Here is a 57671-nt window from a genome sequence, read left to right as displayed (position 1 = left end):
TTCTGATAATATTGCGTTCATCCCAATTGTATTCTTTCATTGAACTGCTCCTAATTCATTTCAAAGTATTCATTTTTCACAAAATGAATCTGATTTCCATCATGTATTCTTTCAAAAATCTATACTAAAACATCAAGTATTATGATTTGAATTGCTGATTGGTACGTTTGCTTATGATGAAGTCATTCTTTTATGCAGTCGATTGCCAATCGCGCGCGCTCCAAAGTTAAACAATAAGACCGCTAAAATCAAGACAGCCGAAGCTCCAGCAGAAACGGCATTGCCATCTGGCATCGTTCCTTCAGTATTGATTTTCCAAATATGAACCGCTAGCGTTTCTGCTTGGCGGAAAATACTTAATGGACTCGAGACACTTAACGGGTTGAGATTCGTGAAGTCTAATGCTGGCGCACTTTGTCCAGCGGTATAAATCAGTGCGGCCGCTTCACCGAAAATTCGGCCAGAACTCAAAATCACACCTGTCAAAATTCCTGGCAAAGCATCTGGAACAACAATTTTAGTTACTGTTTCCCAACGTGACAAGCCTAATGCTAATCCCGCTTCACGTTGTGTATAATGGATCGCTCGTAAAGATTCTTCAATGTTTCGAGTCAACAATGGCAAATTGAACAACGTCAACGCTAAAGCCCCTGAAAGAATCGAGAACCCATAACCAAATTGAATAACAAAAATCAAGAAACCAAATAAACCAACTACAACGGATGGCAATGAGCTTAAAATCTCAATCGAGGTCCGGATCAAGTTCGTTACCCAATTTTTCTTTGCATATTCAGATAAATAAATCCCTGCACCTAATGAAATTGGTAAACTGATGATCATTGTGATCAACAATAAGTAAACTGAGTTGAATAATTGAATGCCGATACCGCCACCTTCTTGATAAGCTTTTGATGGCGAAGTTAAAAATCCCCAAGAAACATGCGGCAAGCCACGAATCAAAATATAAAGTAATAGAAAAGCGAGGATCGCAACGATCAAACCAGAGATCGTATAAAGGACGCTAGTTGCGATCTTATCTGCGCGTTTTGCCTTATCCATTCGTTATGTCTCCTTTCTTTCCGATGTAACGAATCAAAATATTAAAGACTAATGACATGAATAACAGGATCAATGCCAATGACCATAAGACATTATTTTCCACCGTTCCCATGATCGTATTTCCGATTCCCATCGTCAAGATCGAAGTCAATGTCGAAGCCGGCGTCGTCAAGCCTGTTGGGATCAACGCGGCATTCCCAATCACCATTTGAATTGCTAAGGCTTCGCCAAACGCGCGCGCCATTCCGAAAACAACCGCCGTCAAGATTCCCGGAACTGCTGCTCGCAAAACAACTTTGTAAATCGTTTGCCAGCGAGTACCGCCTAGCGCTAATGACGCCTCCCGGTAATGACGCGGCACAGATTTTAAGGTGTCGACTGTCATGGTTGTAACAGTTGGTAAAATCATGACGAACAATACGAAGGTTCCGGATAAAATCCCAAATCCAGTTCCGCCGAAAATTGAGCGAATAAATGGGACAATTACTGATAAACCAATAAATCCATAAACAACGGAAGGAATTCCTACTAATAGTTCAATGACCGGCTGCAAGAATTTTTGACCTTTCGTCGGAGAAATTTCCGTCATGAAGACCGCCGCGCCGATTGCAAAAGGTGTCGCCACAATAGCGGATAAAAAAGTCACCATAAATGAGCCTAAAATCATTGGCAATGCCCCCACTAACGGCTTGCCATCTGGTCCAGTCGCGCTAGGATTCCATACTGTTCCAAATAAAAAATCAAATACATTGATTTTATCTACAAAAAAGGTTGATAATCCTTTACTTGCTACAAAATAGAAAATCGCTCCCACAACAAATACAATCAACGCGATACAAATGAAACTAATCAAACGTCCTCGTTGCTCGATCCTTGCACGTTTCGATTTCGTCGTGAGTGCTTTTTTTACATCTTCATTCTCCAAGGCTTACTCCTCCTGATTCCTTCTAACTAAATCCACTCGGTTTTTACAAACCAACAAACTTATTCTACCTGTTGAAAATCAATTTACTTTTAATCTAGTGTAACGCTTCCATGACAATTGTAAAGAAAGTGTAAATCCGACAAATTATTATTGGGAATGACCCCTTTCAAAACTAACAACTATTACTTCTCTTCGTCTTCTTCATAATTTTAACATGTTTTCAATCATTTCCAGTAATGATCGTATCGCCGCAATGTTATAAAAATTTTCTATCAACAACTAATCGTGGTACTGCCGATACAACGTGAAAATCAAACGTAATTGTCTTTTCTAAAAGTATAACTAGCTTTTGACCAAATAGCTGATATCCTGCTCATTCATTGCTCTTTGAATACAAAAAAAGTTGCGACATCAGCCGCAACCTTTTAGAACTGTATTTATTTGATTTGATTTCCTTGCCAATCACGTTCTACTTTCATATCTGAGATTGGGATATAACCGAGTTTTGAGACAACTTTTCCTTGAACTTCTTCTGATAACATGTAATCAAGAAAATCTTTGACTAGTTTATTCGGCTCACCTTTCGTATACATATGCTCATACGCCCAGATTTTCCAATGATTGGTAGTAACATTTTCATCTGTCGGTTCAACATTATCAACATTCAATACTTGAACATCCTTTGTTACATAAGAGAACGCGGTATAACTGATCGCGCCTGGCGTGTCCGTCACAATCTGGCGAACCATCCCGCTTGAATCTTGCTCTTGCGCGCGAATTGCCGTTTTGCCATCTAAGACCCATTGCTCGAATGTCGAACGCGTTCCACTGCCGGTTGCTCGATTCAAGACTACGATATCTAGATCTTTGCCGCCGACTTCTTTCCAGTTTTTGATTTCACCAAGAAAGATCTTGCGCAAATTCTCTAACGAAATATTCGTTACGCCGACCCCTTTATTAACGATTGGCGTGATCCCTACCACGGCAACTTGATGATCGACTAATTTTTCCGCGTCGATCCCGCTTTTTTCCTCAGCAAATAAATCAGAATTACCGATCTCAACAGCACCTGATTGGACTTGACTTAGTCCCGTACCGCTTCCGCCGCCTTGAACATTGATGAATCTGCCAGGGTTTTTACTTTGGTATTCTTCAGCTACTGTCTCAACTAACGGTTGCAATGCGGATGAGCCGACCGCTGTAATCGATTCACCGCGATCGATCCATTTAGAACAACCAGATAAAAATAAAAGCGCTCCTAATAGGGGAATTAACCATTTTTTCATGAAAAATCTCCTTATTTATTTTTAAGTAATCATTTTTCAAAAAAAGAAAAATGAATCCTTTTTTCATGCCGTATACCATTCAACTATCCGTATACAAAATCATTTAGTTTGCAAAGTTTGATCCGTTTGATACCAAAACTAAACTGCTAAGAGTTGAACTGGCATCCTTATTCATTTTTAAGTAATCATTTTTCAAAAAAGAAAAATGAATCCTTTTTTCATGCCGTATACCATTCAACTATCCATATACAAAATCATTTAGTTTGCAAAGTTTGATCCGTTTGATACCACACTAAACTGCCAAGAGTTGAACTGGCATCCTTATTCATTTTTAAGTAATCATTTTTCAAAAAAAGAAAAATGAATCCTTTTTTCATACCGTATACCATTCAACTATCCATATACAAAATCATTTAGTTTGCAAAGTTTGATCCGTTTGATACCTCGCTAAACTGCCAAGAGTTGAACTGGCATCCTTATTCATTTTTAAGTAATCATTTCATAGATATTGAATTCGTTGAACAAGCTAGTTCATTTTATACTATCAAACCATAAAAGCGCAAATGATTTTTATAAGAGCGGTGAAACTAACCGTGCGATGCCTTCTTTAAACTTAATAACTGTCCCGCGCTGATTGTATTTTTCTTGGGACAAAAGATCAGACTTATTCGAGTCTTTATAAAATTCTTCCCGCAGTTTCTCAGCAAATTTTGCGTCATAAACTAGCGTGTTGACTTCAAAATCGAGTTTAAAAGAACGAACATCGATATTAGCAGATCCGACTGAAGCAATTCCTGCATCGATCACCATCGTTTTGGCATGGATAAATCCATTTTCATACGTTTCAATGATGGCGCCGTATTCTAATAATTCCGCCGCAAATGAATAAGTCGCCCAATAAACTAAGAGATGATCCGGCTTATTAGGGATCTGCATGCGAACCTTGATACCGGAAAGCAAAGCTAGTTTTAAAGCTTCATGGATCGAAGCATCAGGAATATAATACGGTGTTTGGATCAAAATTTCTTTTTTTGCTAAATTGATCATTTTTAAATAAGTTAATTTGATTTGTTCATGTTCACTATCTGGTCCACTGCTGACGATCTGCAAGGCAAGTTTTCCTTCTGAATGGATCTCGGGAAAATAATCGGGCTGATAAACAAGTTCAAATTTTTGTTGCGAATTCCAGTCCATCAAAAAGCGATTTTGTAATGTATAGACTGCATGCCCACGGATACGCAAATGATTGTCACGCCAATAACCAAATTTTTCTACTAAACCCAGATATTCATCGCCGACATTGAACCCGCCAGTATACCCGATCTCGCCATCGATCACGACGATTTTTCGGTGATTGCGGTAGTTCATTCGCGGATTTAAGTAAGGCAAAAATAAGGGAAAGAAAAATTCCACTTCGCCGCCTGCTTCAATCAAAGGTGCTAAAAACCGCCGATTGACTTGGGTAGAGCCCCAAGCATCCAACAACAGCCTGACCTTGACTCCCCTAGTTGCGGCTGCTACCAACGCCGCCCGGACTTCAAGTCCTAAGGCATCCGCCCGGTAAATATAATATTCCATATGGATATGATAATTCGCCTGATTGATATCTTCGATCAACGCATCAAATTTTTCACGACCGTCTGTATAAAGCTGCACTTCATTATTTGTCGTATACAAAGAACTTTCGAACATCGTCAGCATATAAATCAATTGCCGCGGATCCACTTGATTGGTCATCGGTTTTGGAAAAAGACCTCGTGCCAAGGCTCGCTGCTGCTGCTGAACCTCGACATTCATTCCGATTTTAGTCTGCATCTTCAAATCAAAAATACGTTCTTTAGAAATTCCCTTTCCAAAAAAGATATACAAAATAAAGCCGAGAATCGGGATAAAAGTCAGCACTAACAACCAAGCCCACGTATTGACTGTATCCTTTCGCTCTCGAAAAACGATAATAAACGATAAAATCGTATTAATACCTAAAAAAAACAATCCTAAGTGCTCTGTCACAAAAGACATGCTTCCACACCCCTCCTACTAAAGGATAGCCGAGACGAAGCCGATTGTAAACAGACTGACTCAACGATTTTCAGCTTGCAAAAACATTTCAATGTGCGGGATTCCATCTTCCAAATAAATTTCAGAGTTCTTTTTGAAGCCAAATGAGCGATAGAAATCAATTAAATAAGCTTGTGCGGAGATTCTGATCGGATGCTCAGGATATCGTTGCTCGATTTCTTTCAATGTTTTTGTGACGATTTCGCGTCCCAGCTTTTGTCCGCGAAATTTTTTTGCTACTAAAACTCGCCCAAAATGAATCTCGTCCTCCTCTGCCAAAATGCGTGCGTATGCTTTCAACTCGCCGCTTTCTTCCAGCCAGACATGTAAAGCATTGCGATCTGATTCATCGACTTCTTGATACGGGCATGCTTGCTCTACGACAAAGACTGCGGTACGTGCTTGTAAAATCGTTAATAATTCTTGCGGTGTCAATTCATTCGTTGATTTGATCATAAGATCCTCCTAGCTTTTTACTGTGAGTGAACTAAAGTTACTAGTGTCCGCTAGTAACTTTGATTCCAATAATTCCTACGATCAAAAGTACCACAAAAAAGCTGGTCATAAGTGATAAATGATCTTTAAAAAACAAAACTCCAATAATGATCGAACCCGCTGCACCGATTCCTGTCCAAATCGGATAAGCCAAACTCATCGGTAATGCATGCAACGATTTCGCTAAAAAATAAAAACTCGCAATCATACCGATCACCGTCAAAAGAGAATAATTCAATTTACTGAACCCTTCACTCAACTTCATCATCGTTGCCCAAAACATTTCAAATATTCCTGCTACAACTAAAAATAACCATGCCATACTAACTATTTCTCCTTTACTCACTAAATTTCTCTGTTGCAATTGAATTGATTGCTAATTACTTACAGTTAGTGCTCCTAACTGTACAAAACAAAAAAAGGGCACCAATTTCTTCAAAGACCTGCGAAATTGGCTCCCTTGCTCGGTAGCATACGATTCAATTAATTGCTATTCTAGAACTTTTTTTCGAAAATGGCAAGCCGATTCGTTTAAAATGCTCCTTCCATTTATTGCTGCTATTAAAAAAAACTTCTCCGAAAATTCCGGAGAAGTTTGCTTTTAGATCTTTAAGAAGCGGCGCATAGAAATGACGGAACCAAGCGATCCGATCAAATAGCCACCGACTGCCATAATGATATCCAAGATCCAGACGACTTGATTTGGACGCAACAACGCTAGATTTGATTGCAATAAATACGGTGCCGCTAATCCATAAACTTGTGAATAACCATAAGTTAAGACTAAAATTGGAACGATCGAACCAATCAGACCTATCCAGCCGCCTTCAAGGAAGAACGGCCAACGGATATAGCCATTTTTAGCACCGACTAAACGCATGATTTGAATCTCTGTCTTGCGCGAGATGATCGTGATCCGAATAGTATTTGAGATCAAGAAGATCGCCACAAAAACCAATAATGCTGCAGCTGCTAAGCCCCAAGTTCGTACGACTTTCGCCATTTGGATAATTCGATCAGCTGAATTTCCGCCATAATTTGCTCGGAAAACATTTTGTAATTGACTGGCTTCTCGTGTTACTGGACGAATGTATTGTGCATCGGTCGCTTGAACGATATAAACATCATACAGCGGATTGCTGTCGCCTTCGAATAGATCCCAAGCATCGCCCATTTGTTTTTGTAATTTTTTCAATTGTTCTTGTTTGCTGGAGAAAGTAACGTCATCTACATGATCGATTTCTTCTAATTCAGCTTTTAGTTTCTTAACTTCTTTATCTTTTGTACCGATGTCGACGAAAACCGTCACCTCGACATTTCCTTCAACATCTTGAGCTAATTTTGTCGCATTCATGATCACCGCAAGGAAAATCCCCACCATCGTCAATGTGATCGTCACCGCGCTGACTGATGCCAAAGTCATCCAGCCGTTACGTTTGACACTTTTGACACTTTCCAACCAGTGCCGGAAGAAATTTCTAATCATCAAACTCATATTCTCCTTCCGCTTCATCCCGAACGATCAAGCCATTTTCAATCGCGATCAAACGATGGCGCATAGTATCTACGATCGTTTTGTTATGGGTTGCCATTACGACTGTAGTCCCTTGAGTATTGATCCGTTCCAATAGATGCATAATCTCCCATGAAGTATCTGGATCTAAATTCCCTGTTGGTTCATCTGCAATCAAAACTTTGGGTGTATTCACGATGGCGCGTGCGATTGAGACCCGTTGTTGTTCTCCACCGGACAATTCGCTCGGGAAGACACGGACTTTGTGTTTCAATCCAACTAGATCTAAAACTTCCATCACACGTTTTTTGACTTCTCGTGGTTTGCGTCCGATAACTTGCATCGCATAGGCAACATTTTCATAGACCGTTTTGCGGGGCAATAATTTAAAATCTTGGAAAACGACGCCGATATCGCGGCGCAAATAAGGAACTTCCTTATTTTTGATTTTTAATAAATCATGGTTTACGACTTCTAATTTTTTGCCTGAAGTCGCTTTTTCTTCACGATACATCAATTTGATGAAGGTCGATTTCCCACTACCGGAAGGACCAACGACATAGACAAACTCGCCTTGCTTGATATGGACTGAAATTCCACGCACAGCAGTTGTCTTATTAGGATATTTTTTTGTTACATCCTGCATTTCAATCATGCTTTATCTCTCCAAATCCTCTTAAATTCTTTGTTATTATAGCATGCCAACATTGCAACTGGCTTTCATTACTTTACAATTTGATTTCATTTTCAAGCTTAGGCATCTTGTGCTAAGCGCCATTTCAAGTAAGCATCGATAAATGGATCCAATTCGCCGTCCATTACAGCTTGGACATTTCCGGTTTCGTACTCAGTCCGATGATCTTTTACCATCGTATACGGATGAAAAACGTAAGACCGAATTTGCGAGCCCCAGCCGATTTCTTTTTGTTCACCCCGTAAGGCAGCCGCTTCTTGCTCTTTTTTCTCAATTTCTAATTGATAAAGTTTTGCCTTCAACATTTGCATCGCGGTCTCACGATTATGAAATTGTGAGCGTTGCGCTTGGCTGGCAGCAACTGTTCCGGTTGGCAAATGAGTGATCCGAACTGCCGATGACGTTTTATTGATATGTTGCCCCCCAGCCCCGCTAGCTCGATAAACATCGACTTTCAAATCATCGGGGTTGATCTCAATCTCAATATTTTCATCTAGTTCAGGCATGACTTCAACAGAACAAAAAGAAGTATGGCGGCGGTTGGCCGAATCAAACGGTGAAATCCGAACTAGGCGATGAACACCTTTTTCTGATTTCAAATAACCATAAGCATTGATTCCTTTGATCATAAGCGTCACACTTTTGATCCCAGCTTCGTCTCCCGACTGATAGTCGATCGTCTCAACAGAAAAACCATGTTGTTCCGCCCAACGTGTATACATCCGTAAAAGCATTGAACCCCAATCTTGTGACTCCGTGCCACCAGCACCGGGATGCAATTCCACGATCGCATTATTTTTATCGTAAGGATCATCTAATAACAACGACAATTCAAAACTGGATACTTTTTCTTGTAATTGTAATAAGCGTTCTTCTAGTTCCGTTTGCAAGTCCTCATCGAAGTCTTCTTGCTGGATGTCCCACATCACATTCAATTCATCCGTCTCATCAGCAATCGCTTGAAATTGGTCATACGTTTCTTTTATCGCGTTGTTGCGATTGATCAAATCCTGCGCTTTTTCCGAATCATCCCAAAAATCAGGTGCGGTCATTTGATTTTCCGCTTCGGCAATATCTTCTTCTAACTGCTCTAGGTCAAAGAGACCCCCTGAAGCTTACGACTTGTTCTTGCATCGTGTCTAACAAATTTCGGATTTCTGCGTTTTCCAAATCTTTTCCTTCTTTCTCATAGACAAAACAGATTTGTCTAATCCCCTAAAAATGACTAGCTTTTACTTTCAAACCAAGAATATATTGCAGACAGACTCTTTTGGTCATTCAAAAGTCTTGCTGCTTTTTTATACACCCTAGTTAGACTGGCAAAAGACGAGACATAGCAGCTATGTCCCGTCCTAAGGTTCACTTCTTGTAAAGAATTATTGTTCCTTGCCATGGCAGTTTTTGTATTTTTTACCGCTGCCGCATGGACATGGGTCATTGCGTCCAACTTTTTCAACATGAACCGGTTTTTGTTTGGTATGAGTCAAATTCGCTGGATCGCCGTCCGCTTCGACCGGATGCTCTTGTTGATTTTGAGCGACTTGTTCCCGTTGAACATTTTGACGGATCTCCGCTTTCATGAACAGACGTGTCACTTCAAATTCAATCGCACCGACCATATCTTCAAACATTTTGTATCCTTCTGTTTGATATTCAACGAGTGGATTGTTTTGTCCGTATGCGCGCAGTCCTACCGATTGGCGTAGTTGATCCATCGCATCGATGTGGTCTGTCCATTTTGTATCAACGACCCGTAAGATAACAACTTTTTCAAATTCTAACAGTTGTTCAGGACTTTGTAATTGCGATACTTTTGTATCAAAAACTTCTTTAGCACGATCATATAGATATGTTTTGATTTCTTCCGGCGTTTTATCTGCAAAATCAGCTGTTGAAATAGAATCTTCATGGACCAATGTTGACCCTGCAAAATCGGCCAACGCTTCAAGATTCCAATTTTCTTTGTCTAATTGCGTGTGGCTGTCCACAACTCGTGAAATCGTCCGGCGAACCATATTCAATAAATTCGGTGTTAAGTCTTTTTCACCCATGATCACGTCTTGACGCTGTTTATAGATGACTTCCCGTTGTTCCCGCATCACATCATCGTATTGCAAAACATTTTTCCGAGTATCATAGTTGTTTCCTTCTACGCGTTTTTGAGCTGATTCAACTTGACGTGTCAGCATTTTACTTTGAATCACAGCGTCTTCGTCTTCTACTTTCATCCGATCTAAGAAAGCTTTGATTCGTTCAGAACCAAAGCGTTTCATCAAATCATCTTCCAATGAAAGATAAAATTGTGAAACACCTGGATCGCCTTGACGACCTGAACGTCCGCGCAGCTGATTGTCGATCCGGCGTGATTCATGACGTTCGGTACCGATAACGGCCAATCCGCCTAACTCAACGACACCTAGTCCCAACTTGATGTCGGTTCCTCGACCAGCCATGTTGGTTGCGATCGTAACAGAACCTTTTTGTCCTGCGTTCATAATAATCTCTGCTTCTTTAAAGTGATTCTTCGCATTCAAGATTTCATGAGGAACTTTTTCACGATTCAACATATTTGAAAGCAACTCTGATGTTTCAACGGCAACTGTACCGACTAAGATCGGTTGTCCTTTGCGGTGGCGTTCTTTGATGTCTTGTACTACCGCGTGGAATTTGCTTTCTAATGTTGGATACAATAAATCTGAGTGATCTTCTCGGATAACTGGACGGTTCGTTGGGATTTGAATCACTTCGATATTATAGATTTCACGAAATTCTTCTTCTTCTGTTTTGGCCGTACCGGTCATCCCAGCTAATTTTTTATACATCCGGAAATAGTTTTGGAAAGTGATCGTCGCCATTGTTTTTGTTTCGTCTTCGATCTCAACGCCTTCTTTGGCTTCAATCGCTTGATGCAGGCCATCAGAATAACGACGACCATCCATGATCCGCCCGGTAAACTGATCAACGATCAAGACTTTTCCTTCTTGGACCACATAGTCAATGTCACGAATCATAATAAAAGTTGCACGCAACGCTTGATCCAAGTGGTGAGTCAACGCCGTATTATCTAAGTCATACAGATTTTCCAAACCGAAGTTTGCTTCTGCTTTTTCGATCCCTTGTTCGGTCAAACCGATTGTTTTTGATTGGATGTCGATTTTAAAATCTTCATCTTCTTTCAAACGTTTCACGAAATTATCAGTCCGTGTATAAAGTGCGGTAGATTTTTCTGCCGCACCGGAGATAATCAACGGTGTCCGCGCTTCATCGATCAAAATTGAGTCTACTTCATCGACGATTGCATAATTCAATGGTCGTTGGACCATTTGATTTTGGTAAACGACCATGTTGTCGCGTAAGTAGTCAAAACCTAATTCGTTGTTCGTACTATAAGTGATATCACAATGATATGCTGCACGTTTTTCATCAGCGGTTTTTGAATTGATATTTAATCCGACGCTCAACCCTAAAAAGTTGTATAGATCGCCCATTTCATTTGAGTCACGTGTTGCCAAATATTCATTGACCGTTACTACATGGACACCTTCGCCTGTTAAGGCATTCAGATAAACCGGCATCGTTGCGGTCAACGTTTTCCCTTCACCTGTTTTCATTTCAGGAATGTTGCCATCGTGTAAAACGATCCCACCCATTAATTGAACATGGTAAGGGTACAGGCCTAAGACCCGTTTTGCTGCTTCGCGAACTACCGCAAAAGCTTCTGGTAATAGTTCATCCAACGTTTCGCCCGCTTGATAGCGACCTTTGAATTCATCGGTCTTGCCCCGCAATTGTTCATCTGACAATTTTTCCATGGCGTCAGAAAATTCTTCAATTTTATCAGCGATCCCGCTCAATCGTTTCAATTCTTTTTTATCATTTTCAATCATTCGTCTCAGAAAGTTTGCCATTCGTTTATCTTACTCCTTTAGTTCTTTTCATTTTCTATTTTTTGATAGAAACCCGCTAGTATATTTTAGCATTAGTCTTTAAGAAAAGAAACTTCTCACAACGAATAAAGCGCGACTTATACAATGATTAAGCTTTTTTTGGCTCTTTGAGTAGCAAAAACATAGAAAATAAACGGCTAAAAAATCAATTCGCCTTAAAATTCGATTTTGAAGACGACAAAAAAACCTTCCAGCCAGTGCTGGAAGGTTTTGATTTATTCTTAGTCGGTTTCGATCAGACCATATTTTCCATCTTTACGACGATAAACGATACTTGTACCATTTGTTTCAGCGTCTTCAAAGATAAAGAAATTATGTCCTAGCATGTTCATTTGTAAAACGGCTTCTTCGCTGCCCATTGGTTTCAATGATAAGCGTTTTGTGCGAACGATCTCTAATTCAGATTCTTCTGATTCTTCCGCGTTCACTAGCACGTCTACTTCACGTTCAGGTACGCCTGTTTCACGAGCTTTACGATTAATTTTTGTTTTAAATTTGCGGATCTGACGTTCTAATTTATCCACAACCAAATCAATACTTGCATATAAATCTGGTGAAGTTTCTTCCGCCCGAAGAACCAAGTAAGGTAATGGAATCGTTACTTCAACTTTAGCCGTTTTTTCTGTATACACTTTCAAATTGACATAAGCAGTTGCATCCGGAACATCAGTAAAGTAGCGTTCTAATTTTCCGACTTTCTTTTCAACGTAACTGCGGATAGCTTCGGTAACTTCGATGTTTTCCCCACGAACATTATATTTGAACATACGTATTGCCCCTTTCGTCTTGCCAACTGAAGATAGGAGGAAGGACCACTCTTACCTCTTCTTCTTAACTCTATTATAGCGAAATCTCATTTTTTTGCAAAGTAAATCGCTATCAATTTTGCGAATATAAACAAAGCATTTCACCGGGCAAAAGTCAAACTTTTCACCGTTCCCGCTCCATTTTTATAAAGTAATTCTGCGCCATGGAACAATGTTCGGCCTGTCGTGTAGACATCATCTACTAATAAAACTCTTTGATTTCTAATCTTTTCACTCGACACATTCAACTCAAACGGCTGCACCATCAACAGACGTTCTTCACGTGTTTTTTCTGATTGAGGAGACAACTCTTTGCGCTGCAGCAGTGGTTCAAAAGGAACCTTCGTCAAAGCTAAACACGCGCTGACTTGATTGAAACCTCTTTGCTCAAAACGTTCTTTAGAAAGCGGCAACGGACAAATCAGGTATCCCCGATACATCCGTAATGCCTGTTCAAGTTCCGTTGTAAATGCGCCCCGCAAACGATAATCGCCGGTAAATTTGTACGCTTCGATCCATTTGCGAAAGCCTTCGTCATATTGATACAAACTTCTATTATTTAAAACAAACCCCAATTTTTGCTGCCATCTGCGGCAATCTCGACACATTTTAACTGAATTTTTGCGCCCGCAGCCGACACAAGCTGCAGCTTGATCGATTTTCGTAAATTGTTTCTCACAATGATAACATCTTAAACTTGCAGAAAAAAACAACTCGCGCAAGGTGAGATTTCGGATCAATTTTTGTTGACAACAACTACATTTCATCGATCAATCCTCGTACTAATGCCTGTTGATTATTTTGTTTGATCTCATTAATTGCCGCTTGGATCGCCGCGGTTTGCTCACTAGTAACAAAAATGACCTTGGCCTGATTATACGCCCCTTTTCGATCTGCCCGCCCCGCCATTTGAACGAGGGATGCTTTTTTGAAGATCCGATGAGACGCTTGTAATACAACAACCGATACATTTTCAAAGGTTACTCCTCGTTCAAGAATCGTCGTCGTCAAAAGTAATTGGTATTTCCCCGCCCGCATGTTTTCAACTTTGACCAGGCGTTCTTGATCTTGTGAAAAAACCGTCGTCAGTCGGACTGTAAATTCCTGCGCAATGCAATCTGCCATTTTTTGCAGCAACGAGATATTCGGACAAAAAAGCAGTACATTATTTTTTTCTACTAACGAAGCGAGCTTGGCTAAAATATTTTTAGGTAAACGACCGATCTGTAACTGTTTTTCTAACCGCCAAGAAAAAAAGACTTCCGGGACTGGCAAGCTACGCCGATGATAACGAGCCGGCAAATAATACAAGCGATCAACTGTCTGTTTTAACGATTCGGCTGGAGTCGCACTCAAATAGACGCGCTTACCTGTCGATTTTTGCGCATGATCTACTGCACGCTGCAGCAGCGGATCTTCCGCGTAAGGAAAAGCATCTACTTCATCTACAATCACTAAGTCAAAATACTGATGGTACCGTAAAAGCTGATGCACGGTACAAACGACAAAACCATCTCCAGCAGTTTTACGTACTTGTCCATGAAAAATACTGATTTTTTCTTTCGGAAAAGCTTGGCGAAAGCGAAGGAACAACTCGTTGCAAACATCTACTCGCGGTGAAGTTACCGCGACTCGTTTTCCTTGTTCAAGCAGACGCTGCAGTAATGGAAATAAAATTTCCGTTTTCCCCGCTCCTGTCACCGCCCAAAGCAAAAAAGTTTGCGCCGTTGCATGGTCTTGGATGAGCGAGTCAGCGATCTCACATTGCGGCTCAGAGAGTTCTCCCTGCCAAACAAGTACTGCTTTTTTCTTCGACAGTTTTTTTGCTGGAAAATAATAAAAAAATGAACGACTATCCACTCGTGCCAATACTAGACAAAATGGGCAGTAGAAAAAACCGGCTGGGACTTTTTCATGCGAGACTTCTCCGCAGCGCTGACACAACCAGTCGGATCCCAGCTCCGTCATTGCTGGAATCTTTTTTGCTTGACTCAAATCTACTTGCGGATAAAAAGCCTGCCATTCTTTTTTCAATAATCGTTGACCCGTGATTTCCATCGGTGCGCTTCCCTCCTTTTCAAAAAGATACGCAAATCACTAATCATTCTTTTTACTTATTAAAAAAAATCGACTCACTGCACCTAAGCAAAACGATCTTAGTTTTTTTCTAATTCATGTACTCAACGCAAAAAAAAATTGTGACAAGTTTTTGTCACAACCTCTTTGTCTACCTTGTCAAATAAATTATTCCACTGCTAACTAGATCAACCAACTTGCTTTTACTAGTTTGTTGAAGACTACATACTCTTTATTGAGATTGACCTGAACAACTTCATAATTCGCGTTCAACCAGCCGTAAGCACCTTTTTCCGGATGGCGATAATCATTCGCCCACCAGTCAAGATCTTGCCGCGCTGTCTGGGGCAAGCCGCTGCGGGGAAACAACAATTCATCAAATTGAGTAAAGGTCAGTGTAACTTGTGAGCCGTTGTTGCTTTTCAAATAATGAGTGATCCCATCGTATTTTTTTGTGCGCGTCACGCTCATCCCTCGCCTTCAAACAGATTCTTGTTCATAAACATTTAGTTGAAACCTGCCCCGCTTTTCTCCTATACTAAACTAAGAAGAGAAAAATAAAGCGAGGCAAAATCATGCTGCAAAATTATCGTACGATTAAAGAAGATCACCAATACGAAATCGAAATCAAAAAATCACGCTTCATTTGTTTTTTAAAACGAATCACCTCTGAAGAAGAAGCGAAAGACTTCATTCAATACATCAAAAAGGAACATTGGAAAGCCAACCATAATTGCAGCGCCTTTGTCTTAGGCGACCGCAATGAAATCCAGCGCTCCTCAGATGATGGAGAACCTAGCGGAACTGCCGGTGTTCCTATGTTGGAAGTCTTGAAAAAGAATGAGCTGATCAATGTTTGTGCCGTCGTTACACGCTATTTCGGCGGGACCAAACTTGGAGCCGGCGGATTGATCCGGGCTTATTCCGGCGCAGTCGCCCAAGCGATCGCCGACATCGGTATCGTAGAAGGCCGCCTGCAGCAAGAAATTTTTGTCCAATTAGATTATACTAATTGGGGCAAAATGGAACACTTCATCACTAATGAGCAAATCGCTGTCAAAGAGACCCAGTTCACCGATCAAGTCGTCGCGACTTGTCTGGTAGACGAAAATCAGCTTACAGCGTTTGAAGCGCAAGTCACCGATTTATTAAATGGCCAAGTTGAATTTGAAACTGGCGCTGTCTTATATCATGAGCAACCGATCCAAGAAGCTTAGCCTCTTGGATTATTTTTCTAAATAAAATTCAAATCGGCTGCCGACATACTGAGTACGTACATATTCAAACGGTCGTCCGTCCGTAAGATAGGAGATTTGCCGCAGGCGTAAAATTGCATCGCCGCGTTTTACCGCCAGATACTCCGCAATTTGTTCCGGCGCTAAAATTGCCGATACGGTTTGATTGGCATGACCGATCTCAAACCCTTTTTCTTGTAAACTATGATAAAAAGATTCCGTGATTTCTTCTTTACTGAATCCTTCAATCAGTTTGGCGGGAATACTTGCGACTTCAAAACAGATTGGAACGTCATCTGCATAACGGATCCGCTCCATCCGCAAGACTTGCTCGCCTTTTTCTAAGTTCAATTTTTCTGCTTCACTAGAACTAGCACGTGAATGGAAAAAAGAGATCGTTTTGCTGGACGGAACTTTTCCAAGTGATTCCATGATATCGGTAAAACTTGTTGTTCCAGTCATTTTTTCTTGAACTTTTTTACTTGCTACGTAAGTTCCTGAACCGATTTTTCGATCCAAGATTCCTTCGTCGGATAATGTTTGGATTGCTTGGCGGAGAGTCATTCGGCTTACGCCGAATCGCAAGGATAATTCTCGTTCAGAAGGCAGGCGAGCGCCAACTTTCCATACGCCGTTTTCAATTTCGTTTTTTAACTGATCATGTATTTGAATATAAACTGGCACTTGATTCGCCACGTTTGTCACCTCGATTAATTTTCTTCTATTATAACTGGTATATACCTAATGTACAACAATAACCCTGCGAATATTTCCTTTATCCTTTTTCTAACTTCCCTAACGGTTCATTCATGCCCAAACATTGTTCATTTTTTTGCAGCAGCTGATCTTACAAAAACAACTAGAAAAAAAGAGCAGACCCGTTCAATTGGTCTACTCTTTCAATCAGTTTTTGATTTCTGTTTTTAATTGTTTATTGGCGGTCGCCATCATTAAACGAATCCGATTCAATTGGTTGACGATCGAAACGCCTGGATCATAATCGATTGCGGCAATATTTGATTTTGGATATTGGCGGCGCAACTCTTTGATTACCCCTTTGCCGACCACGTGGTTTGGCAAGCATCCAAACGGTTGCATGCAGACAATATTATTGACGTCATTTTTCAATAGATCAATCATTTCACCGGTCAAGAACCAGCCTTCACCTGTGTGATTTCCAATCGAAAGAATCTTGCCGGCATCTTCAGCCAATTGATAGATCGAATGGATCCCGGTAAAGCGTTCAGAAGCACGCAGCGCTTTATCCATTGGTTTTTCGACCACCTCGATCAATTTGATCGCCATTTCTGCGATCGTTTTATTTTTCTTCGGCATGCCCATATTGTCATATTTCCAAATTTGATTATACAAAGAATAGTTCATGAAACCAATCAAGTCTGGTACGACAGCTTCAGCACCTTCTGATTCTAACAAACGAACGATATCATTGTTAGCTGTTGGCGAATATTTGACTAAAATTTCACCAACGACGCCAACTTTTGGTTTCACTTCATTTGAGATTGGAACAGTATCAAATGAAGTGATGATTTTTTTCATGTTGCGGTTAAAGGCTGTCAGCGAGCCACTCCGAACATTGCTTTCTACTTTTTTCAGCCATTCTTCATGCAACGCATCGATTTGACCTTTTTCTAGTTCGTAAGGACGCGTCCGATAAACGAGCCGTTCAAACAAATCACCGTAAAGAATCGCGACAACGATTCGTTTCAACATCGGCAGCGTGTATTTAAATCCTGGATTGCTTTCCACACCTTTATTTCCTAGTGAAACCGAAACGACTGGTACTTGCGGGAACCCTGCATCATTCAACGCTTTGCGCAGCAATGGGATATAATTTGTTGCTCGGCAGCCGCCACCGGTTTGACTCATCATCACACTCGTATTTTCTAAATCGTATTCCCCGCTTTGCAAGGCTTCGACTAATTGACCGATCGAGATGATCGCTGGATAACAAGAATCATTGTTGACAAATTTCAAACCAACATTGATGGCTTCACGATCCATCGCCGGCAGACAAACTACATTGTAGCCGGAAGCTTCCAGCGCAATATCAAACAAACCAGACTGATGGATTGGACTAAGCATCGGTAAAAGCAAGGTATGTTTTTTACGCATTTCTTTAGTAAAGACGATTTTTTCTGGTTCTTCAAAACGTTGGACTGGTTCAAAATTCGATTTATCTCGTTCATTGACCGCCGCTTTTAGTGAGCGCAAACGAATTCTGATCGCACCTAGATTGGAACCTTCATCGATTTTCAAAACGGTGTAGATCTTACCATATTGATCCATGATCTCTTCTACTTGGTCCGTCGTTACTGCATCTAGACCGCAACCAAATGAATTTAGTTGGACCAGTTCAAGATTTTTCGATTTGGCTACAACACGAGCGGCTGCGTATAGCCGAGAATGGTAGACCCATTGATTGACTACACGAAGATTGCCGACATCGCTTAGATGAGAAACGCTGTCTTCTGTTAATACATGGAATCCTTCTTGTGTAATCACTTCAGCGATCCCATGATTGATCTCAGGATCCAAATGATACGGCCGACCAGATAGAACGATTCCGCGTTGACCTTTTTGATTGAGCATCAATAAGGTTTCTTCCCCTTTTTGACGGACATCTGCTTTGAATTTTTCTAATTCTTCATAGGCATGATGCAACGCTTGGTCAATTTCTGTTTGTGTGATTCCTAGATCTTCGAAACAGCGGCCGAGAACTTTAGCGACAGAAGCTTCATTGGCTAAATTCAAATAAGGATTACGATAATCTACTTTGCCATCGCGAATATCATCCACATTGTTGCGAATCACATCGGGGTAACTTTGAACGATTGGGCAGTTGAAATGATTATCCGCATCTTTTGATTCTTCTCGTTCAAATACAACACCGGGATAAAAGATCATCGGAACGCCGCCATCAATCAAAGCTTGGATATGTCCATGCGTGATTTTCGCTGGATAACAAGCTGTATCGCTGGGGATTGTTTCCATCCCTTGTTCATACAACGCTTTATTGGAACGCGGTGATAACTTCACTCGGAAACCCAAATCACTGAAGAACGTATCCCACAATGGATAATTTTCATACATGTTCAAGACACGCGGGATTCCGATCTCGCCGCGAATGGCATCTTTTTTGCGTAATGGACGATATTTGAATAAACGACGGTATTTATAATCCACTAAGTTGACTTTTTTATCTTCGCGTTTCACTTTGATTTGAGCGCCGCGTTCGCACCGATTTCCGGTAATAAATTGGCGTCCATCTGAGAATAAAGTTACCGTCAACATACAATTATTTTCACATAAGCCGCAATGAGTGAATTCTTTTTCAGCCGTAAATGTATCGATTTCTGCTAAAGAAAGAGTTTCGGTCTTTTCACCGATCTCATAATCTTCTAAAGCGATCAATGCCGCTCCAAAAGCTCCCATTAAACCAGCAATCGATGGCCGAACAACTTCCCGGCCGGAAACGACTTCAAATGCCCGTAAGACTGCTTCGTTATAAAATGTTCCGCCTTGGCAGACGATTTTCTCACCAAGTTCTTCAGGACGCCGAACTTTGATTACTTTATAGATCGCATTTTTGATGACAGAATAAGACAAGCCGGCAGAAATATCGCCAACTGAGGCCCCTTCTTTTTGAACTTGTTTCACTTTAGAATTCATGAAGACGGTACAACGTGAACCTAGATCAACTGGCGCTTTTGATTTCACCGCTGCCTGTGCAAAATCTTCTACATTATAATTCAATGATTTTGCGAAGGTTTCAATGAATGAACCACATCCAGAAGAACAGGCTTCGTTTAATTGGATCGAAGACAAGGCGCCGTCTTTGATCGTCATGGCTTTCATGTCTTGTCCGCCGATATCTAAAATAAAATCGACGCCAGGCTGAAAATAATTAGCCGCTTTATAATGAGCCATCGTTTCAACTTCACCAATATCGACCTTCAACGCATTTTTGATCAACTGTTCCCCGTAACCCGTAACAGCAGCTTTTCCGATAAATACATTTTCCGGTAGCTTTGTATACAGATCTTTTAAGACCTTCATCGTTGTTTCTAGCGGCTGACCTTGATTATTGCCATAAAATGAATACATCAAATTGCCGTTATCATCGATCAGCGTAACTTTAGTAGTCGTTGAACCAGCATCGATTCCTAAGAAAGCGACCCCTTCATGCTCCGCCAAATCTTTTTCTCTGACTTGAGCTTGCCCATGACGCATCCGAAATTCTGCTAACTCTGCTTCATCTTTAAATAATGGGTCTAGTGTGTCTGAAGGTGCTAAATGCCCTTCATCAGCCGTTAATAAACGATGCAGCAAGCCTTCTAATGAAGTCATTTCTGCTTCTTCTGAATAAAAAGCGGCACCCATCGCTACAAAAAGCTGTGGGTTTTCTGGAAAGATCACATTTTCCGGCGCGATATTTAACGTTTCAATAAATCGCTGACGCAATTCAGACATGAAAAATAGCGGGCCGCCTAGAAAAGCGATGTTTCCTTTGATTTTTCGACCGGCGGCTAAGCCTGCAATCGTTTGATTGACAACTGCTTGAAAAATACTCGCTGCGATATCTTCTTTTGCCGCTCCTTCATTGATCAACGGTTGTACATCAGTTTTAGCAAATACACCGCAACGAGAAGCAATCGGATAAATTGTTTTATAGTCTTTGGCTAATTCGTTTACACCGTTAGCATCCGTTTTCAATAAGACAGCCATCTGATCGATAAACGCACCTGTGCCTCCAGCGCAGCTTCCGTTCATACGTTGTTCTAATGACCCTTCAAAAAACGTGATTTTCGCGTCTTCTCCGCCTAATTCAATCACTACATCGGTTTCAGGAATAATTTCTTCAACTGTGCGTGTACACGCGATCACTTCTTGGACAAAAGGAATCGCCAATACATCAGCCAGACCCATTCCGCCAGATCCTGTGATACTCATCGTCATTTCTTGATCACCGATAATTGTTTCTGCTTCTCGCAAGATACGTTCTGTGGCATTTTTCACATCTGAAAAGTGACGTTCATACTTCGCAAAAAGACTTTCGTTTTGTTCATTCAAAATGACCAACTTGACGGTTGTAGAGCCAACATCAATCCCTGCTCGTAATGCCATAATCATTCCTACCTTCCCTTTTTAACAACACCTGTTGATTAACTTACAAAGTGTTTGTTATACTACTCACGTATATTCTAAAAACATTTCGAACGTTATGCAATACTCAAAACTATTTCATTCGTGTGATAAGCAACAATCCAGCAAACTCTGTTGAGAAACGAAAGGATTTTATTATGCCTAAAAAAATTGACCTTCGAGTTAAACGAACTAACAAAATGATTATGGAAGCTTTTATTCATTTAGTAGAAGTAAAAGGGTTCGACAATATCACCGTACAAGAAATCGCCGATGAAGCAATGATCAATCGCGCAACGTTTTATGCTCACTACAAAGATAAACAAGATCTCTATGATTTTATTTTCAAACAAGCCATCGACGCTTTTGCCTCGGTTCTTGATCCTGATCAGATCGTCCAAGGAAATCGGCTAAAAGTCCGCAAGATCGAAATGGTGCTAAAAAATATTTATGAACAGATCCAAGCAAATCGGAAATTCTTTTTGACGGTCTTGGATGCTTCAGGCAACGAAATTCTCCGCAAAAAAATCGCGGAAATTTTAAATGAAAAATATTCCCATATCTTTAATCGGTTAAAAATCACCGAAAATGACATCGAAGTGCCGTTGGATTTTATCATTGAATACATGACTTCGATATTTATTGGGACCTTGCATTGGTGGATCACTAGCGACACGACCATGAGCGCCGACAGCCTCGCTAAATTAGTCATCAAATTAGTCGGCAACGGTCATCTGACCATTTTAGGAATCGAGATCGATCATTAAAAAAGAAAGAGGTATGACAAAAATCTTGTCACACCTCTTTTCCGAATAAACAGAAATAGCTTCTTCGGAAACACATCGAAATTCCAAAAAAATTGAGAAACAATTTTAGGAAATCCCTTTTCATTTCTTAAAGCTGACTACTTCTGTCACGACCTCTTCTTAATGATTTCTTGCTTTCCATTTGATCGTATGGCGGGTTGGACGAATCGTGCGCACACGCGGCGCTTGTCCTTTTTCTTTAGTCACTTCTAATGAATTATCTTTGATCGTGCTGTAGGCTTTTACCACAGTATCGGTCAACCGCTCTTTAACTTCCTCAAATTTATTCATCGTTCCAAGCTCCTTTCTCCTATTATCATAGCTTCATCTTAAATGTAGCGTATATTTTAACAGGCATCAAGCAAGAGAACTTCTTCGGTAAAAGAGAGACACTGAATGATCGATTATTTATTCATAAAAATTAAATCTGTTTCGTTGACCTTGCTAAAAGTTTGTTATCTAAACGCACAAAAAAAGCGAGTTGCAAAAGCAACTCGCTGAACAACTGGGGTAGCTGGATTCGAACCAACGCATGAGGGAGTCAAAGTCCCTTGCCTTACCGCTTGGCTATACCCCAATGGTGGAGGAGAGTGGATTCGAACCACTGAACCCTAAGGAACGGATTTACAGTCCGTCGCGTTTAGCCACTTCGCTACTCCTCCAGCTAGGTTTTTTTATTATTTAAAAACCCGACTCAGTTATAATACCTAATCTTTAAAAAAAATGCAAGTACTTTTCTAAAAATTATTCGTGTAAATTCCAGTTGCGGATCAAAGCCTCGATCCCATCGTCCAAAGACTTATAATTGCCAAGTAAACGCCCGTCATTATAGGCTTGGAAATTTTTATTATCAGGAATAATTTCACCAATAATTTTTTTACCGATCACTAATTGAGAGACCGTTTGCTCTTTTCCGTCGATTTGGCGTGCTTCTTCTTTGATTTGGACTTGAATATCTTTGTTCTTTTTAGACATATGATTCCCCTCCGTCCTAAATATTTTAGCATATAACAAAAGAAAAGAACAACTGATCACTCAGTCGTCCTTTTCAGCTAAGGCTGTGTAACTGCTGCCCGTAAAACTTCATACCCATTATCAGTCAGAAGCTGTTTGATTTTCTCCGTCTCTTTGCTGGCTAATTGGATCTCTAAAATCGTTGCGTTTGATTGATGATCAACAATAACCGTCAAAATACTGAAGTCATGATCAGCTAACACTTTGGCAACTCTGGCAAGCACGCCTTTTTTGTCTTCCAAAATTTTTAATTGGACACGTGTGCCGCCTTCATAATAACCAGTCAATTTCAAGAACGCATCGAAAATATCATTGTTGGTGATGATCCCCACTAATTTATCGCCTGCTAGTACAGGTAAAACATTGATCTTATTTTGCCGCATCAAATAGATCCCGTCTTCCAATTCTGCATCTGGAGCAATCGTTTTGACCTCTGTGATCATCACGTCGGCTACGACCGTTTTATTCAATAAATAATTGACCTCGTAAACACTTAAACTCGTCGCTTTTGAAGGGAGCGCTTCTTGGATCGTTCCTTCAGTGATTAGTCCAACCAATTGATCGTTGGCGATCACCGGCAAGCGGTGGATGTCATATTTTTTCATTAAATCAACTGCATCAAATATTTTTGTCTCAGGTGTGACGGTTACTAAATTTTCTGTCATAAAATCTTTTACACTCATTTTTTACCCTCCTAGATAAGCTTTCTTGACTTCTTCACTTTCTAGCAATTCTTGACCTGTTCCTGACAAGACGACTTTGCCGGTCTCCAAAACATAGCCGCGATCCGCAATCGATAAAGCCATCTTGGCATTTTGTTCGATCAATAAAACCGTCGTCCCTTGTTTTTGAATCTCTTGGATGATATTAAAAATTTCTTGAATGAAGATCGGTGCTAGTCCCATCGATGGCTCGTCCAGCAGCAACAAACGCGGTTTAGACATCAATGCGCGTCCCATTGCCAACATCTGTTGTTCTCCGCCGGAAAGTGTCGAAGCATCTTGGTTCAACCGTTCTTTCAAGATCGGAAATTTTTCATAAATATGATCATAATCTTTTTGCATCTCGCTGTCTTTTCGTAAATATGCACCCATCTCCAAATTTTCTAAGACGGTCAAGCCTGAAAATACATGGCGGCCTTCTGGAACTTGAGAGATCCCTTGGGCAACGATTTTTCTAGGTGCTTTCTTTTGAATCTGCGTACCTTCAAAAGTGATCGTGCCTTTAGATGGGTGATTCAAACCTGAGATTGTCCGCAAAATCGTCGTTTTCCCCGCACCATTTGCTCCGATCAAAGATACGATTTCGCCTTGCTTGACTTCAAAGCTGACATCTCGCACCGCTTGGATCATTCCGTAATGAACCGAAAGATTTTCAATTTTCAGCATTATAGATCACCTCCAAGATAGGCTTTGATAACTTCTGGATTATTTTTGATTTCCTCTGGAACACCTTCAGCCAAAATACGTCCATACTCCAGCACATAGATTCGTTCACAGACATCCATGACCAAACTCATATCGTGTTCGATCAACAAGATCGTGATTTTAAATTCTGCTTGAATTTTTCGAATCAACAACGTTAACTCCGCTGTCTCTTGCGGATTCATCCCAGCAGCTGGTTCGTCTAAGAAAAGGATCTTCGGCTTTGTCGCCAGCGCCCGCACGATTTCTAACCGACGTTGTTCCCCATAAGGCAAGTTCCGGGCTAAATGCTCTGCTTTATCTTGTAAATCAAAAATAGTTAATAGTTTCAGTGCTTCATTTTTTAAATGTTCTTCTTTGTTATAAAAAGCCGGTAAACGCAAAACACTGGTGAAGAAGCTTTCTTTGTTCTTACTGTTCATCGCGATCAAGACATTATCTAAAACTGTTAAATCTTTGAACAAGCGAATATTCTGAAAGGTTCGGCTCAAACCAAGATCTGCAATCTCATAAGGTTTTTGACCATTTAACCGATGATCTTTTCCATCGACTTTTAATAAGACATCCCCTTCACTTGGCTCGTATACGCCAGTGATCAGATTGAACAGCGTCGTTTTCCCCGCACCATTTGGACCGATCAAACCGACTAATTGATTTTCTTCTAATGCGATATTGACATTGGAGACCGCCGCCAAACCACCAAAGTTTTTGGTTAATTCTTTAATTTCCAACAGAGGCATTCTGGTCATCTCCTTTTTTGAACTTATCGATTATTTTTTTCACAGACAATTCTTTCGTGCCTAACAATCCGCCTGGCTTGAAGATCATTAAAATGATCAATGCCAACGCATAAATGATCATCCGCAATGTTCCGAAGTCTTGCAGATACATATTGATGATTCCTAATAAAATCGCCGCGATAAAAGTCCCTGTGACACTTCCGATCCCGCCTAGTACGACTAAGATCAAGATATCCACCGACTTAGTAAACGCAAAGTCTTTTGGTGCAATGGATTGTAAATAGCCCGCATAAAGCGAACCAGCAATACTAGCCGTCATTGCCCCGAATGCAAAAGCGATCACTTTATATTTGGTCGTATTTACGCCCATCGCTTCTGCTGCGATCTCATCTTCGCGGATCGCCATCGTCGCACGACCAGCACCGGAACGAATATAGTTCACGATAAATAGTGTGGTGATCGCCATAAAACCGTAAACCATTTGCCAATCAACAAATGGCTCGATCCCAAACAAACCAGAAGGACCGTTGGTGATATCTTTAAAATTGATCAATAAGATCCGAATGATCTCCGCGACACCTAAAGTTGCAATGGCTAAGTAATCTCCGCTTAACCGTAACGTTGGGATACCTACTGCTACAGCAACGATCCCTGCCAAGATGACACCTACAGCCATCCCTAAGAAAAAGCCACCGTAAGTCGGCGTATTCATTGAGATCAAAGCCGCCGCATACGCACCGATCGCCATAAACCCGGCATGCCCTAAAGAAAATTGTCCAGAAAATCCAATGATCAAATTCAAGCCGACTGCTAAAATGACATTTATCCCGATTTGGACCAAAATATTATCTAAGAACAGGTTGACCAATCCGGCAGAATACGCCGCATATAGTACCGCATAGCCAATCACGATCAAAGCTAGCCAAATCAAATTGTATTTTAAATTCTTTTTCATTTGACTCACCTACACTTTCTCTTTTACATGTTTGCCTAAAATTCCGGCTGGACGAACTAATAAGATCAAAATCAAAACGATGTAAACTACCGCATCTTTGAAATCCGAGAAACCTAAGGCAGTAGTCAAGGTTTCAATCAAGCCGATGACAAAACCACCGATTGCCGCACCAGGAATGATCCCGATTCCGCCTAAAACTGCCGCGATAAATGATTTCAGTCCGGGAATATAGCCCATCATTGGATCGATCGAATTGTAATACAGCCCGATCATCATCCCGCCAGCAGCGGCTAATGCAGAACCTAATGCAAACGTAAATGAAATCGTCCGATTGACATCGATCCCCATCAACTGTGCCGCATCAGTATCGACACTCACTGCACGCATTGCTTTTCCCATTTTGGTTTTTTGTACAATGATGTTTAACGCAATCATCAAGAATAATGACAGTCCTAAAATCAATAACTGAATATTTGAAACACTCAAAAAACCAAATTTGAAGACTTGCAATTTAATGACTTGCGGAAATGGTCTTGTCGTTGAACTGAAAAAATAGATCATGATATTTTGTAATAGATACGAAACACCAATTGCCGTGATCAAAGCTGCGATTCGGGTTGAATTTCTTAATGGACGATAAGCTAGAAATTCGATGACAACTCCTAATACTGCACTGCCCGCCATTGATAAAACCAATGCTGGAAAGAATCCCATATTAAATTGGTTGATCAAAAAGTAGCCGATGAAAGACCCGATCATATAGATCTCACCATGAGCAAAGTTAATCAATTTGATGATCCCATATACCATGGTATAACCTAGCGCCATCAGTGCATAAACACTACCTAGGAAAAGTCCGTTAACAATTTGCTGAATAAATACTTCCATTTTTATCACATCACTTTTCTAAAAAATAGAGTGGTCGATCATTTTGTGCTTTGATTCTTAAAAAGGGTGTACCAACTTCCATTGGCACACCCCCTTGCCTGCTTTATTCCGAGTAATTATGGATTTACGGTTTCAGCAGAAGATTCTTTTCCGTTCGTCAGACCAAGGACAACCGCTGATTTGACAGGATTGTGATCTTCATCTATCGAGATCTTACCGGTTACACCTTCAAAGTCTTTCAAGTTATCCAAGCCTTTTTGGATCGCCGCTGGTGTTGCTTCACCTTCGTCCTCAATTGCTTGTTTGATCATATAAACAGCATCATATGCCAAGGCATTGAATGAAGAGGGTTGTTTGCCGTATTTCTCTTCGTAAGCTTTAACAAATGGTTCAACTTTGTCTGTTGCTGGTGCTTTTGTTGAGAAGTGACCCGTATAGTAAATATTATTAACATTGCTTGCTCCTGCTGTTGCAACCAATTTTTCATCAGCAAAACCGTCAGCTCCAAGAATTGGTTGGTCAATTCCCATTTCACGTGCTTGCTTGATGATTAAGCCGGCTTCTGTGTAGTAACCAGGAAGATAGATTACATCAAAGTCTTTGTCTTTGATCTTCGTCAGCACTGCTTGGAAATCTTTATCGCCTGCAGTAAAGTTTTCTTCTGCGACAATGTCGCCTTTATAAGTCTTTTTGAAGGCTTTTGTTAATCCGATTGCGTAATCACTTGAGTTGTCCCCAAGAATGACAGCTTTATCGGCTTTCAAATTTTCTTCTGCATATTTTGCCAACACGATCCCTTGGAAACTATCTTGGAAACATGCACGGAAAATATAATCTTGAACTTTTCCTTTTTGAACAGTGATTGCATCATCTGTTCCAGAAGGTGTTACTGCCGGTACTTTCGCTTTTGTTAAGTTCGGCAATGTTGCTTTTGTTGCACCTGATGTTGCTGGACCAACGATTGCAACTACTTCATCTTTCGTCGTCAAGTTCGCTGCGACAGATGCAGCTTCATTGTTATCTGATTTATTATCTTTTGAAATATACTCGATTTTCTTTCCGTCGATCCCGCCATCTTTATTAATTTGTTCGACGGCTAATTTGGCGCCATCATTTTCTACTTCCCCATAAGCTGCAGTGGCACCTGACAACTCAAAGTTCCCCCCGATTTTGATGGTCTTGGCATCTTCGCCACCACTGCTATCATTAGCTTTAGGTGAACCACATGCACCAAATAAAAATAAACCGGCTGCTAAAACCGCGACTGTTCTCTTCTTCATTCTGTTACCCCCTAATAAAATGATGATAATCTGTTAAGATATTAAAGAATATAAAGCAAAAAACTCTCACTGTCAATTAAATTATCTGAATATTTTAATAATTCTGTATTATCAAACAATTATTAGCGCTTACATCAAGAAAATCTATTAGATAACTAAAAAAAATCTCTCTAACCGATAAACAGTCAAAGAGATAATTTTAAAATAACTAAAGTTTTTAATGCTGAATTTTTTGAACCTTTGAATAAGCACCAAAAAGGAACTTCTCTAGACACGAATCGACCTCTAAGATAGGTCTTTTAATTGTTTGTTCCCTGTTTCAACTGCGGGTACTCAGGTTCTTCATGATCGACTAAATTTTTTCGCAATGAAAATTTTACCGGTACATAATCTAATCCAGCTTTTGCCAGAGGATGGCAGCGCAAAATCCGGGAAATCCCCATCAAGAATCCTTTAAGTGCCCCGTGAACTTGGATCGCTTTGATCATATAACTGGAACAGGTAGGATAATAACGGCATGAAGGCGGCGTCAACGGTGAGATGAAGCGCTGATACCCGCGAACGAATAAAATCAATCCTTTACTTAAAACATTCATTTTCACACCTCGAAACTGATTTCTTTGTTACTGACTAATCCAGTAAATAAAATTGGTAAAAAAGAGATCACACCAAAATGGGCGATCTCTTTATCGATCTGTTTAACTTCTGACGTATCGAACTAATGGATAAATTCCAAAATATGCCGCCAAACGTCCGGTAATAATACTTTAAAAGGATTTCCGCCACCCATTACACCATAACCAATCATACTGCCGATGATGAACAAAAGAATACCAGCTAGTAAAATTGCTACGATCCGAATCAAGTTGCGTAAGATATGTTCACCAGAACTCATAAATCTACTCCTTAAGCTAAGACAGTTGCAGCGTCCGCTGCTTTCTTGCTATCGCTGTCCATACGCTCTACGTCTGCACCTAATTGTTGAAGTTTTGCATGGAATTGATAGTAGCCACGGTCCAAATATTTCAAGTTGCGTACACGCGTCATTCCTTTTGCACGTAAGCCAGCTAGTACTAGCGCAGCTGCGGCACGTAAATCAGTCGCATAAACTTCTGCTCCTTGTAATTCAGAACCGCCTTTGATCAAAGCAACATTGTTGTCGATCTTGACTTGGGCATTCATTCTGCGCATTTCTTCTAAATGTTGGAAACGGTTCTCAAAAACAGTTTCAGTCGTTGTGCTGACGCCTTCTGCAACTAATTGAATAGCCGTCATTTGTGCTTGCATATCTGTTGGGAAACCTGGATGAGGCATTGTTTTGATATCGGTAGCTTTTAATACTTTGGGACCGATCACTCGCAAGCCGTCATTTTCTTCAGTAATCTTAACACCCATTTCAATCAATTTTGAAATCAATGGACGATTGTGTTCAGGGATTGCACCATCGATCAAAACATTTCCTTCATTCATTGCAGCAGCAACCATAAATGTTCCGGCTTCAATGCGATCTTGAACGATTGGGTGAGAAACAGCATGCAGATGAGTAACGCCTTCGATACGCATCGTTTCTGTACCAGCACCATGGATGTTAGCGCCCATTTTATTCAAAAAGTTAGCTAAATCAACAATTTCAGGTTCGCGAGCAACGTTTTCAATCACTGTTGTCCCTTTTGCTTTCACAGCAGCCATCATAATATTTTGGGTCGCACCGACACTTGGGAAATCCAAGTAGATTGTATCGCCGACTAATTCATCAGCAATCGCTTCGATGTAGCCATTTTTTTGGATGATTTTCGCGCCTAAAGCTTGAAATCCTTTTAGATGCAAATCAATTGGACGTTTGCCGATTGCGCAGCCGCCCGGCATCGCAACTTTTGCATGACCATTTCGAGCCAATAATGGGCCCATTACAACGATTGATGCCCGCATCTTGCTTACGTACTCATAAGGAGCTTCCACATTCAATTGACGCGTAGCATCTACAGTAATTTCTTTACTTTCTTCGTTAAATTCAACATCTGTGTTCAAATAACGAATCACTTGATTCATGGTAAAAACATCAGATAAGATTGGAACATTGCTTAGCGTTGATGTTCCTTCTTCAGCTAATAAAGTTGCAGCCAAAATTGGCAGTACAGCATTTTTTGCTCCTTCAATATGTACCGTTCCTTTTAATTGTTTGCCACCACGAACGATGATTTCTTCCATTGTATTCCCTCCAAAAAAGCTAATCGATTTTCTCGTCTATGTACCTTAATTAAATGTCAAAAATATATTTTTGCTCAAAAGAATGATTTCTAAGAAAAACGTACTGCAAATAAAACCTATGACGATCGCCAGCATTAGAATCGCAACACGAACTTGCGCTTCTTTAAATGCTTTGAATAGATTTTCGACCCGCAATGATCTCAAAGCCCAAAAAGCTAAATAAATAAAAGAAAAATGCGAGATGATCCTAACGATTGCATCAATTCCAAACACTTGCATAAGTCGTTTCCTTTCAAAAAAAATCAACATTTGGATTATATCACAGATTCATACAAAGAAGAACACATTGTGCACGTAAAGAACTGTACAGAAACTTTTAAAAAACTTAATTTTTATTTCTTATTCCAAAAAAGTTTTTTGATTGTCTGAATTCTTTGAGTACTTTTCCCATTTTTATTGATGAATTGATAATAAAAACAAAGTATTGATTGCAGCCCACAACTAAGAAAAATCGTCTTCCTATCATAAAAAGGCTGTGTCAAACAGACACAACCTTTTTAGCAACTACACAGCAGACCAGAAAAAATTCTGCTAAAACTGTGTTTAACGATGTTTTGAAACTTTGATACGATTCATTGCACGATGCAAAGCAACTTCGGCACGACTTAATTGGTCAGTGTCTTGTTTTTCACGCGCTTCTTGAATCCGTGCTTCTGCACGCTGTTTTGCTCTTTCGGCACGCGAGACATCGATATCGCGTTCACGTTCAGCTGTATCGGCAATGATCGTCAACACATTGTCTCGGACTTCCATGATCCCGCCATTGACTGCAATCCAGTCGACATGGGTATCTTGATCCGTTCGACGAATACGAACTTCATCTATTACGAGAGGCGCAATAATCGGCGCATGGTCCGGTAAAATACCGATTTCACCAGCAACGGTTTTTGCAACGACGATCGTTGCGCTATGATCATAGACGTTACCATCTGGAGTAACAACGTTCACTTGCAGAACTTTGTTTTTTTCTTGTTCCATCGGGCACCTCTTTCTAGTAGCCTAAAGTTTTCGCTTTTTCTACTACGTCTTCGATCGTACCTACGCTGCGGAATGCTTCTTCGGGAAGGTCATCGTATTTGCCTTCAAGAATTTCTTTAAAGCCTTCAACAGTTTTTTCAACAGGGACATATGAACCAGGTAGACCAGTAAATTGTTCCGCTACGTTAAAGTTTTGCGACAAGAAGAATTGGATCCGACGAGCACGAGAAACGATTATTTTTTCTTGGTCAGACAATTCGTCCATCCCCAAAATAGCGATGATATCTTGTAATTCGCGGTAACGTTGCAATACACGTTGAACTTCTGTTGCTACACGATAATGTTCTTCACCAACAATTTCAGGTGCTAAAGCACTTGATGATGATGCTAATGGATCAACGGCTGGGTAGATCCCTTGTTCCGTCAACTTACGCTCTAAGTTAGTTGTTGCATCTAAATGGGCGAAGGCAGTTGCTGGTGCCGGGTCAGTATAGTCATCGGCTGGTACATAGATTGCTTGGATCGAAGTAATCGATCCTTTTTTCGTTGAAGTAATCCGTTCTTGTAATTGACCCATTTCAGTTGCCAAGGTTGGTTGATAACCCACGGCTGAAGGCATCCGACCTAGTAAGGCAGAAACTTCTGATCCAGCTTGAGTGAACCGGAAAATGTTGTCGATAAACAGCAACACATCTTGTCCTTCTTCATCACGAAAATGTTCAGCTAATGTTAAACCAGTCAAGGCAACACGCATACGCGCACCAGGCGGCTCATTCATTTGACCAAATACCATGGCTGTTTTTTCGATAACGCCAGAATCTTTCATTTCATAGTAAAGGTCGTTCCCTTCACGCGTCCGTTCACCAACACCGGTAAAGACGGAAATCCCCCCGTGTTCTTGAGCGATGTTATGAATTAATTCTTGGATCAATACGGTTTTACCAACACCGGCACCACCGAATAGTCCGACTTTCCCACCTTTTAAGTAGGGTGCTAATAAGTCGATAACTTTGATTCCTGTTTCTAAAATCTCATTACTTGTGCTAAGTTCTTCAAAAGCTGGTGCTTTTTTATGGATACCGCTTTTTTCTGCATCTTCAGGGAAAGGCGCTTCTTTATCGATCGTTTCACCTAATACGTTGAACACACGACCTAAAGTTTCTTTACCTACTGGAACAGAGATTGGTTTGCCGGTATCGACAACTTCTGTTCCGCGTTGCAAACCATCTGTGGATTCCATAGCAATCGTGCGGATAACACCATCCCCAAGTTCCAAAGCTGCTTCAAGAACGACTTTTGTTTTATCATTTTTATAAACAATCAACGCATTGTTGATGTCTGGTAAGGATTGATCTAAAGAAAATTCCACGTCGACAACGGGACCAATAACTTGAACAATCTTGCCTGAACTCATGTTTTTTCCTCCAATCTCAAAATTATTCTAATGCGGATGCCCCGCCGACAATTTCAGTAATTTCTTGGGTGATCGCTGCTTGACGAGCCCGGTTGTATGAAATCGTCAAATCAGCAATAATCGCGCTCGCATTATCAGTCGCAGTCTTCATTGCAGTCATTCCGGCGGCGTGTTCTGCCGTCTTGGCATCAACGATCGCACCGTAGATCAAACTTTCTGCATATTGCGGCAGCAGTTGATCCAAAATGGCTTCTTTTGAAGGTTCAAACAAATATTCTTCGCGATACGTTTGCGCTTCGCTTGGATCTAAATCAGAGATTGGCAGCATTTTTTCTACCCGGAACTGACTAGATAATGAATTTACGTGATGGTTGTAACATACGTACAGTTCATCGAAGACTTGATTTTCATACATGCTGGTTGTCATCGAAACGATTTTTCGTACTTCATCAAAGCTTGGCTGATCCGATAAATTGCGTAATTCATAAGCTAATTTAACGCCGCGAGCTTTGAAAAAGTCCGCTCCGGTTCCACCAATGGCTAACAAAACATATTCATCAGCAGAATCATGATCATCTTCAAGCATCGTCATCGTCTGTTTCAAAATCGAGCTGTTGTAACCGCCGACTAACCCACCGTCAGAAGTGATCACAATATAACCAGTTTTTTTGACTGGCCGATTCAACAACATGCTGTGATAATTGATGCCGCCTAATTCCCGACCCGAGTTGGCTAATTCCGTTAATTCGCTTGCGGTTAAGTGCGTCAATATTTCACGTACTCTTGAAGCATACAATTGGAATTTAGCTGAATAAGCCTCGGACTTCGTTAATTTAGATGCAGATACCATTTGCATAGCGTTGGTGATTTGACTGGTTTTCTTCGTCGATGCGATCCGTGTTTTGATTTCATTTAAGGATGCCATGATTTTTTCTCACCTCGATTATGCTTTTTCTTGGTTAGCTGCAGAAGCGTCAAAAATGTCTTTGAATTCTTGGATCGCTTCATCTAATTTATCTGTGTCCGGCAAATTCTTCGTGTCGCGGATCGTTGCAAATAAATCTGAATGATTTGTTTCTAGATATTCAAATAAGCGTGCTTCAAAATCTAAAATACTATTGACTGAAATACTATCAAGGACCCCATGAGTCAAGGCATAAAGGATCACAACTTGTTTTTCAACAGGAAGTGGATCATGCAATTTTTGTTTCAAGACTTCAACTGTTCGGCGGCCACGATTTAATTTCGCTTGTGTCGCTGCATCTAGATCTGAACCAAACTGCGTGAAGGCTTCTAATTCACGATAGCTAGCAAGGTCTAAACGAAGAGTTCCGGCAACTTTTTTCATTGCTTTGATCTGTGCGGAACCACCAACCCGTGATACAGATAAACCGGCATCAACGGCTGGACGAATCCCAGCGTAGAACAAATCATTTTCCAAGAAAATTTGTCCATCAGTGATCGAGATTACGTTGGTAGGAATATACGCAGAAATGTCTCCTGCTTGTGTTTCAACAAATGGCAAGGCCGTCAAAGAGCCGCCGCCTAATTCATCTGAAAGTTTTGCTGCACGTTCTAATAGACGTGAGTGTAAATAAAAGACATCCCCTGGGTAAGCTTCACGACCTGGCGGACGGCGCAATAGTAACGAAAGTTCACGATATGCTACGGCTTGTTTTGATAAATCATCAAAGACAACCAAGACGTGTTTGCCGTTATACATGAATTCTTCACCCATGGCTGTTCCAGCGTAAGGCGCAATAAATAATAGCGGTGCAGGTTGAGATGCTCCCGCTGTCACAACGATGGTGTAATCCATTGCCCCAAATTTGCGCAATGTTTCCACTTGTGAACGAACAGTTGATTCTTTTTGTCCAATCGCAACATAGATACAGATCATGTCTTGACCTTTTTGGTTGATGATCGTATCGATTGCGATCGAAGTTTTACCTGTTTTACGGTCGCCGATAACTAATTCACGTTGGCCGCGGCCAATTGGAACGAGCGCGTCGATCGCTTTCAAACCGGTTTGCATTGGTTCAGAAACAGATTTACGTTGCATAACGCCGGGAGCCATTGCTTCGACTGGACGGGTTTTGCTTGTTTCGATTGGACCCATGCCGTCAATTGGCTGACCTAATGGATTGACCACGCGGCCGATCATATTATCGCCAACGGGGACTTCCATGATTTTACCGGTACGTTTTACTTTATCTCCTTCACGAATGGACTCAAATTCGCCTAGAACAATAATACCGACATCATTGCTTTCTAAGTTTTGTGCCATTCCGTAAGAGCCGTTTGAAAACTCTAAAAGTTCTCCACTCATCGCGTTTTCCAAACCGTGGGCACGGGCGATTCCATCCCCAACGTAGGTGACTGTTCCGATTTCTTCAACCGACAGTTTATTATCATAATTTTGAATTTGTTCTTTGATTAAAGCACTGATTTCTTCTGCCTTGATGGCCATTCATTTCACCTCTTCTTCTCTACTTTTTACTAAGTGCTGCTCGTAGACCATTTAATTGGCTGGCGAGGCTGCCGTCGATCACTCGATGACCTGTTTCAACGATGACACCGCCGAGAATTGATTCGTCAACTAGCGGGGTTAATGTGGCCTTCTGATAGCCAAAAACATCAGCGACTTTTGATTCGAGTTCTTGTTTCTTTTCTTCAGAGAGCGGCACAGCCGTTGTGACTGTTCCGTGTGCGATTTTATTCAATGCATCGTAACGATGTTCAAATTCTTCAATCATAAAAGGCAGATCATCGCTGCGATTGTATTCAAAAACAACTAATAGAAAATTTTTGACGATCCCGTCAAAACCTCCGACAAAAGCATCCATGATCGCTTTTTTTTCAGCGCCTTCTAGACGAACGTCGGTTAAAATATTTCCTAGATCAGGAATTTCTTTACAGATTTCCCGAATCGTCAACAACTCTTGATAAACGGTATCGGCAGCTTTATTTTCGATCGCCAATTCAAACAAAGCTCGGCCATAACGTTTCCCAACAGTGTATTTATCAAGCTTCATGTTTCGTGTTACCCAGCTTGTCCATGTAGTCGTTGATCAAATCTTGATGAGCGCCTTGCGAAAGCTCTTTGCTCAAGATTTTCTCTGCGATTTGCAAGGAAAGTGTTGCTACGTCATCTTTAACAGAAATCAACGCATTTTCGCGTTCGTCTTTGATCTCAGTTTGAGCACGATCTTTTAGACGTGAGACTTCTTCTTTTGTATCATGGATGATGTTTTGACGACTTAACTCGCCACTTTCCTTTGCGTTTTTGATGATGTCCGCCGCGTCACTGCGAGAACTTGCTAACTGAGTTTCACGTTCTTTTTCCAACTCAGCTGCTTTGATCCGTGACTGTTCGGCAGAATCTAGATCATTGGCGATCTTTTCTTCACGCTTGCTTAGGATATCTTGAATAGCACCCCACGCGAATTTTTTCAATAATGCCATTAGGATCACAAAAGCTCCCGTAACGGCGATTAAATTACCGAGCGTTGTGTTGACAGTCTCAGCAATAACCAGATTCAGCATACTCGGTCTTCCTTTCTGTTCATCTTCCTCATTCGCAGACCGTCAAGCGGCCCGCAGACTTTTTAAGTCTCAACAAAAAAGCGTCGATTATTAACCTTGGAAAACCATCAACATGCCTAGTACCACACCTAGAATTGGCACAGCTTCGATCAAACCAACACCAATAAACATTGTTGAACGAATTTGACCTGACATTTCTGGTTGACGCGCCATTGATTCAATTGCTTTTGAAATTACTTGTCCGTTACCATAACCAGCCCCAATTGCGGCTCCCATGATTGCGATTCCTGCACCGATAAAGTTCATAATAAATTTCCTCCTAAAAGTATGTTAATTTTTTTATTCTACCTCGATTTTATGACTGATATAAACCATAGATAGAGTAGTGAAAACAAATGCTTGGATACTACCGATAAATAATGAGAATGCGATCCAAATCATCTCAAGCGGGATCGCGAATGGCAATGTCCACCATCCAGAGCTTGTCACCATGCTGGCAATCAGTGAAAGCAATACTTCACCAGCAAAAATGTTCCCGTAAAGACGTAAGCCTAACGTGATAACATTCGTAAACTCTTCCATCAACTTAATAGGAAATAATCCTGAAGGTGTGAAGAAAGAATTTTTGATGTAGCCGCCTAAGCCTAATTTCTCCGATCCTAGATAATTCGCTAAGACCAATACGAGTAATGCCAATCCCATCGTTACAAATGGGTCAGCCGTCGGACTTTTCCAATAAGTCACTTCATTGCCACTGACAATCTTTGTGACCAATCCGATTTGGTTTGCTACAAAAATAAATAAGAACAACGTAAATGAGAACAAACTAAAATTTCTGACTTCTTTACGAGGCATGTTGTCGCCAACAATGTTCGTAGTAAAATCAATCACCCACTCAATTGCGTTTTGCTTTCCTTTGGGCTTCAATGATAAGTTGCGTGTAAATGTATAGACAATAAGAAATACGATCACACATGTTACAAGAATCATTGTCGTAACTGTACCATCAAACCATATGGGACCAATATGGAAAACCCAAGATTTTTCATCCAATCTAGTTCACCTCTCTTCCCAGCGACTCGCGTCAGCTCGTGCCTGCTTAGCGCTGCTCCTCAAAATACTATCGTATGTTACCACCAGAAAAAGAAAATTTCAAAGAATTTTCTTAAAATTTTTCCGCCTAACTCAGATTATTTTTTAGATCGTTATTTTATTTCAACCAAAACGGCTTTAACAGCCCTTTTTGCCCGAAAATAAAGCGGGACGAATTGTAACTAATCGTATCAAAATTTATAATGAAGTAAAGAGATCCTCTTTAAATATGCGAAAAAGAATATTTTGTTACCGTGCGTAATTTTTTAACGTTCGGCTAATCTGGCGATCAACATCTTTGCGTTTCAAACTTTCTCGCTTGTCGTATTGATGTTTCCCTTTAGCTACCCCGATCAAGACTTTCGCATAGCCATCCTTTAAATAAACTTTCAAAGGAACGAGGGTGATGCCGGCATTTTTGACTTCGCCGGCTAAACGAGCGATTTGTTTTTTGTGCATCAATAGTTTGCGTGTACGTACGGGATCGTGGTTAAAGATATTTCCTTGTTCATAAGGGCTGATATGAACATTGTATAAAAATATCTCGCCATTGCGGATCCGTGCGAACCCATCTTTCAAATTGATCCGGCTGTTGCGAATCGATTTGATTTCTGTCCCTTGCAAGACGATCCCCGCCTCGATCGTATCCGTGATCGTATAATCATGACGCGCCTTTTTATTTTGCGCCACTAACTTGCCTTCGCCTTTTGGCATACTATCCCTTCTTTCTACCTGGCTTTTTCTTTTTAGGTACCGTTTTATAAAAAGCCTTCTTACCTTTTTTCTTTTTCTTGTCGCCAGCATTTTTTTGACGCTCAGAATTTTTGCTACGATTTTTTTCAGCTGATTGATTGTTTCTTCGTTCACCTGCAGGTTTGCGGCGGCGGTTGCGATTGTTTCCTGGGATCTCTAAAGCCGGGATTTCTTCTGCTTCTAAAAGTTCAAAATCAATCTCGCGTGTTTCAGGATCTGATTTAGTAACTTTTACTCGTACTTTTTGACCGATTTTAAAGGTTTGCCGTGTCCGTTCGCCGACTAAAGCCAACTGGTTTTCGATAAAGTGGAAGTAATCTTGTTTTAATTCGTTTAAGTGGATCAGACCTTCGACTGTGTTTGGCAATTCGATAAAGATCCCAAACTTCGTCACGGAACTGATGATTCCATCAAATTCCTCACCAATTTTTTCCGCCATGAATTCTGCTTTTTTCATGCTGTCGACTTCACGTTCCGCTTCAACCGCGCGGCGTTCCATTTTCGAGCTGTGATCAGCGATTTCAGGCAATGATTCTTCCCATTTGACTTTGGTTGCTTCGCTTTGATCTTGACTATATGATCGAATCAACCGATGAACGATCAAATCAGGATAGCGGCGAATCGGTGACGTAAAGTGCGTATAATATTCTGCTGCTAACCCGTAATGTCCATAGTTGTCTTCTGAATAGCGGGCTTGCTGCATACTGCGTAACAACATCGTGTTGATCACCGCAGCTTCCGGCTTATCTTCCACATCATCAATGACTTGCTGCAAGTCTTTTGGCGTGATCGTATTTTTAGTTCCTTTAACTAAGATACCCAAAGCAGCCGCAAAATCAAAGAAGCGCTGCATTTTTTCTTCTTTCGGTTGTTCATGGATCCGATAAATAAATGGCAGTTTCAATTGATTGAAATGTTTGGCGACTGTTTCATTCGCTGCCAACATAAACGATTCGATCAATCGCTCGCCGACTCCGCGTTCTCTCAACTCGATATCTAACGGACGCCCTTCAGGATCGACTAAAATCTTCGCTTCGCGGTCTTCAAAATTGATCGCTCCGCGGTGATTGCGCCGGCCTTCAAGAATTTGATGGAGTTCCTTCATCAAATGAAACATCGGCACTAATGTTTGGTACCGTTGAATCGTTTCCGGATCTTCTTCCTCCAAAATCGCATTCACAGCAGAATACGTCATTCGTTCACTCGTTTGAATGACACTTTGAAAAATCTCATGACGCAAAATCGTACCTGCTGCATCGATCTCCATCTCGCAACTCATCGTCAGCCGCGAAACATGCGGATTCAATGAACAAATACCATTGGATAATCGTTGCGGAATCATGGGAATTACTCGGTCCGTCAAATAGACACTCGTTCCACGTTCAAACGCTTCTTTATCAAGCACACCATTTTCAGTGACATAATGTGACACGTCTGCAATATGAACCCCTAAAAAATAATTGCCATTTTCTAATTTGCGTACAGTGACTGCATCATCCAGATCTTTCGCATCAGCCCCATCGATCGTAACGATCTGCTGATCGCGTAAATCTCGGCGGCCGACCAAATCTGTCTCGCTGATTTGATCCGGCACTTGTTCTGAAGCTGTTTGAACTTCTTCAGGAAAAGCCGTCGGGATTCCTTGCGCGATGACGATTGATAAGATATCCATCCCAGGATCATTTTTATGTCCGACTACTTTAGTCACTACGCCTTCCAAACTTTCAGCGTAACCTTTTTCCGGATAATGAGTGATCTCAACGATAACGATGCTGCCATTGACTGGCTGGATCCCTTCAGCCGCAATAAAGACTTTGAACTGCGCACTTTTCTTATCTTTTGGTTTCACATAACCAAACAAATCAGATTCTGCGATCTCCGCAACATCAAAAGCGGTAAATTCACCAACGAGTTGTTGGATCTTTCGTTCTTTGATAGAAACTACTCGACCCTCTGCACCACGTTCAGAAAAAAGATCGGCTGTTTTTTGGATATCGATCATGACGATGTCGCCATCCATCGCAAAATTCGTCGCGTCTTTTGGGATGAAAACATCCGGTTCTTCTGGATCAATCGTTACAAAACCGAAACCGCGTTCATTACGCCGAAAGATCCCTTCAACTTCGATTGGTTGAAAAGGCAATTTAATCCGGCCTTTTTTATTAAATTCCAACGCTTTTTCTCGCTCCAGCTGTGCTACTGTTTGAACGAGCATTTTAAAATCAGCACTTTTGCGCATATTTAAAATTTCTGCTAATTCTTCCATTGAAAGACTTTTTTTATTGGCTGCTTTCAACCCAGCCAGTATTTCTGCTTTAATTGTTTTTTTCTCCATTATTTTCTCTCCAGCCAAGACTCGCTAAAAAATCGGCTACGTCTTGTTCAAATTGTCTTCTTTCAGGTCCAACCGTGATCACATGTCCACTCTTAGGATACCAGTTCAAAGTAAAAGTTGTCTGTCGCAAACGTTCTGCTGTTTGAAAGACGCCTTCAGCCTCGATCATTTCATCTTGTCCAGCCTGTGCCATAAAAAAAGGACAATTGATTTTCGCCAAATTTTCAAATGCATGGTGCGCCTGTTCTTCGATCGTTGCTAACTGTTGTTCTACTAATGAGCGATAGCTTTCGATTTTTTCTTCCACCATTTCTCCGTTTGTCCGTTCTAGGACTTGCCGAGCATATAATAGGAAGTTTTCTGTCACGTTGTTTTTGACCGGTGCGATTGGTGAACAGAAAAAGCCGCCGCCAATCAACTCATCCGGCAGAACACTCAATAATCGGGTAGCAAAGATTCCACCCATTGAAAGTCCGAAAACAGCGATTTCTTGATAGCCTTGTGAGCGTAAAAATTCTACCGCACGCTGGCTGTCTTGCCACCAATCTTCAGCCGTTTCTTGTAAGATATCCAGCGGATCCGTTGTTCCATGACCCGTGTACATAGGAACATAAACTGTATAATTTAATTTTTCTAAAAAACGCGCCAGCATCCGAACATCATTCGGACTGCCTGAATAGGCATGCAAAAGCAGAACCGCTCGTTTTCCATGTGGCAAAAACAATGAATCAGGTGCTTGGATCATTTTTCTTCACTCCTTGTGGCTCATTTGAACATTATAAAATTCCTAGTAAGAATAATTGCGTTTAACTCTTTTCTATTTATCTACTGATTCTGACTAAGGTCAGACCGTCATTTAAGTATACCCTATCTTAGAGTGTACTTGATTTAAGACAAATACAAAATAAAAAAGACCTCTCACTTGAGAGGCCGGCTTTATTTGCTAGATAAAAACATTAATACGAAGAGTAAAATCAGCCAAATCGCACCTAAAATCGCGGTAGATCGTTGCATCACAGCTTCAAATCCACGTGCTTTTTGTTTACCAAACAGCTGATCAGCGCCGCCAGTGAACGCGCTTGCCGCACTATTTTGTTTGCTAGGTTGCATCATGATCGTGATAACGATGATCACTGATAAAACTAAGATCACACCCAAAATAAAATTATACAAAAGATGATCCTCCTTATTTCCAAACTACCTCATTCTCAACTTTAGCATAAATGAAGGCTTTTGACTAGAGAAGGGTTAAATTATTTTCTTAAAACATCGCCGTATTCCGCTTTTTCCTCAAATTCTTTTTTTGCAAACGGACATAACGGAATGATTTTTTTGCCTTCTTTACGCGCCTTTTCGACACCTGCTGCAACTAATTTTTCAGCTAAACCTTGACCACGATACGTTGGATCAACAAATGTATGATCGATTATCATGATTTCCGGCCCGGCAACTGACCAAGTCATTTCCCCAGCTTCTTCATTTGCATCATTCAATAAAACCAGACGTTCTTTTTCTTCTTTGATTTCCATTGCGATTCTCCTCACTAAATTTATTTGTTACTATTTTATTTACTTTTTGATCACGTATTTCAATGCACCGCTAGGACAAGTATCCACAACGTAACTGGCATTTTCAACACTGCCGTTATCAGGAATGATCCATGGTCTGCGGCCTACCTCAAAAATTTCTGAATTTCCCCGAACACAATTACCGATGTGCGCGCAAACATCTTTATTATAATAAATATCAATACCTTCACCCTGATATTTGCGATAACCTTGAGCCAATAACCCTTCTTCATTTAGCGGCTCATGATCAAATTTGCTTCCGTCCATTTTTATCACTTCCTTTTAGTAAGATTATATATGGAATCAGGAAAAATTTATACTAAATTGTCTTATTTTGTTAAAAGATCTACTAACAGCTGCATCGCTTGATACGCATCGGTTTGATCAGGAAATGCTAAAATAAATTTATGATTTCTAAGCGTTTCCACAACCAACTCAAAGATTCCAGCTTGTTGTCTAAGCGCAAAGGGTTTCAAACAATCTGGTGTGAAATAAATATTTCGCGGTTCTTTCGTTAAATCATCTTCTTCCAGTACGTGCAGACCACGACTTGAAAAAATCAAGATCTCTCCAACTTGATCTTCATAGATTGCCAACTGATGCAATCCTTCATCCGGAAATAAGGCGCGCAATTGTGCCTGTAATAATAAGAAACTAGCCTCTTTCATCAGCAGATCCTTCGAATGCTTGAAATTCCTGATTCAAATACGCTTGACCAAGTTCATAATAATGCTGAGCATTTTCTTGATTCTTTTTGATTTCTTCGGGTGTTAGTTGGCGTATCACCCGTGCCGGAGAACCAAAAGCCAAAACGCCTGACGGGATCACGGTGCCTTCTGTCACTAATGAGCCTGCACCGATCAAACTATTTTCACCGATCTCCGCATGATTCAAAATCGTCGAACCCATTCCGATCAATGCACCCGAATGAATCGTACAACCATGAATGATACACGCATGACCGACCGTCACATGATCTTCTATCAAAGTCGGCGCCTCATGATCGACATGGACGATCGTTCCATCTTGAATATTGCTTTTTTTACCAATTGAAATACTATTGCTGTCGCCGCGCAAAACACTTTGAAACCAAATCGTCGAACCTGCTCCGATGGTCACATCCCCATACACATCTGCACTATCTGCAATAAAATCCATTTTGTTCTCTCCTTCATAAAGCTGTCTCAACTTAGTCATTTTGGCTAATAATTTTCAAACTAAGTATAGCATTTATTGAATGCGCCTTCCTCAATAAAAAACAGCAAAGCGAAAGATTTTTCTTTCGCTAATCCAAGCAAAAATAACTCTGGCTATTTTTAAATGCGGCCGCTTTACTTTCACCCATCGTTTAGATTGACTATAAAAAAATGGGGCGCGACAAAATGTCGTCCCCTCTTTTTCCGAATAAACGGTGTTACAGAAATAGCCGCTTCAGAATTAAGCCGAAATTTCATAAAAATTTGAGCAGCAATTTTTAAAAATCATTCTTTCTTGAAGCTGTCTGCTTCTGTCATAACCTTCTGCTTAAGATCATTCACTTTCTTCCATGAACTGACTGTTGTAAAGCTGTTCATAAAAACCGCTTTGTGCCAATAATTCATTGTGCGTCCCATGCTCAATGATCTGTCCATCTTTCATGACTAAGATAAGATCTGCATCACGAATCGTCGATAAGCGATGAGCAATCACAAAACTGGTCCGTCCTTGCATCACCCGATCCATCGCTTTTTGGATCAGGCCTTCTAAACGAGTATCGACAGAACTGGTGGCTTCATCCAAGATCAAAATTTTTGGATCAGAGATCACTGCCCGCGCGATCGTCAACAATTGTTTTTGACCAAGCGACACATTATCTCCTTCTGAATTGATTGCCATTTCATAACCACCTGGCATCGTTCGAATAAAGTGATCGACATTGGCAGTCTTGGCCGCATCGACAACTTCATAATCCGTTGCCTCTAAACGGCCAAAGCGAATATTATCACCAATCGTGCCTTCATACAGCCATGCGTCTTGCAAGACCATACCAAACAGCGAACGAACATCCGAGCGTTTCATTTCTTGAGTGTTTACTCCATCAATCAAAATTTTTCCGTTGTCGATGTCATAAAAACGCATCAATAAATTGATCAACGTCGTTTTCCCTGCACCGGTCGGCCCGACGATTGCCACGGTTTCACCAGCTTTGACTTCAAAACTTAAATCTTCGATCAGCGGTTTCTTTGGATCATAGCTGAATTTTACATGATCAAAGACGACATTTCCTTGGACAGGCTCTGGCAATGGGACATCTTGTTCATTCAATTCTTCTTCAGGTTCGTCCAAAATTTCAAACACTCGTTTAGCTGAAGCTGAAGCACTTTGGATCATCGATGACAGCTGCGTGATTTCTCCCATCGGCTGGCTGACTTGCCAAATGTATTGAATAAACGCCTGCAGCTGACCGACTAAAATCACTCCATGGATCACATTCCAACTACCGAGGATCGCCATCGCGATGTAGGTCGCATACGCCGTTACTTGAACCAGCGGCTGCATCAAACTAGAAACAAATGCGGCGCGGAAACCAAAACGACGCAGTTCATGATTGACTTCACTGAAACCAGCCAATGTTTCTTGCTCGCGGCCATACAATTTTAAGATGCTGAAACCCGTCATATTTTCTTGGACAAAACCATTCAGTTCACCAAGTGAATTTTGCATTCCTTGGAAATCTTTTTGTGAGACTTGGACGATTTTTCGGGAGATCACAATCGATAACGGAATCATGATCATCGAGAAAACAGCCATCAGTGGATTGATATAAAACATCATCGCAACCGCCAGTAAAATTCCTAAAACCGCATTGATCGATTTAATGATCGCTTGCTGCATCGCGTTGCTGACAGCATCCACATCATTTGTTACCCGTGACAAGATATTTCCTTGTTGATTGCGGTCAAAATAAGAGACAGGCAGGCGATTGATCTTCGCTTCAATGTCTTCGCGCAAATCTCGCATCGCCGATTGAACGACATTGGCCATCAGCCAGCCGGTTCCTAATTGTGTGCCGCAATACACGATCCCAACGATCACGATCACTACTAACCATTTAAAAACATAATCAAAATTGATTGCTTCGCCTTGCGCGACATTCTTGCTGACTTCTGTCGTAGGCAGCCCGGTCAAATAAGGCATCCACGTGCCCAAGAGCAATGTTCCGACTACCAATGCCAAGACTAAGATGAACGTTTTTTTGTAAGGATTGATATAATGCATCAACCGTTTCAAAGAAGAAGTATATTTTCTCATGCTAATTCCTCCTTCGATAATTGCGAGGCGGCGATGTCATAATAAATGGGACATTTTTCTAATAATTCGCGGTGAGTGCCGATCCCGACAACATCCCCTTCATTCAGTACGATGATTTTATCAGCATGCATGATCGTCCCGACCCGCTGAGCGACAATCAAAACTGCCGATTCAGTCGTTTCTCTTTTTAAACGAGCCCGCAGTTTTGCGTCTGTTTGATAATCCAATGCGGAAAAACTATCATCGAAGATATAAATTTCTGGCTGACGAATCACCGCACGCGCGATCGCTAAGCGCTGTTTTTGTCCACCAGAAAAATTACTGCCGCCTTCTGCTAATTTTTCTTGATAGCCAGCCGGCTTTTGAGCAATAAATTCCGCAGCTTGTGCGATCTCAGCCGCTCGTTCCAACTCTGCTTGTGTCGCATCTTTTTTCCCATAACGTAAATTATCGGCGATCGTTCCGGTAAATAATTGGGCTTTTTGCGGAATATAACCGATTTTTTCACGCAGATCTTTCAAACGATATGCGCGCACGTCTTGACCATCAACCAAAACTTGACCTTCTGTCACATCATAAAACCGCGGGATCAGTTGGATCAACGTTGATTTGCCCGAACCCGTACTGCCGATAAAAGCTACCGTCTCGCCTGGATTTGCGGTAAAGCTAACATTTCGGATCACCGGGCTTTCTGAATGGCCCGGATAAGCAAAGGTCACGTTGCGAAATTCTAAGGAACTTTTTTCGACCGGTTCAGTTGTTTTTACCGGATTATCTTTGATCAATGGTTCCATATCAAAAACTTCTTGAATCCGTTGCGCCGAAACATTTGCCCGCGGATACATCATAAAGACCGTCGCAAACAACATGAAAGAAAACAGCGCGTGAAAAATGTATTCAATAAATGCAATCAACGTTCCGACTGCTAATGAACCGTGACTGATTTGAATGGTCCCATTCCAAATGATCAAGACCATCACGACATTAAATAGAAAGAAAAAGCCTGGCTGCGCTACCGCCATCAGATGGAACAAGCTTTTTGAGCTGTTTGTATACGCATCATTCACCAATCGAAAACGCATCTCTTCAAATTTTTCATTCACAAACGCACGGATCACGCGTAAACCTGAGAGGTTTTCTCGCAAGATTCCATTGATATCGTCTAAATTCTTTTGCTGTTTTGTCGACAACGGTTCTGAAAATTTCGCGATCAAGAGGACTGCCAACAATAAGATTGGCAGTGCCAATAAGACATAAAAACCTAAGCCGGGACTCGTGCGCATAATCAAATATAAACTCATCCCAAACATCATAGGCGTCATAAAACCCGTCGTCAAAATATTTTGCATGAACAACATGATTTGATACGCGTCATTTGTCGTTCTAGTAATCAAAGAAGGCACACCAATCTGCTCATACTCTGAATGTGAAAAAGTCTGAACTTTTTCAAACAAATCATCACGGATCGCGGCAACCATTTTAGAGGTGATCCGAGAACTGAAGTAACGTAATGAGATGTTCATGACGATACCGATCACTGTGATCACAATCATTAGGATCCCCATTCTTTGTATATAATCAAAATCACTGTTTCCGATCCCCCGATCAATCATCATAGCCAAGATCGTCGGCAATCCCAACTCAATCAAGATAAAACCAAAAACACTGATGAAATCAAACAATAATAACTTTTTGTAGCGTAAAGTATACCGCAACATCAACTTCATTTTCTCGCCTCTTTCTATACCGTAATAATTTCAATATAGCATAAACCAATCGCTTCCGCCTCCTTAATAATCAGTTTTTTATTTTAGTTTTTTTAGACTTTCTGAAAAGTTTTAAGGAATCCTCATTTCACTTCCTAGTTTCTATACTTCTTATATATTCTGTGATAAACTACAAGTAATTGTTGTAAGAACAACCCAATGAACGGTGAAATTGTTTTTTCAAGCAAGAAGCAAAGACGAGGCTTCTTCTCAACGCTTTACCTAAACTAAGACGTTGAGCATAAAAAAATAGGTGGCAGTCGCCCCTCATTTTGTCGTGGAAAAAATTGCTAATATGCAAATAAAGGAGATTGATTTATGATTTACAAAGTTTATTATCAAGAGACCAAAGAACGGAACCCAAAACGCGAACAAACTCAATCACTGTATGTAGAAGCAGATGGTGAAGAAATGGTTCACAACTTATTGCGCGATAACACCCCATATAACGTGGAATATATCCAACTTTTAGACGGCAATCATTTAGAGTACGAAAAAGAAAATGCCGACTTCAAGTTAACGGAGTTCTAATATGAAACTCTCGCTAAAAAACAATGAAACTGGTGTTTTTGCTATTGGCGGATTGGGCGAAATCGGAAAAAATATGTATGGGGTCCAATTTCAAGATGAGATCATCATTATCGATGCCGGAATAAAATTTCCGGAAGATGATCTGCTAGGAATTGATTATGTCATTCCCGATTTCAGTTATGTTGTCCAAAACATCAACAAAGTCAAAGCAGTAGTGATCACGCACGGACACGAAGATCATATCGGCGGCGTGCCTTACCTATTGAAACAAGCCAATATTCCAATCTATGCCGGCGCATTAGCTTTGGCATTGATCAAAAACAAATTGGATGAACACGGCTTGTTGCGCGATGCAGAATTGCATGAGATCGATGAAGACTCAGTCATTCGCTTCCGCAAAACTTCGGTGAGCTTTTTCCGTACGACCCACAGTATTCCTGATCCATTAGGCGTCGTTGTTAAAACACCTTCTGGGAATGTCGTGGAAACAGGTGATTTCAAATTCGACTTCACCCCCGTCGGCCAACCGGCTAATTTACATCGGATGGCTAAACTCGGAGAAGAAGGCGTTTTGTGTCTGCTTTCTGATAGTACGAACGCAGAAGTCCCAACATTTACCAAATCTGAGCAAACGATTGGTCAATCGATCTTGCGGATCATGGAAAAAATCAAAGGACGGATCATCTTTGCAACGTTTGCTTCTAATATTTCCCGGTTGCAGCAAGCGGCGACAGCTGCTGTGGCGACAGGACGTAAGATTGCCGTATTTGGTCGCAGCATGGAAAATGCGATCGTCAACGGCCAAAAGTTAGGCTACATCACTGTTCCTGACGGGACTTTCGTCGCTGCTCATGAGATCAATCATTTACCAGCAAACAAATTAATGATTTTATGTACAGGTTCTCAAGGCGAACCGATGGCCGCTTTATCGCGGATCGCAAATGGAACGCATCGCCAGATTCAGATTCAACCAGATGATACGGTGATTTTCTCAAGCTCGCCGATCCCTGGAAATACTACCAGTGTCAATCATCTGATCAACTTGCTTTCTGAAGCTGGTGCCGAAGTAATCCATGGAAAAGTAAACAACATCCATACTTCTGGTCACGGCAGTCAGCAAGAACAAAAATTAATGCTACGCTTGATGAAACCAAAATATTTTGTTCCGATCCACGGTGAATTTCGAATGCTCAAGATCCACACGGGTCTGGCACAAGACACCGGTGTTCCTGAAGAAAATTGTTTCATCATGGACAATGGCGACATGCTTGCACTAACAGCTGACAGCGCGCGTCGTGCCGGTCATTTCAATGCCAGTGATGTTTATGTCGACGGCAGTGGTATCGGTGATATCGGTAATGTTGTCTTGCGTGATCGTCGAATTCTTTCCGAAGAAGGATTGGTTCTCGCTGTTGCAACAGTCGACATTGCGAAAAAAGAAATTCTGGCAGGTCCCGACATCTTATCCCGCGGTTTTGTCTACATGCGCGAATCTGGTGAGATGATCAATGAAGGACAACGAATTTTGTTCCATGCGTTGCGTGAAGCTTTAAATGAAGTTGGCTGTACAGAAACAAAATTAAAAAATGCGATGGTCGCGGCTTTGCAGCCATTCTTATTTGATCAGACAGAACGTCATCCAATGATCTTGCCAATGATCATGACACCTGATAATTAACCAAAACATCTATCTAAATTTTTAGATAGATGTTTTTTTTTAGCTGAGTCGGTAAAAATCCTTTATAAAAAGATTATTTTTTATTCAATTCCCAAAAAATAATTGACAAACAACGAATTTATTTGCACAATAAAGATTATCGATACAAATATAATTTTTTTTATTGTTTTTTTCGAAACTTTTAATTAAAGATAAAGGAAGATCACTTATGGTAAGAACACAACGCGTACAACGAAGCCACATTATTGACGGCGCTTATCAATTGATTATTGATGAGGGCTTTAAAAAATTCCACGCTCGCAACATCGCCCAACACATCGCCTGCTCAACACAGCCGATTTATCGCGAATTTGCCAATCTTGCTGAATTGAAATCCGTTTTGACTAGCCGGATCTTAGTGAAATACAGCGATTTTTTGCAAGATCAAGAACCAAGATCGTTGCAGAGTCTCTCAACAACCATCACAAACTACGCATTAGATTATCCAGATGAGTTTCATCGTTTCTTTTTGCAAGACTCTGACACCATCCAGTTAGTCAAGCAAGTGACTAAAGACACCTTTGTTGCGCTCCAATCAGAAAAAAATAATCCACTCTTCTTTGATTTTTTCTGGCAATACTGTATCGGTAAAGCCGCGTTGGCGATCAATAACGCAAACCATACCGCCGATTTAGAAGAAGATCGTTTTTTTCAATTCTCTATGGAAAATTAAGTTCCAGCTTTTTGCTTCAGTCTAAAGAAAGCGCTTCTTTATTTCGCCAAAAATCGGTTCGAAACACTTCAAGACTCAAGCTCCGACCAATCGTTTGGCGAAATATCCGCTAAGCCGAATATAAAAAGAGCCTTAGAGAAAAATCTCTAAGGCTTTGTCATTTTATTGTTTAACTACGTTAACTGCTTGAGGGCCGCGATCGCTTTCTTCAACATCAAAAGTTACTGCTTGTCCTTCTTCAACTGTTTTGAATCCATCACCTTGGATAGCTGAGAAATGTACGAATACATCGCTGCCGTCTTCGCGAGTAATGAAACCAAAGCCTTTTTCTGCGTTAAACCATTTTACTGTTCCGTTTTCCATGAATAAAATCCTCCTCGTGCCTGGGCACTTATTGATTGTAACATTGCTAGCTGACGAAAAGGAAGACATCTGTATACCAACTCGCAACTCAAACAAGATTACATTAATAGTTTAACATTGGTTTTATTCTGTACGCAAGGGTTTTCAATTACTACTTTAAGTACTTTTCTTCCCGTAAACTGAAATATTTGGTTTCCCCAACGATAATGTGGTCCAACAACTCGATTCCCATCATCGTGCCGCATTCCCGCACACGCTCAGTAAATTCTAAATCATTTTGCGAAGGCAGTGGATTGCCTGAAGGATGATTGTGTCCAAGAACCACTCGTGCCGCGCTAGTTCGTACCGCTTCACGAAATATTTCCCGCGGATGTGCAATCGACTGATTCAAAGATCCGATAAAAATCGTCTTCTGGAAAATGATCTCATTTTTAGTATTTAAGAAAAAGGCCACTAAATGTTCTTGCTGATAATCTTTCAATTCTGTTATTAAAAACTGGCCGAATGAAAAACTGGATTGGATTTTCCCCAGCTTGGGCTGCAACGCTCGATAAATCCGATAACCAAATTCCATCATCGCCTTCAGTTCAATGGCTCGCGTTTCTCCGATTCCTTTAAATTGTTGCAGTTCTTGTAAGGTAGTGTACTTTAACTCATAGAGTGTCGAATATTCCCGCAAAATATTGCCGGCTAGCTCCATGACATTCTGCTGACGTGATCCGTTGCGCAAAATGATCGCTAATAATTCTTGATCAGATAAATGCTTCTCACCTTCTCGCAACAATCGCTCACGCGGCCACGAGCTTTCTGGCAACTCTTGCAACAATGAATTCTTTTCCATAAAAAAACTCCCTTGCCTACTTTTCTATAAAGTACGCAAGAGAGGCTTCTTTATTTTTCTAAAAAGTCGATTACTTCATGTAAAGAGGATAAAACGGCCTCGGTTTTTTCTTCCAGTTCAGCTGTTGGCGGTAAAATATCTGGGATCATCACAACTGGAACGCCTGCGCCTTCTGCTGCTAGAATTCCATTTTTAGAATCCTCCAAGACTAACCCATCAGCCCCAACGATTCCCAATCGGTCAGCTGCAATAACAAAAATTTCCGGATCAGGTTTAGCAAATTTTACATCTTCTGCCGAAATGATCGCAGAAAACTTGTCGCGAATGCCGGCATGTTCTAATAAAATTTCAATGATTGGTCGAACATTGCTTGATGCTAAGACCCGTGGGATATTTTTTTCTTCCAAATAAGCCAATAATTCATAAACGCCTGGTTTTAAATCGACCTTGCCTGTTTTGAAACGATCATGGGCCATTCCCCAACTCTCATCAATGAATCGTTGGACGGTCTCTTTTCCATGATCGGCATACATTTTATGCAACTCAGCCCAGACCTCTTCATCTGAGACGCCAATAAACCGAGCATAGATCTCTTTGGTGAAAGGAAGACCGTATTTGTCCGCCACCACTTGGTTTGCTTCATAATAAATTGATTCTGTATCAAACAGCAGTCCATCCATGTCAAAAATGATTCCTTTAATTTTTTTCATTCGTGCCTCCTAAGTTTAATAATAGTTGCCGTACTTCAGAAACGAAGTACAGTGATCCCGTAATCAATAGCAAATCATCTGCTCCCATAGTTTCCAACAACTCGCCTAAACCGAATTGCCAAAGAGAAACAACTTCAAATCGACTGTCCAATCTATCAAAACGGCTGAGATCCAAAGCTTTAGGATATTCAAACGTTGTTAAATAAATTTTCACATTGGGAATGGTCGAAAGTTGCGTCAGCATATGATCCACATCTTTTGTTTCCAATGCGGAAAAAAGAATTTTTACATTATAACCGCGAAATTCACGTTTTATATTTTCAACTAACCGTTCCATCGCATGTCCATTATGGGCACCATCCATCACGATCAACGGTTCATCGCTGATTTTTTCCATCCGAGCGGGCCATTGCGCGTGCAATAATCCCTTTTGAATCGTTTTTTCTTCAAACGGCAGTCCTTTTAGTTCGCAATACAAATGGAATAATTCAATCGCGACTCCGGCATTTTCTACTTGATGCCGTCCTAACAAGGGAACTTTCAATGCCGGAAACTTGCCCGACCGATCGGTAAAATTGAACAATTCGCCCCAAGTTGGATCTGGCCGCATGTAATCTACCTGATATTCTTCACCGTATCGATAGATTTTAGCTGTTTCAGCTGCCGCCTTTTCAATGATTTCGATCAAAGGACCTTTAGTAATGTTTCCGGTCACGACTGGAACATTCTGCTTGATGATCCCGGCTTTTTGGTACGCGATCTCATTGAGTGTGTCTCCTAAAATATCCATATGATCATAACCAATGGTCGTGATTGCCGTCAAAATCGGTAAGACAACATTGGTCGAATCTAACAAACCGCCCAATCCGACTTCAACAATCGCCACATCGATTTTTTTTGCAGCAAAATAATCGAGCATGATCGCTGTTAAGATCTCAAATTCTGTGATGCCGCTGATTGCCGGCTCTTGATCCAATTCCGCAACGATCGGTTGGAATTTTTTTACATAATGAATCAGCTCGTCATCAGGAATAGATTTCCCGTCTATCGCGATCCGTTCATTGAATTCTTCAATATACGGCGAAGTAAAACTTCCGACGGTCAGACCGGCTTCGATTAAAATACTGCGCAAATAGGCGACAGTGGAGCCTTTGCCGTTTGTCCCGGCGATATGGATCACGGGAACTTTTTTTTCGGGATGGTCTAGTTTAGTTAATAAGGCTTGGATACGATCTAAACCTGGACGGGATCCAAATTTTTTTCGACTGTGAATCCAAGCAATCGCTTCTTCTATCGTCAAAATCATTCGCCTCATTTACATCATTTTTTGTATATTTCTAGTATAGCAAAAATTATCAAAGAAAGATTCCCTAGCGCTGACGGATTCTTTTAAAAGACAAATTTTTTTAAATTCTGGACAATACAACTTCTGCTTTCTTTACCACAAAAAAATGGGTGCGACCTTATTTAGTCACACCCACTACTTTACTTTAAGAAATTGTCCGCAAGCTTTCGATCCGTTCTTGAACGGCCGCTTGTTTTTCTAAATAATCTTTTTCTTTTGCGCGCTCTTCCGCAACAACATTTTCAGGAGCATTTGCGACAAAACGTTCGTTAGCAAGTTTCCCTTGCACACGTTTGACTTCACCGCTCCATTTTGCTAATTCTTTTTCTAAACGTTTGATCTCTTCTTCGATGTTGATTAATCCAGCTAGCGGAAGATAGATTTCTGCACCGGTCAATACAGCCGACATCGCTAAATCAGGTGCCGTGATCTCACTGCTGATCGTCAATTCTTCTGGGTTACAGAAGCGTTCGATGTAGCTAGTATTTTCGATCAAAAATTCATCGACTTTTGGATCACTTGTTTTGATCAGCAAAGTGATTGGTTTTGAAAGCGGCGTATTCACTTCCGCACGAATATTCCGAACAGAGCGAATCAATTCTTTCAAGACTTCCATCCCTTTAGCAGCTGTTTCATCATTGTTTTCTGGATGAACGACTGGATACTCAGCAACGACTAACGATTCACCCTTATGCGGAATCTTCGCCCAGATTTCTTCTGTTACGAATGGCATGATTGGATGCAATAAACGCAAAGTTTGATCTAATACGTGGATCAAGATGCTCTTCGTTGTCCGTTTCGCCGTCTCGTCTTCACCGTAAAGGATTTCTTTACTCATTTCGATATACCAGTCACAGAAGTCATCCCACATGAAGTTATATAGTTGACGACCGGCTTCACCAAATTCAAATTGATCAAACAAATTAGTAACTTTTTCGATGGTTTCATTCAAACGAGTCAAGATCCAACGATCCGCCACTGTTTTTTCACCAGTGAAATCAATCTCTTCTGTCGTAAAGTCTTCAACATTCATGATTACGAAACGAGACGCGTTCCAAATTTTATTGATGAAGTTCCAAGCAGCATCCATTCTTTCATAGCTGAATCGGACATCTTGCCCTGGCGCAGAACCAGTCGATAAGAACCAGCGCAATGCATCGGCACCATATTTTTCAATGACATCCATCGGATCGATTCCATTGCCTAAAGATTTACTCATCTTGCGTCCTTGTTCATCACGAATCAATCCGTGGATCAAAACATTTTTGAATGGCCGTTCATCCGTAAACTCTAAACTTTGGAAGATCATCCGGCTGACCCAGAAGAAAATAATATCATAACCGGTAACTAATGTGCTCGTCGGGAAGTAGCGTTTGTAATCTTCGCTTGCTTCATCCGGCCAGCCCATCGTAGAAAATGGCCACAAAGCAGAACTGAACCATGTATCCAATACGTCTGGATCTTGTTCCCAGTTCTCACTATCAGCTGGTGCTTCCATCCCAACGTACATCTCACCAGTCTCTTTATGATACCAAGCCGGGATTCGATGGCCCCACCATAATTGACGAGAGATTACCCAGTCATGAACATTTTCCATCCACGTCATAAAGGTATTATTGAAACGCGGTGGGAAAAATTCTACTGCATTCTCTGTACTTTGATTATCTACAGCTTGCTCAGCAAGAGGACCCATTTTGACAAACCATTGAGTAGATAAACGCGGTTCAACTACAACACCGGTTCTTTCAGAGTGTCCAACACTATGAACCATGTTCTCAACTTTGATCAAACGACCGATTGCTTTTAAATCAGCGACAATTGCCTTGCGAGCGGCGAAACGATCCATCCCAGCATATTTTCCAGCTAGCTCATTCATGCTGCCGTCTGGATTCATCACGTTTACTCGCGGTAAATTATGACGATTGCCCACCTCAAAGTCATTAGGATCATGAGCGGGTGTGATCTTCACCGCACCGGTCCCAAATTCACGATCAACATAAGTGTCTGCAATGATCGGAATTTCTTTGTCTACTAAAGGCAGGATCGCCATCTTGCCGATCAAATCTTGGTAACGTGCATCATCAGGATGGACTGCGATTGCAGTATCACCTAACATCGTCTCAGGTCGAGTCGTTGCGATTTCTAAGACTCCACTGCCGTCAGCTAACGGATACGATACATGATAGAAAGCACCTTCTAAATCTTTGTGGATCACTTCAATATCAGATAGCGCCGTCTTTGCTTGTGGATCCCAGTTGATGATGTATTCTCCACGATAGATCAATTTCTTTTCATATAAAGAAACGAAGACTTTCCGAACCGCTTCAGATAATCCGTCATCTAAAGTAAAGCGTTCACGGCTATAATCTAAAGACAATCCTAACTTAGCCCATTGTTCACGGATGTGACCTGCATATTCATCTTTCCATTGCCAAACTTGATCGACAAATTTTTCGCGACCAAGATCATAGCGAGAGATTCCTTGTTCTCTTAATTTTTCTTCCACTTTTGCTTGTGTTGCGATTCCTGCATGGTCCATTCCGGGCAACCATAATGTATCAAAACCTTGCATCCTTTTTTGTCGAATGATCATATCTTGCAACGTTGTGTCCCAAGCGTGACCTAAGTGTAATTTTCCCGTCACATTTGGCGGTGGGATCACAATAGAATAAGGTTTGGCTTTTTTATCTTCTGATGGTTTGAACAACTCTTGGTCTAACCATTTTTGGTAACGACCGGCTTCAACTTCTTGCGGATTGAATTTTGTTGGTAAATTTTCAGTCATATACGTTCCTCCTAGTGATTGTTTGGTGTTAGTCAGCTCAGAATATGCTTCGTATGCGGATTAGCTGAACAGCAGTATTCCCACAAACTATTTCCTGATTTTCTGCGTTGTAAATTAAGAAACAGAACTAACAAAAAGTCCTAGAACACAATTGTGTTCTAGGACGTAAATTACGCGGTACCACCTAAATTGCAGAAAAAATTCTGCCGCTCAAACATGGATAACGGTCATGCGCCGCACGTCCCTACTTCTTTCAGAACGCAAAACTCCCAAGCTACCTTCCATGAGTCAAAGCGAAAATGTTTCAGCCTAGCATCTTCTCTCTCAACCTTTGCTGCTCATGTACTCCTCTTGATCCTCGTTTGACCCATTTTACAATGAAGTCTGAGACTTGTAAAGTCCTACTGCCCATCAAAATAGATCAGCGTCTGCAATTCTGAGGTCAAATCGATGTAATGGACATGGACATTATCTGGGACTTTCAATGGATCTGGCGCAAAATTTAAAATCGCCGTGATCCCATTCGCAACTACTTGATCGATTGCCGTTTGAGCATTTTGGCTTGGAACGGTTGAAATCGCAACAGTAATTTTTTCTGCAGCTAAAACTGTGGCCATTTCATCAATCGAATGAATCTGATAGCCACAGATTTCTTTGCCAATTTTCTCAAGATCGTTATCAAATGCACAAACGATTTTCAAATTTTCGTTCCGGCGAAAATTATTGTTCAACAACGCTTGTCCTAAATTTCCGCAACCAATCAGCGCGATCCGTTTTTCTTCTTTTGTTTCTAACATCTCACTAAACACTTTGATCAAATCACGCACATCATACCCATATCCGCTGCGACCCAGTTCACCAAAATGCGAAAAGTCGCGCCGAATCGTCGCTGATCCAACTTGTGTCATTTTGCTCAGTTCAGAAGATTTGATACGAATGACATTATTTTTTTCTAGTCCCTTCAAACAACGTAAATACAAAGACAATCTTTTCGTTGTCGCTTTTGATAACAGTGGCTTTTGAAGTATCTGTTCCATGATCATTCTCCTTATTCGTTTTAATGAATTAATTTTTTTAAAAAAAATTAGTTTGATGCTCATGCCGTATACCATTCCGCTATACTTATAAATTTTTTTATACTGCTAAAAGCGGAACTGGCATTCTTATTCGTTTTAATGAATTAATTTTTTTAAAAAATTAGTTTGTTGCTCGTGCCTACCATTCCGCTATACTTATAATTTTTTTTATACTGCTAAAAGCGGAACTGGCATCCTTATTCGTTTTAATGAATTAATTTTTTTTAAAAATTAGTTTGTTGCTCGTGCCTACCA

At 40.9% G+C, this 57671-nt stretch carries 58 protein-coding genes, 2 tRNA genes and 1 other annotated feature (1 of these 61 running past the window's edge); of the genes, 5 read left to right on the top strand and 55 right to left on the bottom strand.

What is annotated here, in order from left to right; all coding sequences use genetic code 11:
• The 15 genes from pstB to FFM63_RS01940 all read right to left on the bottom strand — a co-directional run.
• On the bottom strand, nucleotides 1–40 hold the beginning of the coding sequence (pstB, locus tag FFM63_RS02010) for a phosphate ABC transporter ATP-binding protein PstB (protein ID WP_137608673.1). The gene continues 761 nt to the left of window position 1, outside the view; only the first 40 of its 801 coding nucleotides appear in the window; it begins with the start codon at nucleotides 38–40; the stop codon falls past the left edge of the window.
• A gap of 131 nt (nucleotides 41–171) precedes the next feature.
• A complete protein-coding gene (pstA, locus tag FFM63_RS02005) occupies nucleotides 172–1059 on the bottom strand; it encodes a phosphate ABC transporter permease PstA (protein WP_137608672.1) in 888 nt (295 codons plus the stop codon).
• Nucleotides 1052–1984, bottom strand: coding sequence for a phosphate ABC transporter permease subunit PstC (gene pstC / locus FFM63_RS02000; protein WP_137608671.1), 933 nt, complete (start codon nucleotides 1982–1984; stop codon nucleotides 1052–1054). The genes pstA and pstC overlap by 8 nt, the downstream gene beginning before the upstream one ends.
• A 437-nt stretch (nucleotides 1985–2421) precedes the next feature.
• Nucleotides 2422–3270 carry a phosphate ABC transporter substrate-binding protein PstS gene (locus FFM63_RS01995; protein WP_137608670.1) on the bottom strand — a complete coding sequence of 283 codons (849 nt, stop codon included), beginning with the start codon at nucleotides 3268–3270 and terminating at the stop codon, nucleotides 2422–2424.
• 570 nt (nucleotides 3271–3840) lie between these two features.
• Complete coding sequence (cls, locus tag FFM63_RS01990) at nucleotides 3841–5289, bottom strand: cardiolipin synthase (protein WP_137608669.1); 1449 nt, start codon at nucleotides 5287–5289, stop codon at nucleotides 3841–3843.
• 60 nt (nucleotides 5290–5349) lie between these two features.
• Nucleotides 5350–5784: a GNAT family N-acetyltransferase gene (locus tag FFM63_RS01985; protein ID WP_137608668.1), complete on the bottom strand. Its 435-nt coding sequence runs from the start codon at nucleotides 5782–5784 to the stop codon at nucleotides 5350–5352.
• Between the two features lie 40 nt (nucleotides 5785–5824).
• Nucleotides 5825–6145: a DMT family transporter gene (locus FFM63_RS01980; protein ID WP_137608667.1), complete on the bottom strand. Its 321-nt coding sequence runs from the start codon at nucleotides 6143–6145 to the stop codon at nucleotides 5825–5827.
• Between the two features lie 279 nt (nucleotides 6146–6424).
• Entirely contained in the window at nucleotides 6425–7309 is an 885-nt protein-coding gene (ftsX, locus tag FFM63_RS01975; protein ID WP_137608675.1) for a permease-like cell division protein FtsX, read from the bottom strand.
• Complete coding sequence (gene ftsE / locus FFM63_RS01970; protein ID WP_137608666.1) at nucleotides 7302–7991, bottom strand: cell division ATP-binding protein FtsE; 690 nt, start codon at nucleotides 7989–7991, stop codon at nucleotides 7302–7304. Before ftsE ends, ftsX begins: the two co-directional genes overlap by 8 nt.
• Nucleotides 7992–8089: 98 nt before the next feature.
• Nucleotides 8090–9200, bottom strand: a protein-coding gene (prfB, locus tag FFM63_RS01965; RefSeq protein ID WP_137608665.1) for a peptide chain release factor 2 whose coding sequence is annotated in 2 segments (ribosomal slippage) — nucleotides 8090–9127 and nucleotides 9129–9200 — 1110 coding nt in all. Because the reading frame shifts where the segments join, the coding sequence is not laid out codon by codon here.
• A gap of 206 nt (nucleotides 9201–9406) precedes the next feature.
• Nucleotides 9407–11938, bottom strand: coding sequence for a preprotein translocase subunit SecA (gene secA / locus FFM63_RS01960; protein WP_137608664.1), 2532 nt, complete (start codon nucleotides 11936–11938; stop codon nucleotides 9407–9409).
• Nucleotides 11939–12198: 260 nt separating this feature from the next.
• Nucleotides 12199–12744 carry a ribosome hibernation-promoting factor, HPF/YfiA family gene (hpf, locus tag FFM63_RS01955; RefSeq protein WP_137608663.1) on the bottom strand — a complete coding sequence of 182 codons (546 nt, stop codon included), beginning with the start codon at nucleotides 12742–12744 and terminating at the stop codon, nucleotides 12199–12201.
• A 140-nt stretch (nucleotides 12745–12884) separates the two neighbouring features.
• Nucleotides 12885–13550 (bottom strand): ComF family protein, encoded by a 666-nt coding sequence (locus FFM63_RS01950; protein ID WP_137608662.1) that lies wholly within the window; start codon nucleotides 13548–13550, stop codon nucleotides 12885–12887.
• Nucleotides 13540–14841 (bottom strand): DEAD/DEAH box helicase, encoded by a 1302-nt coding sequence (locus FFM63_RS01945; protein WP_137608661.1) that lies wholly within the window; start codon nucleotides 14839–14841, stop codon nucleotides 13540–13542. Before FFM63_RS01945 ends, FFM63_RS01950 begins: the two co-directional genes overlap by 11 nt.
• 201 nt (nucleotides 14842–15042) lie before the next feature.
• On the bottom strand, nucleotides 15043–15330 hold the full coding sequence (locus FFM63_RS01940; RefSeq protein WP_137608660.1) for a DUF7662 domain-containing protein: 288 nt from the start codon (nucleotides 15328–15330) through the stop codon (nucleotides 15043–15045).
• Nucleotides 15331–15434: 104 nt separating this feature from the next.
• On the opposite strand from FFM63_RS01940, the gene FFM63_RS01935 reads away from it, so the two are divergent.
• Nucleotides 15435–16076 carry a YigZ family protein gene (locus tag FFM63_RS01935; protein ID WP_137608659.1) on the top strand — a complete coding sequence of 214 codons (642 nt, stop codon included), beginning with the start codon at nucleotides 15435–15437 and terminating at the stop codon, nucleotides 16074–16076.
• Nucleotides 16077–16085: 9 nt separating this feature from the next.
• Here FFM63_RS01935 and FFM63_RS01930 read toward each other — a convergent pair whose 3' ends face one another.
• Nucleotides 16086–16790 carry a GntR family transcriptional regulator gene (locus tag FFM63_RS01930; RefSeq protein ID WP_137608658.1) on the bottom strand — a complete coding sequence of 235 codons (705 nt, stop codon included), beginning with the start codon at nucleotides 16788–16790 and terminating at the stop codon, nucleotides 16086–16088.
• Nucleotides 16791–16997: 207 nt separating this feature from the next.
• Entirely contained in the window at nucleotides 16998–21239 is a 4242-nt protein-coding gene (locus FFM63_RS01925) for a 2-hydroxyacyl-CoA dehydratase (RefSeq protein WP_137608657.1), read from the bottom strand.
• A gap of 176 nt (nucleotides 21240–21415) precedes the next feature.
• Here FFM63_RS01925 and FFM63_RS01920 point away from each other — a divergent pair, with 176 nt between their 5' ends.
• A complete protein-coding gene (locus FFM63_RS01920; RefSeq protein ID WP_137608656.1) occupies nucleotides 21416–22024 on the top strand; it encodes a TetR/AcrR family transcriptional regulator in 609 nt (202 codons plus the stop codon).
• A 159-nt stretch (nucleotides 22025–22183) separates the two neighbouring features.
• Here FFM63_RS01920 and FFM63_RS09770 read toward each other — a convergent pair whose 3' ends face one another.
• The 32 genes from FFM63_RS09770 to FFM63_RS01765 all read right to left on the bottom strand — a co-directional run bounded on the left by FFM63_RS09770 (nucleotide 22184) and on the right by FFM63_RS01765 (nucleotide 47336).
• Entirely contained in the window at nucleotides 22184–22354 is a 171-nt protein-coding gene (locus FFM63_RS09770; RefSeq protein WP_171000178.1) for a hypothetical protein, read from the bottom strand.
• A gap of 214 nt (nucleotides 22355–22568) precedes the next feature.
• Nucleotides 22569–22640, bottom strand: a tRNA-Gln gene (locus FFM63_RS01915).
• A 1-nt stretch (nucleotide 22641) separates the two neighbouring features.
• Nucleotides 22642–22725, bottom strand: a tRNA-Tyr gene (locus FFM63_RS01910).
• A gap of 82 nt (nucleotides 22726–22807) precedes the next feature.
• Nucleotides 22808–23038, bottom strand: coding sequence for a DUF2969 family protein (locus tag FFM63_RS01905; protein ID WP_137608655.1), 231 nt, complete (start codon nucleotides 23036–23038; stop codon nucleotides 22808–22810).
• A gap of 77 nt (nucleotides 23039–23115) precedes the next feature.
• Complete coding sequence (locus FFM63_RS01900; protein ID WP_137608654.1) at nucleotides 23116–23760, bottom strand: CBS and ACT domain-containing protein; 645 nt, start codon at nucleotides 23758–23760, stop codon at nucleotides 23116–23118.
• Between the two features lie 3 nt (nucleotides 23761–23763).
• Complete coding sequence (locus FFM63_RS01895) at nucleotides 23764–24465, bottom strand: ABC transporter ATP-binding protein (RefSeq protein ID WP_137608653.1); 702 nt, start codon at nucleotides 24463–24465, stop codon at nucleotides 23764–23766.
• The gene (locus FFM63_RS01890) at nucleotides 24465–25241 is read right to left on the bottom strand and encodes an ABC transporter ATP-binding protein (protein ID WP_137608652.1); all 777 of its coding nucleotides are present in this window, start codon (nucleotides 25239–25241) and stop codon (nucleotides 24465–24467) included. Before FFM63_RS01890 ends, FFM63_RS01895 begins: the two co-directional genes overlap by 1 nt.
• Nucleotides 25222–26196 carry a branched-chain amino acid ABC transporter permease gene (locus FFM63_RS01885; RefSeq protein WP_137608651.1) on the bottom strand — a complete coding sequence of 325 codons (975 nt, stop codon included), beginning with the start codon at nucleotides 26194–26196 and terminating at the stop codon, nucleotides 25222–25224. Before FFM63_RS01885 ends, FFM63_RS01890 begins: the two co-directional genes overlap by 20 nt.
• A gap of 9 nt (nucleotides 26197–26205) precedes the next feature.
• The gene (locus FFM63_RS01880) at nucleotides 26206–27084 is read right to left on the bottom strand and encodes a branched-chain amino acid ABC transporter permease (protein ID WP_137608650.1); all 879 of its coding nucleotides are present in this window, start codon (nucleotides 27082–27084) and stop codon (nucleotides 26206–26208) included.
• A 116-nt stretch (nucleotides 27085–27200) separates the two neighbouring features.
• On the bottom strand, nucleotides 27201–28364 hold the full coding sequence (locus tag FFM63_RS01875; RefSeq protein ID WP_137608649.1) for an ABC transporter substrate-binding protein: 1164 nt from the start codon (nucleotides 28362–28364) through the stop codon (nucleotides 27201–27203).
• 299 nt (nucleotides 28365–28663) lie between these two features.
• Complete coding sequence (yidD, locus tag FFM63_RS01870; RefSeq protein ID WP_137608648.1) at nucleotides 28664–28960, bottom strand: membrane protein insertion efficiency factor YidD; 297 nt, start codon at nucleotides 28958–28960, stop codon at nucleotides 28664–28666.
• Between the two features lie 122 nt (nucleotides 28961–29082).
• Nucleotides 29083–29259, bottom strand: coding sequence for a DNA-directed RNA polymerase subunit beta (locus FFM63_RS01865; protein WP_137608647.1), 177 nt, complete (start codon nucleotides 29257–29259; stop codon nucleotides 29083–29085).
• 11 nt (nucleotides 29260–29270) lie between these two features.
• On the bottom strand, nucleotides 29271–30572 hold the full coding sequence (gene murA / locus FFM63_RS01860; RefSeq protein ID WP_137608646.1) for a UDP-N-acetylglucosamine 1-carboxyvinyltransferase: 1302 nt from the start codon (nucleotides 30570–30572) through the stop codon (nucleotides 29271–29273).
• 45 nt (nucleotides 30573–30617) lie between these two features.
• Nucleotides 30618–30851: a DUF1146 family protein gene (locus FFM63_RS01855; protein ID WP_137608645.1), complete on the bottom strand. Its 234-nt coding sequence runs from the start codon at nucleotides 30849–30851 to the stop codon at nucleotides 30618–30620.
• 324 nt (nucleotides 30852–31175) lie between these two features.
• Nucleotides 31176–31610, bottom strand: a complete 435-nt coding sequence (locus FFM63_RS01850; RefSeq protein ID WP_137608644.1) for a F0F1 ATP synthase subunit epsilon — start codon at nucleotides 31608–31610, stop codon at nucleotides 31176–31178.
• 13 nt (nucleotides 31611–31623) lie between these two features.
• Nucleotides 31624–33024, bottom strand: coding sequence for a F0F1 ATP synthase subunit beta (gene atpD / locus FFM63_RS01845; RefSeq protein ID WP_137608643.1), 1401 nt, complete (start codon nucleotides 33022–33024; stop codon nucleotides 31624–31626).
• A gap of 22 nt (nucleotides 33025–33046) precedes the next feature.
• Nucleotides 33047–33952, bottom strand: a complete 906-nt coding sequence (locus FFM63_RS01840) for a F0F1 ATP synthase subunit gamma (protein ID WP_137608642.1) — start codon at nucleotides 33950–33952, stop codon at nucleotides 33047–33049.
• A 15-nt stretch (nucleotides 33953–33967) separates the two neighbouring features.
• A complete protein-coding gene (atpA, locus tag FFM63_RS01835; RefSeq protein ID WP_137608641.1) occupies nucleotides 33968–35494 on the bottom strand; it encodes a F0F1 ATP synthase subunit alpha in 1527 nt (508 codons plus the stop codon).
• Nucleotides 35495–35513: 19 nt separating this feature from the next.
• Nucleotides 35514–36059, bottom strand: a complete 546-nt coding sequence (gene atpH / locus FFM63_RS01830) for an ATP synthase F1 subunit delta (protein WP_137608640.1) — start codon at nucleotides 36057–36059, stop codon at nucleotides 35514–35516.
• Nucleotides 36049–36570 (bottom strand): F0F1 ATP synthase subunit B, encoded by a 522-nt coding sequence (atpF, locus tag FFM63_RS01825; protein ID WP_137608639.1) that lies wholly within the window; start codon nucleotides 36568–36570, stop codon nucleotides 36049–36051. The genes atpH and atpF overlap by 11 nt, the downstream gene beginning before the upstream one ends.
• A 90-nt stretch (nucleotides 36571–36660) precedes the next feature.
• Nucleotides 36661–36876 carry an ATP synthase F0 subunit C gene (gene atpE / locus FFM63_RS01820; RefSeq protein ID WP_010746753.1) on the bottom strand — a complete coding sequence of 72 codons (216 nt, stop codon included), beginning with the start codon at nucleotides 36874–36876 and terminating at the stop codon, nucleotides 36661–36663.
• A gap of 33 nt (nucleotides 36877–36909) precedes the next feature.
• Nucleotides 36910–37623 (bottom strand): F0F1 ATP synthase subunit A, encoded by a 714-nt coding sequence (gene atpB / locus FFM63_RS01815; RefSeq protein WP_137608638.1) that lies wholly within the window; start codon nucleotides 37621–37623, stop codon nucleotides 36910–36912.
• Nucleotides 37624–37911: 288 nt separating this feature from the next.
• Nucleotides 37912–38376, bottom strand: a complete 465-nt coding sequence (gene smpB / locus FFM63_RS01810) for an SsrA-binding protein SmpB (protein ID WP_137604035.1) — start codon at nucleotides 38374–38376, stop codon at nucleotides 37912–37914.
• 1 nt (nucleotide 38377) lies between these two features.
• On the bottom strand, nucleotides 38378–40750 hold the full coding sequence (gene rnr, locus FFM63_RS01805) for a ribonuclease R (protein ID WP_137608637.1): 2373 nt from the start codon (nucleotides 40748–40750) through the stop codon (nucleotides 38378–38380).
• A complete protein-coding gene (locus FFM63_RS01800) occupies nucleotides 40731–41495 on the bottom strand; it encodes an alpha/beta hydrolase (RefSeq protein ID WP_137608636.1) in 765 nt (254 codons plus the stop codon). The genes rnr and FFM63_RS01800 overlap by 20 nt, the downstream gene beginning before the upstream one ends.
• A 191-nt stretch (nucleotides 41496–41686) precedes the next feature.
• Nucleotides 41687–41923: a preprotein translocase subunit SecG gene (gene secG / locus FFM63_RS01795; protein ID WP_137604038.1), complete on the bottom strand. Its 237-nt coding sequence runs from the start codon at nucleotides 41921–41923 to the stop codon at nucleotides 41687–41689.
• 80 nt (nucleotides 41924–42003) lie between these two features.
• The gene (locus tag FFM63_RS01790) at nucleotides 42004–42279 is read right to left on the bottom strand and encodes a GNAT family N-acetyltransferase (protein ID WP_137608635.1); all 276 of its coding nucleotides are present in this window, start codon (nucleotides 42277–42279) and stop codon (nucleotides 42004–42006) included.
• A 39-nt stretch (nucleotides 42280–42318) separates the two neighbouring features.
• A complete protein-coding gene (locus FFM63_RS01785; RefSeq protein ID WP_137608634.1) occupies nucleotides 42319–42585 on the bottom strand; it encodes a (4Fe-4S)-binding protein in 267 nt (88 codons plus the stop codon).
• Nucleotides 42586–42647: 62 nt separating this feature from the next.
• Nucleotides 42648–42986 carry a hypothetical protein gene (locus tag FFM63_RS01780; protein WP_137608633.1) on the bottom strand — a complete coding sequence of 113 codons (339 nt, stop codon included), beginning with the start codon at nucleotides 42984–42986 and terminating at the stop codon, nucleotides 42648–42650.
• The gene (locus FFM63_RS01775) at nucleotides 42973–43476 is read right to left on the bottom strand and encodes a gamma carbonic anhydrase family protein (protein WP_137608632.1); all 504 of its coding nucleotides are present in this window, start codon (nucleotides 43474–43476) and stop codon (nucleotides 42973–42975) included. The genes FFM63_RS01780 and FFM63_RS01775 overlap by 14 nt, the downstream gene beginning before the upstream one ends.
• Nucleotides 43477–43848: 372 nt before the next feature.
• Nucleotides 43849–45609, bottom strand: a complete 1761-nt coding sequence (locus tag FFM63_RS01770) for an ABC transporter ATP-binding protein (protein WP_137608631.1) — start codon at nucleotides 45607–45609, stop codon at nucleotides 43849–43851.
• Nucleotides 45606–47336: an ABC transporter ATP-binding protein gene (locus tag FFM63_RS01765; protein ID WP_137608630.1), complete on the bottom strand. Its 1731-nt coding sequence runs from the start codon at nucleotides 47334–47336 to the stop codon at nucleotides 45606–45608. Before FFM63_RS01765 ends, FFM63_RS01770 begins: the two co-directional genes overlap by 4 nt.
• A 357-nt stretch (nucleotides 47337–47693) precedes the next feature.
• Between FFM63_RS01765 and FFM63_RS01760 the strand changes: the two genes are divergently transcribed.
• The 3 genes from FFM63_RS01760 to FFM63_RS01750 all read left to right on the top strand — a co-directional run bounded on the left by FFM63_RS01760 (nucleotide 47694) and on the right by FFM63_RS01750 (nucleotide 50296).
• A complete protein-coding gene (locus tag FFM63_RS01760) occupies nucleotides 47694–47906 on the top strand; it encodes a DNA-directed RNA polymerase subunit epsilon (protein WP_137608629.1) in 213 nt (70 codons plus the stop codon).
• A gap of 1 nt (nucleotide 47907) precedes the next feature.
• Complete coding sequence (rnjA, locus tag FFM63_RS01755) at nucleotides 47908–49584, top strand: ribonuclease J1 (RefSeq protein ID WP_137608628.1); 1677 nt, start codon at nucleotides 47908–47910, stop codon at nucleotides 49582–49584.
• A gap of 208 nt (nucleotides 49585–49792) precedes the next feature.
• Complete coding sequence (locus FFM63_RS01750) at nucleotides 49793–50296, top strand: TetR/AcrR family transcriptional regulator (RefSeq protein ID WP_137608627.1); 504 nt, start codon at nucleotides 49793–49795, stop codon at nucleotides 50294–50296.
• Nucleotides 50297–50458: 162 nt separating this feature from the next.
• Here FFM63_RS01750 and FFM63_RS01745 read toward each other — a convergent pair whose 3' ends face one another.
• From FFM63_RS01745 to FFM63_RS01720, 6 genes are all read right to left on the bottom strand, one after another.
• Nucleotides 50459–50659, bottom strand: a complete 201-nt coding sequence (locus FFM63_RS01745; RefSeq protein WP_137608626.1) for a cold-shock protein — start codon at nucleotides 50657–50659, stop codon at nucleotides 50459–50461.
• 151 nt (nucleotides 50660–50810) lie between these two features.
• A complete protein-coding gene (gene radC, locus FFM63_RS01740; protein ID WP_137608625.1) occupies nucleotides 50811–51500 on the bottom strand; it encodes a RadC family protein in 690 nt (229 codons plus the stop codon).
• Nucleotides 51501–51550: 50 nt separating this feature from the next.
• Nucleotides 51551–52210, bottom strand: coding sequence for an HAD family hydrolase (locus tag FFM63_RS01735; RefSeq protein WP_137608624.1), 660 nt, complete (start codon nucleotides 52208–52210; stop codon nucleotides 51551–51553).
• Nucleotides 52197–53516, bottom strand: coding sequence for a bifunctional folylpolyglutamate synthase/dihydrofolate synthase (locus tag FFM63_RS01730; protein WP_171000176.1), 1320 nt, complete (start codon nucleotides 53514–53516; stop codon nucleotides 52197–52199). Before FFM63_RS01730 ends, FFM63_RS01735 begins: the two co-directional genes overlap by 14 nt.
• A gap of 184 nt (nucleotides 53517–53700) precedes the next feature.
• Complete coding sequence (locus FFM63_RS01725) at nucleotides 53701–56340, bottom strand: valine--tRNA ligase (protein ID WP_137608623.1); 2640 nt, start codon at nucleotides 56338–56340, stop codon at nucleotides 53701–53703.
• 156 nt (nucleotides 56341–56496) lie between these two features.
• Nucleotides 56497–56708, bottom strand: a binding site (T-box leader).
• Nucleotides 56709–56741: 33 nt separating this feature from the next.
• Complete coding sequence (locus tag FFM63_RS01720; RefSeq protein WP_137608622.1) at nucleotides 56742–57377, bottom strand: redox-sensing transcriptional repressor Rex; 636 nt, start codon at nucleotides 57375–57377, stop codon at nucleotides 56742–56744.
• Between the last annotated feature and the right edge of the window lie 294 nt (nucleotides 57378–57671).

This window comes from Enterococcus pingfangensis (assembly GCF_005405205.1).
GTDB lineage: Bacteria > Bacillota > Bacilli > Lactobacillales > Enterococcaceae > Enterococcus_A > Enterococcus_A pingfangensis.
This window is presented reverse-complemented; position numbering and strand designations above follow the sequence as displayed.

What these genes read in the sequence shown, in the direction of transcription:
- pstA (WP_137608672.1), bottom strand. Translation starts at nt 1,059, where the DNA reads ATGGATAAGGCAAAACGCGCAGATAAGATCGCAACTAGCGTCCTTTAT.
- FFM63_RS01995 (WP_137608670.1), bottom strand. Translation starts at nt 3,270, where the DNA reads ATGAAAAAATGGTTAATTCCCCTATTAGGAGCGCTTTTATTTTTATCT.
- cls (WP_137608669.1), bottom strand. Translation starts at nt 5,289, where the DNA reads ATGTCTTTTGTGACAGAGCACTTAGGATTGTTTTTTTTAGGTATTAAT.
- FFM63_RS01985 (WP_137608668.1), bottom strand. Translation starts at nt 5,784, where the DNA reads ATGATCAAATCAACGAATGAATTGACACCGCAAGAATTATTAACGATT.
- FFM63_RS01980 (WP_137608667.1), bottom strand. Translation starts at nt 6,145, where the DNA reads ATGGCATGGTTATTTTTAGTTGTAGCAGGAATATTTGAAATGTTTTGG.
- ftsX (WP_137608675.1), bottom strand. Translation starts at nt 7,309, where the DNA reads ATGATTAGAAATTTCTTCCGGCACTGGTTGGAAAGTGTCAAAAGTGTC.
- ftsE (WP_137608666.1), bottom strand. Translation starts at nt 7,991, where the DNA reads ATGATTGAAATGCAGGATGTAACAAAAAAATATCCTAATAAGACAACT.
- secA (WP_137608664.1), bottom strand. Translation starts at nt 11,938, where the DNA reads ATGGCAAACTTTCTGAGACGAATGATTGAAAATGATAAAAAAGAATTG.
- hpf (WP_137608663.1), bottom strand. Translation starts at nt 12,744, where the DNA reads ATGTTCAAATATAATGTTCGTGGGGAAAACATCGAAGTTACCGAAGCT.
- FFM63_RS01950 (WP_137608662.1), bottom strand. Translation starts at nt 13,550, where the DNA reads ATGAAATGTAGTTGTTGTCAACAAAAATTGATCCGAAATCTCACCTTG.
- FFM63_RS01945 (WP_137608661.1), bottom strand. Translation starts at nt 14,841, where the DNA reads ATGGAAATCACGGGTCAACGATTATTGAAAAAAGAATGGCAGGCTTTT.
- FFM63_RS01940 (WP_137608660.1), bottom strand. Translation starts at nt 15,330, where the DNA reads ATGAGCGTGACGCGCACAAAAAAATACGATGGGATCACTCATTATTTG.
- FFM63_RS01935 (WP_137608659.1), top strand. Translation starts at nt 15,435, where the DNA reads ATGCTGCAAAATTATCGTACGATTAAAGAAGATCACCAATACGAAATC.
- FFM63_RS01925 (WP_137608657.1), bottom strand. Translation starts at nt 21,239, where the DNA reads ATGGCATTACGAGCAGGGATTGATGTTGGCTCTACAACCGTCAAGTTG.
- FFM63_RS01920 (WP_137608656.1), top strand. Translation starts at nt 21,416, where the DNA reads ATGCCTAAAAAAATTGACCTTCGAGTTAAACGAACTAACAAAATGATT.
- FFM63_RS09770 (WP_171000178.1), bottom strand. Translation starts at nt 22,354, where the DNA reads ATGAATAAATTTGAGGAAGTTAAAGAGCGGTTGACCGATACTGTGGTA.
- FFM63_RS01905 (WP_137608655.1), bottom strand. Translation starts at nt 23,038, where the DNA reads ATGTCTAAAAAGAACAAAGATATTCAAGTCCAAATCAAAGAAGAAGCA.
- FFM63_RS01900 (WP_137608654.1), bottom strand. Translation starts at nt 23,760, where the DNA reads ATGAGTGTAAAAGATTTTATGACAGAAAATTTAGTAACCGTCACACCT.
- FFM63_RS01895 (WP_137608653.1), bottom strand. Translation starts at nt 24,465, where the DNA reads ATGCTGAAAATTGAAAATCTTTCGGTTCATTACGGAATGATCCAAGCG.
- FFM63_RS01890 (WP_137608652.1), bottom strand. Translation starts at nt 25,241, where the DNA reads ATGCCTCTGTTGGAAATTAAAGAATTAACCAAAAACTTTGGTGGTTTG.
- FFM63_RS01885 (WP_137608651.1), bottom strand. Translation starts at nt 26,196, where the DNA reads ATGAAAAAGAATTTAAAATACAATTTGATTTGGCTAGCTTTGATCGTG.
- FFM63_RS01880 (WP_137608650.1), bottom strand. Translation starts at nt 27,084, where the DNA reads ATGGAAGTATTTATTCAGCAAATTGTTAACGGACTTTTCCTAGGTAGT.
- FFM63_RS01875 (WP_137608649.1), bottom strand. Translation starts at nt 28,364, where the DNA reads ATGAAGAAGAGAACAGTCGCGGTTTTAGCAGCCGGTTTATTTTTATTT.
- yidD (WP_137608648.1), bottom strand. Translation starts at nt 28,960, where the DNA reads ATGAATGTTTTAAGTAAAGGATTGATTTTATTCGTTCGCGGGTATCAG.
- FFM63_RS01865 (WP_137608647.1), bottom strand. Translation starts at nt 29,259, where the DNA reads ATGAGTTCTGGTGAACATATCTTACGCAACTTGATTCGGATCGTAGCA.
- murA (WP_137608646.1), bottom strand. Translation starts at nt 30,572, where the DNA reads ATGGAAGAAATCATCGTTCGTGGTGGCAAACAATTAAAAGGAACGGTA.
- FFM63_RS01855 (WP_137608645.1), bottom strand. Translation starts at nt 30,851, where the DNA reads ATGCAAGTGTTTGGAATTGATGCAATCGTTAGGATCATCTCGCATTTT.
- FFM63_RS01850 (WP_137608644.1), bottom strand. Translation starts at nt 31,610, where the DNA reads ATGGAACAAGAAAAAAACAAAGTTCTGCAAGTGAACGTTGTTACTCCA.
- atpD (WP_137608643.1), bottom strand. Translation starts at nt 33,024, where the DNA reads ATGAGTTCAGGCAAGATTGTTCAAGTTATTGGTCCCGTTGTCGACGTG.
- atpA (WP_137608641.1), bottom strand. Translation starts at nt 35,494, where the DNA reads ATGGCCATCAAGGCAGAAGAAATCAGTGCTTTAATCAAAGAACAAATT.
- atpH (WP_137608640.1), bottom strand. Translation starts at nt 36,059, where the DNA reads ATGAAGCTTGATAAATACACTGTTGGGAAACGTTATGGCCGAGCTTTG.
- atpF (WP_137608639.1), bottom strand. Translation starts at nt 36,570, where the DNA reads ATGCTGAATCTGGTTATTGCTGAGACTGTCAACACAACGCTCGGTAAT.
- atpE (WP_010746753.1), bottom strand. Translation starts at nt 36,876, where the DNA reads ATGAACTTTATCGGTGCAGGAATCGCAATCATGGGAGCCGCAATTGGG.
- smpB (WP_137604035.1), bottom strand. Translation starts at nt 38,376, where the DNA reads ATGCCAAAAGGCGAAGGCAAGTTAGTGGCGCAAAATAAAAAGGCGCGT.
- rnr (WP_137608637.1), bottom strand. Translation starts at nt 40,750, where the DNA reads ATGGAGAAAAAAACAATTAAAGCAGAAATACTGGCTGGGTTGAAAGCA.
- FFM63_RS01800 (WP_137608636.1), bottom strand. Translation starts at nt 41,495, where the DNA reads ATGATCCAAGCACCTGATTCATTGTTTTTGCCACATGGAAAACGAGCG.
- FFM63_RS01790 (WP_137608635.1), bottom strand. Translation starts at nt 42,279, where the DNA reads ATGGAAATCAAAGAAGAAAAAGAACGTCTGGTTTTATTGAATGATGCA.
- FFM63_RS01785 (WP_137608634.1), bottom strand. Translation starts at nt 42,585, where the DNA reads ATGGACGGAAGCAAATTTGATCATGAGCCGCTAAATGAAGAAGGGTTA.
- FFM63_RS01780 (WP_137608633.1), bottom strand. Translation starts at nt 42,986, where the DNA reads ATGAAAGAGGCTAGTTTCTTATTATTACAGGCACAATTGCGCGCCTTA.
- FFM63_RS01775 (WP_137608632.1), bottom strand. Translation starts at nt 43,476, where the DNA reads ATGGATTTTATTGCAGATAGTGCAGATGTGTATGGGGATGTGACCATC.
- FFM63_RS01770 (WP_137608631.1), bottom strand. Translation starts at nt 45,609, where the DNA reads ATGAGAAAATATACTTCTTCTTTGAAACGGTTGATGCATTATATCAAT.
- FFM63_RS01765 (WP_137608630.1), bottom strand. Translation starts at nt 47,336, where the DNA reads ATGAAGTTGATGTTGCGGTATACTTTACGCTACAAAAAGTTATTATTG.
- FFM63_RS01760 (WP_137608629.1), top strand. Translation starts at nt 47,694, where the DNA reads ATGATTTACAAAGTTTATTATCAAGAGACCAAAGAACGGAACCCAAAA.
- rnjA (WP_137608628.1), top strand. Translation starts at nt 47,908, where the DNA reads ATGAAACTCTCGCTAAAAAACAATGAAACTGGTGTTTTTGCTATTGGC.
- FFM63_RS01750 (WP_137608627.1), top strand. Translation starts at nt 49,793, where the DNA reads ATGGTAAGAACACAACGCGTACAACGAAGCCACATTATTGACGGCGCT.
- FFM63_RS01745 (WP_137608626.1), bottom strand. Translation starts at nt 50,659, where the DNA reads ATGGAAAACGGAACAGTAAAATGGTTTAACGCAGAAAAAGGCTTTGGT.
- radC (WP_137608625.1), bottom strand. Translation starts at nt 51,500, where the DNA reads ATGGAAAAGAATTCATTGTTGCAAGAGTTGCCAGAAAGCTCGTGGCCG.
- FFM63_RS01735 (WP_137608624.1), bottom strand. Translation starts at nt 52,210, where the DNA reads ATGAAAAAAATTAAAGGAATCATTTTTGACATGGATGGACTGCTGTTT.
- FFM63_RS01730 (WP_171000176.1), bottom strand. Translation starts at nt 53,516, where the DNA reads ATGATTTTGACGATAGAAGAAGCGATTGCTTGGATTCACAGTCGAAAA.
- FFM63_RS01725 (WP_137608623.1), bottom strand. Translation starts at nt 56,340, where the DNA reads ATGACTGAAAATTTACCAACAAAATTCAATCCGCAAGAAGTTGAAGCC.
- FFM63_RS01720 (WP_137608622.1), bottom strand. Translation starts at nt 57,377, where the DNA reads ATGGAACAGATACTTCAAAAGCCACTGTTATCAAAAGCGACAACGAAA.